49 protein-coding genes and 3 pseudogenes (2 of these 52 only partly in view) are annotated in these 57,277 nt (G+C 70.2%); 14 read left to right on the top strand and 38 right to left on the bottom strand.

Annotated features, from left to right (window positions below):
* Nucleotides 1-297, bottom strand: partial view of an aspartate 1-decarboxylase gene (gene panD / locus OG247_RS37080; RefSeq protein ID WP_327256352.1) — the 5' portion only. The gene continues 123 nt to the left of window position 1, outside the view; only the first 297 of its 420 coding nucleotides appear in the window; it begins with the start codon at nt 295-297; the stop codon falls past the left edge of the window.
* A gap of 508 nt (nt 298-805) precedes the next feature.
* Between panD and OG247_RS37075 the strand changes: the two genes are divergently transcribed.
* Complete coding sequence (locus OG247_RS37075) at nt 806-997, top strand: hypothetical protein (protein ID WP_327256351.1); 192 nt, start codon at nt 806-808, stop codon at nt 995-997.
* A complete protein-coding gene (locus OG247_RS37070) occupies nt 994-1,161 on the top strand; it encodes a hypothetical protein (RefSeq protein ID WP_327256350.1) in 168 nt (55 codons plus the stop codon). Before OG247_RS37075 ends, OG247_RS37070 begins: the two co-directional genes overlap by 4 nt.
* A gap of 429 nt (nt 1,162-1,590) precedes the next feature.
* Here OG247_RS37070 and OG247_RS37065 read toward each other — a convergent pair whose 3' ends face one another.
* From OG247_RS37065 to OG247_RS37010, 12 genes and pseudogenes are all read right to left on the bottom strand, one after another.
* Nucleotides 1,591-1,809: a hypothetical protein gene (locus tag OG247_RS37065; RefSeq protein WP_327256349.1), complete on the bottom strand. Its 219-nt coding sequence runs from the start codon at nt 1,807-1,809 to the stop codon at nt 1,591-1,593.
* A gap of 51 nt (nt 1,810-1,860) precedes the next feature.
* Nucleotides 1,861-2,733: a hypothetical protein gene (locus OG247_RS37060; RefSeq protein ID WP_327256348.1), complete on the bottom strand. Its 873-nt coding sequence runs from the start codon at nt 2,731-2,733 to the stop codon at nt 1,861-1,863.
* Between the two features lie 272 nt (nt 2,734-3,005).
* Nucleotides 3,006-3,506 (bottom strand): hypothetical protein, encoded by a 501-nt coding sequence (locus tag OG247_RS37055; protein WP_327256347.1) that lies wholly within the window; start codon nt 3,504-3,506, stop codon nt 3,006-3,008.
* Nucleotides 3,507-4,971: 1,465 nt separating this feature from the next.
* Entirely contained in the window at nt 4,972-5,355 is a 384-nt protein-coding gene (locus tag OG247_RS37050; RefSeq protein WP_327256346.1) for an MmcQ/YjbR family DNA-binding protein, read from the bottom strand.
* A complete protein-coding gene (locus OG247_RS37045; protein ID WP_327256345.1) occupies nt 5,352-5,609 on the bottom strand; it encodes an MmcQ/YjbR family DNA-binding protein in 258 nt (85 codons plus the stop codon). Before OG247_RS37045 ends, OG247_RS37050 begins: the two co-directional genes overlap by 4 nt.
* Nucleotides 5,610-5,858: 249 nt before the next feature.
* A complete protein-coding gene (locus OG247_RS37040; RefSeq protein WP_112447181.1) occupies nt 5,859-6,281 on the bottom strand; it encodes a nuclear transport factor 2 family protein in 423 nt (140 codons plus the stop codon).
* A 289-nt stretch (nt 6,282-6,570) separates the two neighbouring features.
* Complete coding sequence (locus OG247_RS37035) at nt 6,571-7,380, bottom strand: MBL fold metallo-hydrolase (RefSeq protein ID WP_327256344.1); 810 nt, start codon at nt 7,378-7,380, stop codon at nt 6,571-6,573.
* A gap of 128 nt (nt 7,381-7,508) precedes the next feature.
* Nucleotides 7,509-8,153: a DsbA family protein gene (locus OG247_RS37030; RefSeq protein ID WP_327256343.1), complete on the bottom strand. Its 645-nt coding sequence runs from the start codon at nt 8,151-8,153 to the stop codon at nt 7,509-7,511.
* 120 nt (nt 8,154-8,273) lie between these two features.
* The gene (locus tag OG247_RS37025) at nt 8,274-8,768 is read right to left on the bottom strand and encodes a MarR family winged helix-turn-helix transcriptional regulator (RefSeq protein WP_327256342.1); all 495 of its coding nucleotides are present in this window, start codon (nt 8,766-8,768) and stop codon (nt 8,274-8,276) included.
* 512 nt (nt 8,769-9,280) lie between these two features.
* A pseudogene (locus OG247_RS37020) lies at nt 9,281-9,436 on the bottom strand (Rv2578c family radical SAM protein); the annotation flags it as partial.
* A gap of 12 nt (nt 9,437-9,448) precedes the next feature.
* Nucleotides 9,449-10,540 carry an MFS transporter gene (locus OG247_RS37015; RefSeq protein ID WP_327256341.1) on the bottom strand — a complete coding sequence of 364 codons (1,092 nt, stop codon included), beginning with the start codon at nt 10,538-10,540 and terminating at the stop codon, nt 9,449-9,451.
* A 156-nt stretch (nt 10,541-10,696) separates the two neighbouring features.
* Nucleotides 10,697-11,089: an ester cyclase gene (locus tag OG247_RS37010; RefSeq protein WP_327256340.1), complete on the bottom strand. Its 393-nt coding sequence runs from the start codon at nt 11,087-11,089 to the stop codon at nt 10,697-10,699.
* Between the two features lie 126 nt (nt 11,090-11,215).
* Here OG247_RS37010 and OG247_RS37005 point away from each other — a divergent pair, with 126 nt between their 5' ends.
* The 3 genes from OG247_RS37005 (at nt 11,216) to OG247_RS36995 (ending at nt 14,736) form a co-directional block, all read left to right on the top strand.
* Nucleotides 11,216-11,794, top strand: a complete 579-nt coding sequence (locus OG247_RS37005) for a PadR family transcriptional regulator (RefSeq protein ID WP_327256339.1) — start codon at nt 11,216-11,218, stop codon at nt 11,792-11,794.
* Between the two features lie 20 nt (nt 11,795-11,814).
* Nucleotides 11,815-12,798 carry an NADPH:quinone reductase gene (locus OG247_RS37000; protein ID WP_327256338.1) on the top strand — a complete coding sequence of 328 codons (984 nt, stop codon included), beginning with the start codon at nt 11,815-11,817 and terminating at the stop codon, nt 12,796-12,798.
* A gap of 537 nt (nt 12,799-13,335) precedes the next feature.
* The gene (locus OG247_RS36995; RefSeq protein ID WP_327256337.1) at nt 13,336-14,736 is read left to right on the top strand and encodes a glycoside hydrolase family 43 protein; all 1,401 of its coding nucleotides are present in this window, start codon (nt 13,336-13,338) and stop codon (nt 14,734-14,736) included.
* A 407-nt stretch (nt 14,737-15,143) separates the two neighbouring features.
* Here the strand turns inward: OG247_RS36995 and OG247_RS36990 are convergent.
* The 5 genes and pseudogenes from OG247_RS36990 to OG247_RS36970 form a co-directional block, all read right to left on the bottom strand.
* Nucleotides 15,144-15,254, bottom strand: a pseudogene (locus OG247_RS36990) (YceI family protein); the annotation flags it as partial.
* A 109-nt stretch (nt 15,255-15,363) separates the two neighbouring features.
* Nucleotides 15,364-17,076 (bottom strand): LPXTG cell wall anchor domain-containing protein, encoded by a 1,713-nt coding sequence (locus OG247_RS36985; protein WP_327256336.1) that lies wholly within the window; start codon nt 17,074-17,076, stop codon nt 15,364-15,366.
* Between the two features lie 176 nt (nt 17,077-17,252).
* Entirely contained in the window at nt 17,253-17,699 is a 447-nt protein-coding gene (locus tag OG247_RS36980; protein ID WP_327257765.1) for an RICIN domain-containing protein, read from the bottom strand.
* 24 nt (nt 17,700-17,723) lie between these two features.
* Nucleotides 17,724-19,331, bottom strand: a pseudogene (locus tag OG247_RS36975) (glycoside hydrolase family 43 protein); the annotation flags it as partial.
* Nucleotides 19,332-19,417: 86 nt separating this feature from the next.
* On the bottom strand, nt 19,418-21,220 hold the full coding sequence (locus tag OG247_RS36970) for a family 43 glycosylhydrolase (RefSeq protein WP_327256335.1): 1,803 nt from the start codon (nt 21,218-21,220) through the stop codon (nt 19,418-19,420).
* A 1,863-nt stretch (nt 21,221-23,083) separates the two neighbouring features.
* On the opposite strand from OG247_RS36970, the gene OG247_RS36965 reads away from it, so the two are divergent.
* Nucleotides 23,084-23,404: a hypothetical protein gene (locus tag OG247_RS36965; RefSeq protein ID WP_327256334.1), complete on the top strand. Its 321-nt coding sequence runs from the start codon at nt 23,084-23,086 to the stop codon at nt 23,402-23,404.
* A 46-nt stretch (nt 23,405-23,450) separates the two neighbouring features.
* The gene (locus tag OG247_RS36960) at nt 23,451-24,446 is read left to right on the top strand and encodes an MFS transporter (protein ID WP_327256333.1); all 996 of its coding nucleotides are present in this window, start codon (nt 23,451-23,453) and stop codon (nt 24,444-24,446) included.
* Here the strand turns inward: OG247_RS36960 and OG247_RS36955 are convergent.
* The gene (locus tag OG247_RS36955) at nt 24,415-26,658 is read right to left on the bottom strand and encodes an MMPL family transporter (RefSeq protein ID WP_327256332.1); all 2,244 of its coding nucleotides are present in this window, start codon (nt 26,656-26,658) and stop codon (nt 24,415-24,417) included. The genes OG247_RS36960 and OG247_RS36955 overlap by 32 nt on opposite strands.
* A gap of 27 nt (nt 26,659-26,685) precedes the next feature.
* On the opposite strand from OG247_RS36955, the gene OG247_RS36950 reads away from it, so the two are divergent.
* On the top strand, nt 26,686-27,531 hold the full coding sequence (locus tag OG247_RS36950; RefSeq protein ID WP_327256331.1) for a GNAT family N-acetyltransferase: 846 nt from the start codon (nt 26,686-26,688) through the stop codon (nt 27,529-27,531).
* Here the strand turns inward: OG247_RS36950 and OG247_RS36945 are convergent.
* The 9 genes from OG247_RS36945 to OG247_RS36905 all read right to left on the bottom strand — a co-directional run bounded on the left by OG247_RS36945 (nt 27,505) and on the right by OG247_RS36905 (nt 35,945).
* Nucleotides 27,505-28,446: a cyclopropane-fatty-acyl-phospholipid synthase family protein gene (locus OG247_RS36945; RefSeq protein WP_327256330.1), complete on the bottom strand. Its 942-nt coding sequence runs from the start codon at nt 28,444-28,446 to the stop codon at nt 27,505-27,507. The two genes, OG247_RS36950 and OG247_RS36945, sit on opposite strands and share 27 nt — an antisense overlap.
* Complete coding sequence (locus OG247_RS36940) at nt 28,443-29,417, bottom strand: acyl-ACP desaturase (protein WP_327256329.1); 975 nt, start codon at nt 29,415-29,417, stop codon at nt 28,443-28,445. Before OG247_RS36940 ends, OG247_RS36945 begins: the two co-directional genes overlap by 4 nt.
* An 85-nt stretch (nt 29,418-29,502) precedes the next feature.
* On the bottom strand, nt 29,503-30,726 hold the full coding sequence (locus OG247_RS36935) for a beta-ketoacyl-[acyl-carrier-protein] synthase family protein (RefSeq protein WP_327256328.1): 1,224 nt from the start codon (nt 30,724-30,726) through the stop codon (nt 29,503-29,505).
* Nucleotides 30,723-31,013: an acyl carrier protein gene (locus OG247_RS36930; RefSeq protein WP_327256327.1), complete on the bottom strand. Its 291-nt coding sequence runs from the start codon at nt 31,011-31,013 to the stop codon at nt 30,723-30,725. The genes OG247_RS36935 and OG247_RS36930 overlap by 4 nt, the downstream gene beginning before the upstream one ends.
* A 410-nt stretch (nt 31,014-31,423) precedes the next feature.
* The gene (locus tag OG247_RS36925) at nt 31,424-32,131 is read right to left on the bottom strand and encodes an ABC transporter ATP-binding protein (RefSeq protein WP_327256325.1); all 708 of its coding nucleotides are present in this window, start codon (nt 32,129-32,131) and stop codon (nt 31,424-31,426) included.
* Nucleotides 32,128-32,901 carry an ABC transporter ATP-binding protein gene (locus OG247_RS36920; protein WP_327256324.1) on the bottom strand — a complete coding sequence of 258 codons (774 nt, stop codon included), beginning with the start codon at nt 32,899-32,901 and terminating at the stop codon, nt 32,128-32,130. The genes OG247_RS36925 and OG247_RS36920 overlap by 4 nt, the downstream gene beginning before the upstream one ends.
* The gene (locus OG247_RS36915) at nt 32,898-33,887 is read right to left on the bottom strand and encodes a branched-chain amino acid ABC transporter permease (RefSeq protein WP_327256323.1); all 990 of its coding nucleotides are present in this window, start codon (nt 33,885-33,887) and stop codon (nt 32,898-32,900) included. Before OG247_RS36915 ends, OG247_RS36920 begins: the two co-directional genes overlap by 4 nt.
* Nucleotides 33,884-34,762, bottom strand: a complete 879-nt coding sequence (locus OG247_RS36910) for a branched-chain amino acid ABC transporter permease (protein WP_327256322.1) — start codon at nt 34,760-34,762, stop codon at nt 33,884-33,886. The genes OG247_RS36915 and OG247_RS36910 overlap by 4 nt, the downstream gene beginning before the upstream one ends.
* A 1-nt stretch (nt 34,763) precedes the next feature.
* On the bottom strand, nt 34,764-35,945 hold the full coding sequence (locus tag OG247_RS36905; RefSeq protein ID WP_327256321.1) for an ABC transporter substrate-binding protein: 1,182 nt from the start codon (nt 35,943-35,945) through the stop codon (nt 34,764-34,766).
* A gap of 296 nt (nt 35,946-36,241) precedes the next feature.
* Between OG247_RS36905 and OG247_RS36900 the strand changes: the two genes are divergently transcribed.
* From OG247_RS36900 to OG247_RS36890, 3 genes are all read left to right on the top strand, one after another.
* Entirely contained in the window at nt 36,242-37,879 is a 1,638-nt protein-coding gene (locus tag OG247_RS36900) for a carboxylesterase/lipase family protein (protein ID WP_327256320.1), read from the top strand.
* A 258-nt stretch (nt 37,880-38,137) separates the two neighbouring features.
* Nucleotides 38,138-38,845: a tRNA-dependent cyclodipeptide synthase gene (locus OG247_RS36895; RefSeq protein ID WP_327256319.1), complete on the top strand. Its 708-nt coding sequence runs from the start codon at nt 38,138-38,140 to the stop codon at nt 38,843-38,845.
* Nucleotides 38,835-40,019 (top strand): cytochrome P450, encoded by a 1,185-nt coding sequence (locus OG247_RS36890; protein WP_327256318.1) that lies wholly within the window; start codon nt 38,835-38,837, stop codon nt 40,017-40,019. The genes OG247_RS36895 and OG247_RS36890 overlap by 11 nt, the downstream gene beginning before the upstream one ends.
* A gap of 78 nt (nt 40,020-40,097) precedes the next feature.
* On the opposite strand, the gene OG247_RS36885 is transcribed toward OG247_RS36890, so the two are convergent.
* The 6 genes from OG247_RS36885 to OG247_RS36860 form a co-directional block, all read right to left on the bottom strand.
* Nucleotides 40,098-41,861, bottom strand: coding sequence for a glycoside hydrolase family 35 protein (locus tag OG247_RS36885; RefSeq protein WP_327256317.1), 1,764 nt, complete (start codon nt 41,859-41,861; stop codon nt 40,098-40,100).
* Nucleotides 41,862-41,966: 105 nt separating this feature from the next.
* Entirely contained in the window at nt 41,967-43,919 is a 1,953-nt protein-coding gene (locus OG247_RS36880) for a glycoside hydrolase family 5 protein (protein ID WP_327256316.1), read from the bottom strand.
* Between the two features lie 103 nt (nt 43,920-44,022).
* Entirely contained in the window at nt 44,023-44,868 is an 846-nt protein-coding gene (locus OG247_RS36875) for a carbohydrate ABC transporter permease (RefSeq protein ID WP_327256315.1), read from the bottom strand.
* A 7-nt stretch (nt 44,869-44,875) separates the two neighbouring features.
* Nucleotides 44,876-45,865: a carbohydrate ABC transporter permease gene (locus OG247_RS36870; protein ID WP_327256314.1), complete on the bottom strand. Its 990-nt coding sequence runs from the start codon at nt 45,863-45,865 to the stop codon at nt 44,876-44,878.
* Complete coding sequence (locus tag OG247_RS36865) at nt 45,865-47,142, bottom strand: ABC transporter substrate-binding protein (RefSeq protein ID WP_327256313.1); 1,278 nt, start codon at nt 47,140-47,142, stop codon at nt 45,865-45,867. Before OG247_RS36865 ends, OG247_RS36870 begins: the two co-directional genes overlap by 1 nt.
* A 128-nt stretch (nt 47,143-47,270) precedes the next feature.
* Nucleotides 47,271-48,455 (bottom strand): ROK family transcriptional regulator, encoded by a 1,185-nt coding sequence (locus OG247_RS36860; protein ID WP_327256312.1) that lies wholly within the window; start codon nt 48,453-48,455, stop codon nt 47,271-47,273.
* A 118-nt stretch (nt 48,456-48,573) separates the two neighbouring features.
* Between OG247_RS36860 and OG247_RS36855 the strand changes: the two genes are divergently transcribed.
* Together OG247_RS36855 and OG247_RS36850 are read left to right on the top strand one after the other, a co-directional pair.
* Nucleotides 48,574-50,772: an alpha-galactosidase gene (locus OG247_RS36855; RefSeq protein WP_327256311.1), complete on the top strand. Its 2,199-nt coding sequence runs from the start codon at nt 48,574-48,576 to the stop codon at nt 50,770-50,772.
* A gap of 66 nt (nt 50,773-50,838) precedes the next feature.
* Nucleotides 50,839-51,681: an alkaline phosphatase family protein gene (locus OG247_RS36850; protein WP_327256310.1), complete on the top strand. Its 843-nt coding sequence runs from the start codon at nt 50,839-50,841 to the stop codon at nt 51,679-51,681.
* 124 nt (nt 51,682-51,805) lie between these two features.
* Here the strand turns inward: OG247_RS36850 and galK are convergent, their stop codons facing one another.
* Both galK and galT read right to left on the bottom strand, forming a co-directional pair.
* Nucleotides 51,806-52,963 (bottom strand): galactokinase, encoded by a 1,158-nt coding sequence (gene galK / locus OG247_RS36845; RefSeq protein WP_327256309.1) that lies wholly within the window; start codon nt 52,961-52,963, stop codon nt 51,806-51,808.
* A complete protein-coding gene (galT, locus tag OG247_RS36840) occupies nt 52,960-54,042 on the bottom strand; it encodes a galactose-1-phosphate uridylyltransferase (RefSeq protein WP_327256308.1) in 1,083 nt (360 codons plus the stop codon). Before galT ends, galK begins: the two co-directional genes overlap by 4 nt.
* Nucleotides 54,043-54,169: 127 nt before the next feature.
* On the opposite strand from galT, the gene OG247_RS36835 reads away from it, so the two are divergent.
* Nucleotides 54,170-54,982, top strand: coding sequence for a DeoR/GlpR family DNA-binding transcription regulator (locus OG247_RS36835; protein ID WP_327256307.1), 813 nt, complete (start codon nt 54,170-54,172; stop codon nt 54,980-54,982).
* Between the two features lie 36 nt (nt 54,983-55,018).
* Here OG247_RS36835 and OG247_RS36830 read toward each other — a convergent pair whose 3' ends face one another.
* Together OG247_RS36830 and OG247_RS36825 are read right to left on the bottom strand one after the other, a co-directional pair.
* On the bottom strand, nt 55,019-56,035 hold the full coding sequence (locus OG247_RS36830) for a LacI family DNA-binding transcriptional regulator (RefSeq protein WP_327256306.1): 1,017 nt from the start codon (nt 56,033-56,035) through the stop codon (nt 55,019-55,021).
* Nucleotides 56,032-57,277, bottom strand: the 3' portion of a protein-coding gene (locus tag OG247_RS36825) for a glycoside hydrolase family 36 protein (protein WP_327256305.1). It continues 578 nt past the right edge of the window; only the last 1,246 of its 1,824 coding nucleotides appear in the window; the start codon falls outside the window, past its right edge; the stop codon is at nt 56,032-56,034. Before OG247_RS36825 ends, OG247_RS36830 begins: the two co-directional genes overlap by 4 nt.

Below are 57,277 nucleotides of genomic sequence, written 5' to 3'. Positions count from 1 at the left end.
GCGGGCCTCGGCGTCATCCACCTGCGCGTAGCTGATGAGGATGACCAGGTCACCGGGGTGCACCAGGTGCGCGGCGGCCCCGTTGATCCCGATGACCCCGGATCCGCGCTCGCCCTGGATGACGTAGGTCTCCAGGCGTGCCCCGTTGGTGATGTCGACGATGTGCACGAGCTCGCCGGGCAGCAGGTCCGCCGCGTCGAGGAGATCGGCGTCGATGGTCACGGACCCGACGTAGTGCAGGTCGGCCTGGGTGACGGTGGCCCGGTGGATCTTGGACTTGAACAGAGTACGCAGCACTTTGGACTCCTGGAAGACGGCTCCCTGCCTGCTTTCTGCAGGTCAAGGGCGTTCTGCACTCTACACCGGGAGGTATCGGATCGGAGATCCTTAGGGAAATCGACTGACCTCTGACGAGAGGGGTCCCGGCCTGCATTTCCGTGGGCACTAGGCGGTTTTGACGCTGCCGACGAGCGTCGCATCGGACAGCCACTTCGGAATATGGAGGGGCCGATGCTGACCAGAGGCCGACTTGCCTGACGATATGTCAAGCAGGTTGGAAGGTCTCAGGCCGACTCGCTTCCCGGGGCACCTCAGACTGCCACCCGTGATCAAGCAGCCGGTCACCGCAAGGAAGGTTGCGCCCTCTACGTCCGGGCCAGTTGCCGTACTCCCATGACGCAGTTTCGCCGGTCCTTCGCTCGCCGCAGACGGTACTGGCTCAGTACTCCTGGCCCCGAACTGGGCCCGCGGTTCGCAGCCGGCCTACATCGCGGACCGGATCGTGGTGGCAGGGAGAGGCGGGACCGTGAACGAGTTCCACACACGCGCAGGCGAGGACTGCCACGGCGTTATCGGCAGCGGAAATATCGTGACGAGCAGTTTCAATCGGATAGACGGCGCGATCCTGCCCGACGAAGCCAAGGCCTTGCTTAAGCAGCTCACGGAAGCCGTCGCACTGACGGCGAGAGGCTGCCCGCCGAAGAGGCCGAGCAAGTGAGCAGGGGCCTCACCGCTTTCCAGGATGAAGCGCTGTCCGGCACACCGCGCAGGAACGTGCTCCAGGTCTTCGGCGATTCGCTCCAGAAGGCGGCCGACTTCGTCGGCGACGTCGGCGCCCCGATCGCGAACCTCCTCACCGCCGCGATCGGTTTGATCAAGTAAGTCCCGTCCTTGGGGCGGTGTCCGCCGCGACGCTGTGGTGAGGTCCATTCGTCCAGGTGAGTACCCAGGTGTGGCCGCCGTCCGCGAGAACTCCTGCTCCCAGCGGACCCGCCCTGGCGGCCGAGGCCGGGGAAGGTGATCTCGTCGATGTTGCCGCCCCTGCGAGCAGTGGCTGGGCCTACCGCAACGTCGAGGCCCTGGCTGGCGCAGGGATCCCGCTGTACGGCCCCGCCGGGCACGCGGACGGGGCACCCGACCCAGCTCACCGGGCTGCCCCTGGACGCCCACCAGCTGCGCCGGCTGGAGCAGGGAAAGCTACTCTCGCAGCGGGAAGTCGTCGGAGACGGTGACGCTGACCAGCGCCGCGGCGAAGCTGCTCGCCCGTCCGCCAGGGCCGCCGGAACCGCCTGCTGGAGAAGCACCGTTCGGTCAGGGAGCGTCGTCGTCATCCGGGGACGGAGGGTGGTCCTTGCGCTCGGCTTCGTCGAGTTCGCGCATGCGGCGTTCGATGCGGTCCTTCAGGCTCTCCTCGTCCGGCGGCTCAGCGTCCGCCGGGGTCGGTCCCGACGAACCGGGCGCGGGTCGGTGGATCCTCCGGCGCATCTTCTCCGCGCGATCCTTGCGCTGCTGAGCGTCATCGCCCTTCATGACGGCCTCCCTGGCAGGCGGGCTGAAGGCCGTACCCGGTGATGGTCACTGTCAACTCTTCTTCTTCCCCGTCCAGGCCTTCGCCGCAGGGTTGGCGACCTTCAGGCGCCCGATCTCGGCACGCCACGCTTCGGCCCGCGCGTTGGTGGACTCCTTGGCCAGGGCTGTAAGGGTCCGCGCGGCGCTGTACGGCTTGGAGGTGGGGCCGCTGGCGGCGAGGCGGCTGACCGTCTTGGTCTTGGCGTCGATGGCCGCGCGGAGGCTGCCGCTGCCCGTCAGGGGCCCCAGGTTGCGGAACTTCGGCTCCGTTCCCTTGAACCAGGTCTGCTGCCACCACTCGTTGGAGACCGGCTCGCGCCAGCTGATGTAGCCGCCGCGCAGCACCTGCCGGGGCTTCGCGATGTGACCGCCGAAGCTGTAGCGGGCACCTTCGATGACGACCGGGTCGTAGAACCTGGGGGTGAAGAAGTCCGAGACGAGCAGGCCGTTGACGGTGTATCCGAACTCGGCCGCCTCCGAGGGATCCGAGACCTCGACGAGGAACTCGACCATGCCCTGGTCCGGGTGAGGAGACTTGCCGGACACCACACGGTTCCCGAACGGGTCGGCGCACATCTCCAGCATTTCGTGGCTCGCCGTCAGCGACCAGCTGTCGCCGAACTCGATCAGGGAGAAAGGCTGTCCGTTGTCGTCCGTGTGGAAGCCCGCCGCGTCGGGGACGTCGTCGACCACGATGAGCGGCCAGTACCCGACTGGGACGTCTTCGAGCCGGTCGAAGGCGTCCACCGTCGCATCGACCTGCCAGATCGGGCCGAAGTCGCGGGTGGCTTGTTTTTGGAGAGCGGCTGCCACTCGGTTGAGCTGCGAGGGGCTGATCTGATTGGCTTGGGTCTCTGATACGAGGGCGAGCTGGACGATCAACATGGAGTTGCCGGCCTTTCGTCTCGGGGCGGCGGCTGCTGCCAGACGCCCACGAGCTTCACCGAGGGACGGCCCGATCATGTGGATGTGCGTCCGGACGTGGGCAGATGTCAGTCGAACGGGTGGACATACGTCCGCCACCTGTCGCTGTGTACCGCCTTTCGGCCCGACGTATGCATAATCGATTCTTCGATTCGGGCGGGCGGTGCCCCGGCGGGTCCGGGCCGGCGTGCGGGGTGCGCCGCAGCCCGGTGCGGGGCTGCGGCGCGCGCGGATCAGTGGAACAGCATCGAGGCCTCGCCTGCGCCGGTGGTCACGGAGCCGGGGCACAGGAAGCTCCCCGACACCTTGGTCGCCGTAAAGGCCTGGTTGAGGTACTTGCGGCTCGATCCGTCGCGCTTCCACGCAATGTTCGTGGCCTTGAAGCGACAGGACACAAAGCTCTGCTTGCCGGAGATGTCGATGGCGTCCGTCTTCGCGGTGCCGTTGGCGTCGTCGAAGGTGAAGGCGGGGTTGTTGTTGAGGGTGGCGGTGATGCCCCCGCTGCAGGTCAAGTTGCCCCCGGGCGGGTTGATGCTGGTGCGGTCGACGGTCAGGGCGCTCGGCGGGTTGGCGCTCGTACGGGCGTTGGTCCAGCTGCAGGTGTTGCCCGAGACCACGATGACGCCGTCCACTCGCTGGTCCGCCGTGGGGCCCAGGGCAAACGCCGCCGTCGATCCGCCGACGACCAGCGCGGCGGCCAGGGCGGTGACACCCGAGCATGTCGAAAACTTCATCATGTTGCTCCTCGTTGCCACGTCCTTGTGGGGTAAAGCGAGGCCTGGGTGGGCCGCGCCGGCGTGCGCCCGGTCGGCGAGGGCGGAATCCGCGGGGGGTGACCGGGGAGGGCTGCGCGCCCGGATCGGGGCACGCACGGAACGTGTCACAAGGACCTTGAAATGTCAGGAGCATGCCAATCGATTGTCCGGATGTCCCTCTCGGACCGGTCGGATTCGGCCTGCCCCAGGTCGCTTTCACCCAGGGTCGCAGGTCTCGGTCTGCCCCCCTCCCGCGCCGTGGACGGAGGAACAAGGGGGCGGGTGCCGACAAGGGAGCCGCTGGCGACCCCATCTGCGAAGACTCTGATGGACCGACTGTCGGACCCCGGCTTCCAGGGTTGGGCACATGCCCCGTCAGCTGTAGGGCGTGATGACCAGTTCCCCTGCTGGTCGTCACGCCTCGAGCTGTCCTCCTCAGCAGGTAGCCAGAGCAGCGGCTTCCTTCGGTGTCGGCAGAGAATTCACCGTTGGTTGGCGTGCCCCGCCAGACGGTGTCTTCCTCGCACGCCCCGGTCGGAGAATCGCGTGCCAGCAGCCCCAAAGCCATGGTCCGGAACAGATGGGCGAATGCCACCTCGATCCATCGTGCTCCGCCGGCGACGCATACGTTGCCTTCTCCTGCCCGTCCGTGGATTCGAGCTGGGGTAATGGCGCCACCGCTGAGTGTTGGATCGTGGGGTGACACAGCACGACGCATGGACACGCACGGGCCTGCGGGCTCGTCAGTTCATCGGGCGGCCACTAGCAACCGGCGGACCAAGGTCTCGGGCCAGGTACGGGCCTACCACCAGAACGCGAAGACCCTGCTGTGACCAGCAGGGCAAGAGCCAAGCCTCCGCCGCGGAAGGGAGGCCGCCGACATTCGCGCACGCGGTCGCCGAGGTCAGCAACGGCGGGACATGACCGGGACCGATGCTGACTACTTGCTGACCTGGACCCCGACAGCACCGCGCTGACCTGCGAAAACGTCTGGATGTCAGATGTGGGACTTGAACATGGCGCGCAGCAATTTGAGCTCCTAGAAGACGGCTCCCTGCCAGCTTTCCGCAGGTCAAGGGCGTTCTTCACTGTACATCGGCACGCGTCAGATCGAAGATTATTAGGAACATCGACCCCCTCTGGCGAGAAGGCTCCTTACCTGCACTTCCATGCGAACCAGCCTGTCGTGACGCCGCCGACCAGGCGTCCAATCGGTCAGCCACTCTGGAACGCTTGAGGACTCATGCTGATCAGATGCCGACTCACCTGATGGCCCATCAGGGGCATGGGGGCACAGGACGAACCGCTCCCCCGGGGGCCGCCTCAGACTTCCCACCCTGATGGTCTTGGCCGACCACGTCGTCGAGGGTACGCGGGCGCAGCCGATCGGCCGGCCGGCGCGGCGGCTCGCCGCCGAACAAGGGCAGCGCGGGTTCGGTGTGGGTCATCGGATGCCCTGGCTCAGCGAGGCGTCCTTGGGCGGTGGGCCGTGGACGAGGTCGTAGGAGTGGCTGACCAGGTACTCGATCAGGTCGGCGGTGATGTCGGGGCCCGCGCCGACCGAGATCCAGTGCGCCTTGCTGAGATAGCGGCCCGGCACGATGCTCTCGTAGCGCATGCGAAGCGAACTGCCCTGCTCGGGCTCGCACTTGACGGTGATGATCTGGTCGGCAGGCTCGTCGGGGGCATCGGTGACGATCAGGAACACTTTGCCCGCCGTCTTGTAGACGTCGAGCTTCGGGGTGAAGGGGCGGTCGTGGCTGACGTCCGGGAGGCCGGTGGCCGTGCGGCGCGCGGTCCGCTGGATCCGGGCACCGGTGAGGGTCACCGCGCCCCCGCACGGATGCCGAAGGTATTCGGGTTCACGGGCTGCTTGGCCTTGGGGAGTCGGGCGACGACCAGCCGGTAGGAGTCGGCGACCAGGCCCTCGACCAGGTGCGGGTCGATCGAGGCACCGGGGGCGAGGGTGATCCAGTGCTTCTTGTTCATGTGGTAGCCGGGGGTGATGTCCGCGTGCGTCGCCCGCAGCGCCTCGGCCTCCTCAGGGCTGGACTTGACGCCTTGACCTTGATGCGGACCCATCCGGGGCGTACCGGGGGCACGGGCAGGTCCGTGGCGACGAGTTCGTCAATGCCACCCGGTCCAAAGACGACGATGGCGCGCATCGTGCGGGGCCCGGTCTCCCCGACACGGTCGGCCGGTTCGTTCATGGTGATTCCTCGGTTCGGCAATGCGGCGGTCGTTGGTCGATCGGTGACGCCGCCGGCGCTGGATCTCGACGGGCTCAAGACCCCGGTCGAGGACGTCCGGCGGGGAACTGGGCGGGTGCGGTTATGCGCCTGGGTGCATGGCATCGCGGACCAGGGCGGTGTCGACGAACTGCTCGAAGCGGACGATCTTTCCGCCGCGTACGACGAAGTGGTGGGCGACGCGCACGTTGAGCGGTTTGTTGGTGGCCTTGTTGGTGGCGGTGTAGCGGGCGAGGACGACGACGTTCTGGCCGTCGACGACGTAGGTGTCGTCGTGGGCGGCCCAGTCGTCCCAGGACTCGCCGAGCTGTTCCATGACGGCGGAGGTGACGCCGGTGGGGGTGCGGTAGGTGCCGGCCAGGGGGAAGCCGGCCATCTCGGTCCACTCCACGTCGTCGGCCAGGGTGGCCCGCAGGGCTTCGAGGTCGCCGTTGGCGGAGGCCACGTACTGGCGGCGCACCACGTCGGCGGGGGCGGCGGAGGCGTGGAAGTCGGTGGTCTCCATGGGCTGCGGCCTTTCTCAGATGGGGTCGGGGGTGCTGGTGGGGCACAGGCGGTAGGTGGGTACGCGCCTGGCTCCTGCGTAGCGTTGAAGCAACTGGTGGATGCCCGCGCCGACGGCCGGCGCGATCAGGTACGCGGCGAGGTAGCCGTAGGTCCCCAGGAGCGCGGGGCCGAACTGGCGGGCGCGGGGCCGGCGGCCTGGGTGTCGCGGGCGGTGGTGCTCATGGGTTCTCGCTGGGCTCGGCGAGCACGGTCCGGCCTGCGTCCCGGCCGGACCGTGGTCGGGTGGGTCAGCCCCAGGTCATTTCGCCCTTGGCCACCTTCGCGCCGAGCTGGGCCGCGATGAGCATGCCGGATCCGGGGTAGCGGGCGACCAGCGCGTTGGTCAGGGCTTCGCCGCTGTCGGCCTTGTCCAGCTCGTCCTCGAAGGCGGTGAGGTAGTTGCGGGTGTAGGCGATCGGGCTCGCGTCGAGGGCGGCGGCGGTGGGCAGCCGGTGGCCGGGGACTGCGAAGGCGGGGGCAAGGGCGGTCATCTCGTCCAGCAGCTCGATCCACACGGCGCGGTCCTGGGGCTTGCCGGTGTCGGCGACCCAGACGTGCTCGTTCTGGAAGAGCAGGACGCCGGCGACGATCGCCCGGTGTTCGGCCTGCCACAGGTAGTGGCGGTCGGGCAGTCCCGGGTGGCCGCCCTTGAGCTGGAAGACGTGGCCTTCGAAGGTGAGGTCGCCGGTCAGTTCGGCCATCTCGACCAGGCGGGTGGGGCGGTTGGCGCCCACCGGCTCCCAGGCCTTGAGCTTCCCCTCGTACGCGGCCTTGATGTGCTCGATCACCAGCGGTGTCGCCAGGATCTCGGCATCGGGGAAGGCGTCGGCGATGACCTCGGCGCCCCAGTAGTAGTCGGGGTCGGCGTGGCTGATGAAGACCTTGGTGAGGTTCTTGCCGGAGTCGAGGATCTCGGCGGCCAGCCGGTGTCCGTCGGCGCGGGTGAACCCGGTGTCGATGAGGAACGCGCCCTGCTCACCGGTGATGAGGGTGGCCGTCTTGTTCTTCGAGCCGACGGGGAAGTCCAGGTCGATGACCTTGAAGTCGAGAGTGCTCATCATCATGTCCTTTGCCGGAAGCAGAGTGAGGGGTGGGAAAGGGTGGTGGGGCTGCTGGTCGTGTGGGGGTTCAGATTCGCCCCACCGTGCCTGGACGGCACCGATCGTGCCGGTGTGTCGGCCGGGATTCAGCGGCCGGATGCGGCCGACCGGGTGCGGGCGGCGCCGAACTGCTCCAGGAGGGTGTCGATCTTGTCGGGGCCGGCGTGGCCGACGGCGAGGACCGCGGTGCGGTCGCCGTCCTGGACCAGGAGGGTCGGGTAGGCGTTCGCGCCCAGAGCTGCTGCCCGCCGGAAGTCGGCCTCGGCCGCGAGGGAGGCGGCCGGTGCGGCGAGCGCGGAGCCGACCTCCAGCGCGTCAAGGCCGGCTGCCGCGGCGATCCGGGTGAAGGTCTCGGGGTCGGACAGGCTCAGGCCGTCCTGGTAGAACGCGGCCTGCACGGCCATGGCCAGCTCCACCGCCCGCTCCGGGGCCGCCTGCCGCAGCGCCGCCATGCCCCGGGCGGCGTCCTGGGAGTCCATGACGAACGAGCCGTCGGCGATCAGCCGCTCGTACCCGACCCCGAACCCGACACCGGTCAGCTCGCTGATCTTGGCGTTCGCGCCCTGGACGTAGCCGAACTCGCGGATCGGCACGGCCCGCCGCCCGGTGAACAAGCCGCCCGACACGACCTCGACGGGCAGTTCGGGGTGGCGCAGGGTGACCTCGGCCAGGGTGGGGGCAAAACCGTAGGACCAGCCGCAGTAGGCGTCGAAGACGTAGACGAGTTTCATGGGGAGGCCTTTACCGAGGGAGTCGCTCCGCACCGAAGCGATGTACCTGCTTGAACAGTATCTGCTGCATCAGGTATTCCCGCAGGGTGAAAGGCCCCCACCGTCGGGACTTCCGCCCCCCTACCGCAGGCGGGGCAGGGCATCCCGCGCCGAGTGGGACAGGATCCGCAGGCACTCCATGAACTGCTCCCTCACCTCCTCGGGCAGCGGCGCCAGGAAGTGGCGGCGGATGTTCTCCACGTGCACCCGGCTGGCCCGCACGACGATGTCCTCACCCCGCCCGGTGAGCCGTACCAGCTTGCCCCTGCGGTCCGCGGGGTCGTCGGCGCGCACCACCAGGCCGGCCGCCTCCATCCGGTCCACCAGGCGGGTCATCCCGCCCGTGGTCAGGACCCGCTCCTGCGCGACGGCCCGCATCGACATGCCCGCGCCACCCGCCCGGCCCACGATCAGCAGCACCTCGTACATCAGGTGACTGATCCCGAACTCCTCCTCGATCGCACCGCCGAGCAGGTACTCCAGCCGCCCCGCGGCCCCCTGCAGCCGCCCGAACGCGAGCACCAGCTCGTCGTTCGCCGCCTCCTGCGCCGAACTGATCCCCGCACCTTCGCCCACCCGCCACACCCTTCGCTCGCCAGCTCCGCTCTCGGTACGATCATCGCCCCTCCCGGCCGCCCGGCACGCGGCAACGCCCTCCCAGGTGGGCGCCGGGGAGGGCTACTGCCGGGCGGGTCCGGCGGGTGATACGGACGGTAGCCAGGACCCACGCGCGACATCCATGTCATGAACGGCTCAGGAGCGGTCTCTCACCGAAACCTGGCACTACGCAGAACTCCGCCAAAGCGTCCGGCCGGAACTCGGATGACTGCTCGGGCGAGCAGGGGTAACGGTGCCCCCCGGGTGGCATCCATGAGCCTGCTCAGAGGGTGACCGCCACCTCCAGCGGGTCCCATATACAGGACTTCGCCTTGTGGTTCCGGGTGACCGGGGCCCGCCGACGTCGAGCGCGTCACCGCGACGACTGCTCGGCGCGCGCGGAACCCGCTCCGGGCCGGCAACCGACGCACGGCGAGGCGGCTGGTTGGCATCGAGCAATGCGTCATTTATGCGAGCGGCACCTTGGAAGGCTTGGAGCCGTCCGGGACCCGGCTGACGATCGACTTCGCGTGGACCTCGTGGAAGGTGATGCCGAGGAACTCCGGGGTGTCGAAGGTCCGCGTACGGACTGTGCCGGGGGCGAAGAGTGCGGCGGGCCGGGCGGCGTCGGTGAGGTTGTTCCAGCGCGCGAAGTCTGCTCAGCGGGCTTGGGGTTCGGGTTCCGGGGCGAGAGGGCCGGGCTGGGGTGCACGGATGGGTGTCGCGGTTTCCGGGAGGCGGCGCAGGACGGGCAGGACGGCCAGGGCAGTGGCGGCGACCAGGGCGCCGGGGATCAGTGCCCAGCCGGTGGAGTCGACCAGGGCCTGGGAGGCGTACGGGGTGAGTCCGCCGAAGAGGGCGGTAGCAGCGGTGGCGCCGAGCGCGAGGCCGCTGAGGCGCTGGGCGACGGGGAACTGTTCGGCGATCGCGGAGGCCGCGACCGCGCTGATGCCGCCTGCCACGCAGGCCAGGACGACCGCGCCGGTCAGTGCGGCGGCGAAGCCGCCCTGGGTCATCAGGCCGAACATGGCCGGCGGCAGGATCACCGCCAGGGCACCGAAGAGCGTGAGTGCGGGGCGGCGGCCGACCCGGTCGGACAGGGCACCCGCGAACGGCGTGACGACGATGACGACGAGGGCCGCGATGGTCGACAGCCACAGGGCGTCGGACTCGCTGAAGCCGCTGACCGCGCCGAGGTAGGTGGGGACGTAGCTGATGCCGACGTAGTGCGTCACCGAGCCGAGCGCCGAGATCGCGAACGTCCGGTAGAGCGCGGGGCGCTGGGTGCGCAGAGTGGTCATCAGCGGGCCCGCGCCCTTGGTGTCGGGCGGGGGCTGCTGCTCGAAGGCGGGGGATTCGCGCATGGTGGAGCGGGCGATCAGCACCGTGGTGGCGAGCAGCGTGCCGACCAGGAAGGGGATGCGCCACCCCCACGCGTCCAGGGCGGGACCGGGGACGAGGGTGACGGTGAGGGCAGTGACCCCGGCGGCGGAGCCGATCTGGTCGCGGGTCGGGAGCAGGGCGGTGGCCGGCATCGCGGAGGTCATCACCGCCATCGAGCCGAGCAGCACCTTGCGGCGCCCGAGCCGGTCCCCGATGTGGCCGAAGGCCATCGCGCCGATCGGGCGCATCCGGTAGGCGACGGCGAAGACCGCCAGGGTGATCAGGAGCGAGGTGGAGCCGGTGCCGAAGAACACCCGGGACAGCACGGTGGTCATGTACAGGTACAGCGTGAAGTCGTACCACTCCACGACGGTGGACAGGGCGCCACCAGAATGGAGGACCGGGGCAGGACGGCTATCGCCTGAGCGGGCGGTGCGGGTGCGAGGGATTCCATGGTGTGCCTTGCGGGAGGGCGGCAGCGCGGACCTGGACGGTTGCGCGGGAGGAGGAGGCGACTGCCTGCCTCACGGCGCCGGTACGGCGCCGATCTGCTGCATCACCCCGAGGAGGTCGGGCTGGCCCCGTTCGCCGATGATCCGGCCGTCGGCCAGGTAGTAGAAGTTCATGGCCTGCACCGAGATCTTGTTGCCGCTCGCCGGGATCCCGAAGAATTCACCGCCGTGGGTTCCCCGCATGGTGAACCGCGCGGCGACCGTGTCGCCATCGGTGACCGTCTCCTCCAGCGTCCACTGAACGTCGGGGAAGGCGCTGCGCATCATCCCGAGGACTTCCATGTATCCATCGGGCCCCCGCAGTGGTTCCGGGTGACTTGGCGCGTGGAACACCGCGTCCGGAGAAATGACCTCGCGGGCGAGATCCTCATTGCCCGTGTTGATGAACTCGACGAAACGGTTCATCACTGACTCGGTGGGCTGCGATTGCATCTTGCTGTGCCTCTCCAGAAACGTTTGGGCGGGTACCTACGAGCGTAACATCGAATCGATGTTCACATCGATTCGATGCACCTGTGCGAAGATGGACTCATGCTGGAACTCGCGATACTCGGCTTCCTCGCCGAGGGACCCCTGCCCGGACACGAGCTGCGCCGCCGCGTCTCACAGCTGACCGGCTATACGCGGCCGGTCAGTGACGGCAGCCTGTATCCGGCGATCAATCGCCTGACCAAGGCGGGCTTGATCGAGCGGCGCGCCGACCCGGCCGCGGGGGCGGCCCGGTACGCGCTCAGCCTGACCGCGGCCGGGCGGGCCGACATGCTTCAGCGGCTGCGCAAGCCCGCTGACCACGAGATCACCGACTTCACCCGGTTCTACATCGTCCTGGCATTCCTCTCCCACCTGCCGGACGTGGCCGAACGGCACGCGGTGCTGCGCAGACGGCTGGAGTTCCTGGAAGAACCGGCGAGCTTCTTCTACGAGAATGACCGGCCCCTGCGTGCCGAGGAGGTCGCCGACCCCTACCGGCGGGGCATGCTGCTCACCGCCCGCGCCACCAGTCGCGCGGAGCGGACCTGGCTGCGCGAGACCCTCGGGGACGAAGCCCCCGTACTCGACACCGGACGCGCCGACAGCGATCCGCACGCACCCGCCGCTCCCGCGAGCTGACTGTCCACGGAGGTACCCCCATGCTTGCTTCCTGGTACGACGACCAGGGACCCGCCGCCGATGTCCTGCACGTCGGTGAACTACCTGATCCCGTCCCCGGCCCCGGCGAGGTCCGCGTCCGTGTCACCGTCTCGGGCGTCAACCCCGGCGACACCAAGAAGCGGCGCGGCTGGCTCGGCTCGTCCATGCCCTATCCACGGGTGATCCCGCACAGCGACGCCGCCGGAGTCATCGACGCCGTGGGCGCCCAAGTCGACGCCCGCCGCGTCGGACAGCGGGTCTGGGTATACGGCGCCCAGTCCTACCGCCCCTTCGGTACAGCTGCTCAGTACACCGTCGTACCCGACCACCAAGCCGTACTTCTGCCCGACCATCTGACTGATGAGCTGGGGGCGAGCCTCGGCATCCCCGGCATCACCGCCCACCGCACCGTCTTCGCCGACGGCCCCGTCGACGGCCGACTGGTCCTGGTCCACGGAGTCCTCGGCGGCGTCGGCTCCCTGGCCGCCCAGCTCGCCCACTGGGCCGGCGCGACTGTGATCGCGACCGTCCGCCGCACCGCGGACCTCGACCACGTCGACCCGGCCGTCGTCTCCCACGCCGTCGCCCTGGATACCGGCGACCCCGCCGCGGCCATCCGCTCGTACGCGCCACGGGGCGTCGACCGGATCATCGAGGTCGCGCTGTCCGACAACGCCGATCTCGACAACGCCGTCGCCGCCAACAACGCCGTCATCGCCGCCTACGCCACCCGCACGGACCGCACCGAGATCCCCTTCTGGCCGCTGCTGTTCAACAACGTCACCCTGCGGCTGCTCGGCAGCGACGACTTCCCCGCCGAGGCCAAGGGCCAGGCCGCCCGCGACCTCACCTCCGCAGCCGCCGTCGGCGCCCTCACCATCGCCGTCGGCGACCGCTACTCGCTGGACGACATCGCCAAGGCCCACGACCACGTCGACGCCGGCGGTGGCCACGGCCGCATCCTGCTCGCCATCCCCCAATAGCGCAGACGGAGTGCCGGCCGGCCACCTGGGGAGGGGCGTCGCGCTGGCGATGAAGCTTCTGGCGAGCAGCTTCGCGCGGCGTGCACTGGATGCGGGCCTTCCACCACCCGGGCAACGCTGCGGCCATCGGCATGAACCGGCGGCTGGCCTTCGTCGAGGCCGACGCGCCCGTCCGGGACGACGGATCGGGTCGGGCCGCGCTTCCCGGCCGGGCAGCGGGACGACCTTGCGCGTGACCTTGACGCGCTACTCGGGCAGACCCATAGTGATGGCCACCGAGCCGCTCTCATCTACCGCGCGTCCTGGCTGAATTGATTGTTAGCGCTAACAATCAATCCTGCTTCCACCGTCCCCGCACTCCCGACGGGCTGGGCTCCACGCAACGGGCAGCAACCTCCCGCCCCGGGACGCAACGTCCGCGACCACCCGCGGGACCCGTTGCATGCCGTGGTCCGGGCGCCCCCGCCCAGCACTGCGACGGTGCATGCCGTGCCTGCCGAGAACGGCCGCCCGCCCCCCACGCACCCTGGAGCGCAAATGACCGCAACAACCGGCCCCGGCCCCCACCCGTCGCGACGCCTGTTCCTCGGTATGGCCGCCACCGTCCCGCTGGCCCTCTCCGGAACGCTGGCCCTGGGCGCGCGACCCGCCTACGCCGCGGACGCGGCCTACGTCATGGGCTACTTCACCGAGTCCGCGACCATGCTGGAGGCCGACTACGGCCTGCACCTGGCGGTCAGCACCGACGGCCTGCGCTGGATGCCGCTCAACCAGAACAACCCCGTGGTGACCCCGACCGCGGGTGCGGGCGGTCTGCGTGATCCGTTCATCATGCGCAAGCAGGACGGCACCTTCGTCGTCCTCGCCACCGACCTCAAGGGCACCGACTGGGGCTACAACAGCCAGTACATCCACATCTGGGACTCCGCGGACCTGCGCACCCTCACCGGCTACCGCCGGCTGAAGCTGCACGACATGGTGACCCACAGCTGGGCACCCGAGGCGTTCTGGGACGCCGGCCGCGGCGAGTACGGGATCATCTACTCGTCGGTCAATGCCAGCGGCCACGGCGTGATCATGGTGAACTACACAACCGACTTCCAGACGGTGTCGTCCCCGCAAGTCTTCTTCGATCCCGGCTACGACATCATTGACGGCAACCTCGCCGTGGGTGTGAACGGCGTCAACTACCTCTACTACAGGGGGAGGGACCAGGCCCTCGTGGGCGCGCGGTCGACCACCCTGCAGCCGGGCAGCTTCACGCCCTTCAGCACGGCGGCCGCCCACGGCGGCACCGAGGCGCCGACCCTGGTGAAGTCCTTGACCTCCGGATCCTGGTACCTGTGGGGCGACACCTACACGCCGAACGGCGTCTTCTACGCCTGGCAGAGCAACGACCTCGCCGCCGGCAACTGGACCGCGCTGGACCAGCGCGACTACACCCAGCCCCTCAACTCCAAGCACTGCACCATCGCGACGATCACCACGACCGAGTACGACAACCTCGTGGCGAAGTGGGGCAGCCCCGCCTGGAACCGGCTGAAGTCCTACAACTACCCCGCCCGTTACGTCCGTCATGCCAACTCCGTCGGCCGGATCGATGTCTACCCGTTCGACCCGTACACCGACTCGCAGTGGAAGCTCGTACGCGGCCTGGCCGACAGCGCGGGCGTGTCCTTCCAGTCGGTCAACTTCCCGACCCGCTACCTGCGGCACTCCAACTACGACCTGCGGCTGGAAGAGAACGACGGCACCGCGACCTTCGCCGCGGACGCCACGTTCCACAGGACCGCCGGCCTGGCCGACTCCTCCTGGTCGTCCTTCCGTTCGCACAACTTCCCGACGCATTACATCCGGCACACCGGCTACGTCCTGCGCATCGACCCGATCGCCACCACCACGGAGAAGGCCGACGCCACCTTCCACGTCGGCTACTGACGGGGGTCGGCTCGGGCCTTTGGCTTCACGGCCGTTGGGAAACGCCGGCTTGGGTCCCTTCGGGGTGACCCCGAAGGGACCCAGGCGGTGTCCGTGGCGAGATCGACCCGGACGGGCCCGTCGACCGTACGCGGTGGGGCAGGTGGCGCCCACGGACGTGTCCGGGGCGGCGCTACCGGTCTGCACAAGGCCGGAGATCAGCAGCGGGGCGGGGCGCAGCGATCGGCGCTGCCTCCTGCGGTGCGCCAGACGTAGCGCCAGTTCCGGTAGATGCCCCGCATGGTGGCATCGGTGGAGTCTGCGAACAGCACCGACCCGTTCTCGTCCCGGAAGGTCAGAACGGCGTCGTGGAGTCGCCGTTCGATGCCCTGCCCCCGCCAGGCGGGCAACACCGCCAGGTCCCCGAAGATCGCGAAGTCCTCACGCGGCAGTTCCACAGTGGCCCGGAACGCAGCCGCCTGCGGGCCACCCCACGGGCCGGCACCGGTGCCGAGGTAGGCCAGGTCCAGGTCAACGACCCCGGCCTTGTTTGTTACCTGACCGCCGACGCCGGCACGGAGGCCGACGGCCCGGCGCGCGCCTCGGGTGGGTGGCGTTGCTGCCGGGCCGTCGGTCACTCACGCGGTCTCACTTCCCGCGCAAAGCCCCGCGGCGACGTCCGCGAAGCACCAGCACGCTGCCGGCGGCGATGACCAGCAGGCCACCGAGGGCGCTGTAGGTGATGGTGTTGCTCACCCCGGTGGAAGCCAGGTCGCCGGACGTGCTGCTCGGGGTCGGCCGGCCGACGGGTACGCCGCGCTCCCCCTGCGCACGGGTGCCGGTCGTGCCGGAGGCGGAGACGACCGGCGTGACGGCGGTCGGCCTGGGGGCCGGCAACGGCTTGTCAGCGCCAGCGGTCCCCGACGCGGGCTTCAGCTGAAGAGTCGTGATCGAGTAGGGCGCCAGCGTCTGTGCGACCGCCGTGCCCCGCTCCGCCGTCGTCAGGGCGGTGCCTCCCTTGGCATACGAAACGGTCTTGACCGCCCCTGTGGCCGGGGTGAACCCGGCGTACGAGAGCGACACCTGCGCCGCGTTCTGCGGGCTCTTGTTGGTCAGCATGACGTTCAGCCCGCCGTTGCTGCTCCGCACCGCGTGCACAGTGACCGACGAGTTGCCCGAGGACGACCTGACCATGGTGTCGCCAGGCTGCGCCAGTGCGGTCAGCGAGCGGATGCCCCAGTAGGTGGGGAAGGGCGTGTCGCGCGGCGGTTCGCACTTCCCCCCGGCGCAGGTTCCAGCGGAAAGAATGCCCCCGTCCTGGTAGTCGGTCTCACCGTTGACGGTGGTGGGTGCGTCGCCCGAGCCGTTGTGCAGGTTCCACCAGTCCACGTGGGTGGCGCCTTGCTCGAACCAAGTCATGTAGGTGTCCGGCGCAAACAGGGCTGCGGCCTGGCTGGTCAAGACGGGCGAGAAGACGGTGTCGGTCTCGGTGACCGCGACCTCCACCGAAGCGGCGCGCGAGCCTGCGTACTTGGCGATCAGCGAGCGCAGCGAGGAGGTGACACCGGCGATCCGGGAGGGGGTGTTCAGCAGGTCGGCCGTGGTGGTGCCGCCCGGATACCAGTGGACGATGACGAAGTCGATCGAGCCTCCCGCGATGGAGAGCACCGTGTTGTTCCAGTCGGCGCTGTCACCGGGAGCCTTCTCCGCGTCCGGCCAGAAGCCGGGGGTGGTGAGCACCGCTCCGATCTTCACCTTCGGGTCCACGGCCTTCATCGCCTTCGAGTAGGCGACCAGATTCTTTCCGTACTCCTTCGGGCTCTTGTCGGCGTGCGTGTCGGTTTCCCAGCCCTTGCCGTTGCCGTAGTGCCCGTTGCCGTAGACCTCGTTGCCGATCTCCCAGTACTTCACGCCGTAACCTTTGTCGACGTTGGCGTACTTGACCCAGTCGGCGGCCTCCTGGGGGGTGCCGGAACCGTAGTTCGCGGTCAGGATCGGCTGGGCGCCGACCTTCTTCGCGGTGGCCATGAAGCGGTCGAAATTGGTGTTGGGTACGATCCAGCCGCCGTTGCCCATGGTGTGGGTCTTCCAGTGGTAGTCGTCCGCGCCGGAGCCGCCGGGAAAGCGCAGCTGCCGAACTCCCGCGGCCTTCATCAGCGATGTCACCTTGGGGTCCCCCATGTGCTCGTCGCCGACGCCCGTGTTGAGGCCGACACCGCTGCTGGGCACCGTGCCCAAGGAGGTACCGGCATCCACACGGATGCGGACGGTCGGCGCGGCGCCCGCGCTGGGCGCCAGGGCGCCGACACCGGCCGAGGCGGCGAGCACCGCCACCGCCCCCACGACCACATGCCGGAGCATCCGGCTACGGCGGGGCGTGCGATCCCGAGGCATCGGCTGCTCGGGGGATCTCGGGTTGCCTGGTGACATGTGGGGCTCCGATCGGGTGTTGACACAGAGGGTGTAGGGCCGCTGATCACGGCTCGCCCTCGTCGGTACACCCCTAAGTGGCCGGCCGGAGCGGAAAGGTTGCCGTTTCAAACATCTTTTGCCGAGACGCGGACGAGCTTCCACTGCTGGTTCACGCCGCCCCAGTCCGAATACTGGACGATGCCGGTCCCGTCGGCGGAGGAGAAGCCCGGTACCTCGACGGCCTTCCCGCTGTTGCGGTTGATCAACCGGACGTATCCGTCCGGTGAGTCCACCAACCGGAACTGCTGGTTCACGCCACCGTGGTCGCTCCACTTGTGGATGGCGGCGTTGTCGGCCGTCGACCAGCCGGAGACGTCCAGCAGCTTGCCGGAGTGCCTCGCCTTCAACTGGTAGTAGCCGCCACCGGAGTCCACGAACTGGAACTGCTGGTTGGGCCCGTCGTACCGGGCCCACTGCGTGAGGGCGGCGCCGTCCGCGGAGCTCACGCCCGCCACGTCCAGTGCCTTGCCGCTGTTGCGGTTGACCATGACGTACCAGGCGTTGGTGTCCACAGGGGCCGCCGGCGCGTGCGCGCGCAACTCGAAGCGTTCCACCAGCACTTCGCCGCCGAGGGCCCGGGTGGCATGGTTGAAGACGGCGAAGCGGTAGCCCATGAAGAAATGAGGCCTCTCGCTCATGGTGAAGGCCGGGCCGAGCCGGGTGAAGGTGGTGCCGTCGGTGCTGTAGGAGAACGTCGCCTGACGGCCCGGCCCCGGGCTGATGTCGGCGGCGGCGCGCAGCCAGACGCGGCTGCCGGACGCGGGGAGGTCGGCGCGGGCCTGCTCGGTGCCGGTGCTGCTGGTGTTCCAGCCGGCGTCCATGGTCAGGCCGTCGAACACCACCAGCCTGCTGACGCCGCCCTGCCGCGTGACGCCGATCCAGGCGGAGGAGTCCCGCAGCATCGCCAGCCCGGCCCGGTCGCCGTCCGCCATCCCGGAGCAGTCGAGCACGACGGTCGCGGTGGAGGCGGGGCCCTGGATGCGGCGGGTGAGGGTGTTACGGGCGCTGTAGAGGTCGTCGGTGACGGTGGCGGTCCTGAGGGTGAGCCCGTTGTTGACGGTGAACGCGGCGGTGTCGGGGTTGTGGTTCCACTCCCAGTAGGGCGCCAGCGCCGTTCCCTGGAAGGTGTCGGCGCCGGTCATCGGCGGGAGCGGGTGCGGGGTGACCGGGTAGGGGTATGTCTCGCCCCACGTGCCGTTGACGGTCTGGAGCTCGGGCCAGCCCTCGGCGTTCCAGGTGACCGGGGCCAGGGCGGGGACGCGGCCGCCGGGATAGGCGTCGATGAAGCCCATGTAGTACCAGTCGCCGTTCGAGGTGTCGACCAGCGAGCCCTGGTGCGGTATGCCGCCGCCGGGGATCGGGCCCGGCAGGTCCAACAGCACCTCCCTCATCCTGTACGGGCCGAAGGGGCCTGATGTGGATTTCCAGATGTACTGGCCGTTGGGCGGACGGGTGACGAAGATGTAGTAGTTCCCGTTGATCTTGTAGAAGCGGGAGCCCTCCATATAGTGGATCTCGTCGGGCTTGGTGAGCACGTGCTCGGACCTGACCTCGGTGCGCATGTCCGGGGAGAGCTGCGCGACGCGGATCTCGTTGGCGCCGTACGCCACGTATGGGGTGCCGTCGTCGTCGAAGAGCAGTCCCGCGTCGTAGTAATTGCTGCCGATCTCGGCGTGCCGGGTCCAGGGGCCCGCCGCGTTGGTGGCTCTGTATACGTACGACCGCTGCCCGCCGATCTGGCCCAGCCAGTAGAACGTCCCGTCGCTGGGGCGGTGGCGCATCGAGGACGCATAGATGCCCTGGACGTACGCCCGTCCGCCGTTGAGGTCGTACGCGTCGCCGAAGTCGAGGACCGGCACCGAGTGGCCGATGAACTCCCAGTTGACCAGGTCGTAGGAGCGTAGGACGGGCGCGCCCGGCGAGAAGTGCATGGTCGAGCCGGTGTAGTAGTAGGCGTCGCCGACGCGGATGACCTCGAGGTCGGCGAAGTCCTGCCAGATCACCGGGTTGGTGAACCGCTCCTGCTGGGCCGTCGTGGCCGCCGCCGCGCTCGCGCCCATCGCCGGCAGCGTGGTGCCCGCGACCAGGCCGACGGAGGCCGCCATGACTTTCCGGCGGCTGTGGGGGTGTTGGAGCCAGGACATACGAGATCAGCTTCCTCACGCGTGGGGGGACGAGAGCTGAAGTATTAGCGCTAACATTTCCAAGGGCGAGCACCAAGGCACTTGGTTCAGCTCTTGCCGGTCAGGCGCCAGACCTGGTTCTTCTTGGTGGCCAGGGCGCCGGCGGAGTCACAGGTCCATTGGTGGACCAATGCTCCGACGGCGGTGGAGATCCCGCCGACGTCCACGCACTTGCCGCTGTGCACCGCGACGAGCTGGTAGTCGTTGGCGGCGACATGCCGCAGCGTGAACTGCTGGTTCGTGCCGCCGCGGCAGGTCCACTGATGGACCGCCTCACCGTCGGCGGTGGAGACACCGCGGATGTCGAGGCACTTGCCGCTGTGGCGGTTCACCAGGGAGTAGGTGTCCGCCACCCCTTGCACCGGACGGAAGTCGAACCGCTGCTCCTCACCGGCGCCGCAGGTGTACTGCCGGTACTGAGTGCCGTCGGTGGTGCTCTGGTTGGGGTCGTCCAGGCAGTGCCCGCTGTGCTGGGCGACGGCGGTTGACGAGAAGGCGGACTGGCCGGTGGTGAACTGCCACCAGTTCATATTGAACAAGTACCCGCTGCCACCGGCGAAGCTCAGGTACAGATCGTGGGTCCCGGTCGCACCGGTAACAGGGCACGAGACCGTGCTCCAGGTCTGCCAGCCTCCGGTGCCCGACACCGTGCATGTCCCGACCGTCGGCCCAGTAGCACTGTCCAGGTGCAGCTCAACTCGGCCGCCGCTGGTGTTTGAGGCCACCCTGGCGGTGAACGAGCCGGCACCGGCGCCGAATGCTACGCCCTTGACCTTGATGTAATCGCCGTTTTCAATCCAGCTGATGTTCATCCCGCCCTCGCTGGAGGGTTCGGTTTCGATGCCGCCGCCCCACGCGATGGACTCGGCTTCCTGGCGGACATAAGGATCGAGCGTGCCGGCCTGCGGCGCCCCGGCCGTCGTCATATTGATCGTCGGGATCGTTCCGTCAGCGTTGTAGGAAAACTTCTCCACTGCGACCGAGCGGGTGAAGCCGCCGCCGCCCGGGAGGGCGCCGTTGTGATAGAAGAAATACGAGTTGCCCTGAAAGTCCACGATGCCCGCGTGGTTGGTGAAGCTGTTGCCCTGGGCGGGCATGACTGTTCCACGGTAGGTCCACGGTCCGGTCGGGCTGGGTGCCGTGGAGTAGGCGATGAACTCCGAGCAGCACTTGGCGGCATACACCATGTAGTACAGGCCGTTCCGCTTGTAGACCCATGGTGCTTCTTCGTACAGCGTGGGACGGTCGGGGTTGTCGGTGCGGGACCCGAAGCCCTCGGTGGTGAGCGGAATTCTGACGGGGCTGCCTGCGTAGGACGTCATGTCCGCGTTCAGCTTGACGTACCAAAGGTTCGGGTTGCCCCAGTACAGGTAGGCCTGGCCGCCGTCGTCGATGAAGACGGTCGGGTCGATCTCACTGTTCTCCACCAGCGGGTGGCCGAGGGCGTCCCGGAACGGGCCGGTGGGGCTGTCCGACACCGCCACGCCGATGGCGAATTGGCCGGTCGCCCGGACCGACACCGGCACGTACCAGTAGAACTTGCCGTCCCGTTCGACGGCCTGGCCCGCCCACGCGTTGGCGCCCGCCCAGCTGAAGGTGTTCAGGCTGAGCGGTGAGCCGTGGTCGGTCCAGTTGACCATGTCGGCGGAGGACCACACGCGCCAGTCATTCATCACGAAGGAGGAGGTGGAGCCGTCCTCGTCGTGCCCGGTGTAGAGGTAGACCCGCCCGTCGTGCACCAGCGGGGCAGGGTCGGCGGTGTAGACGTGCTGCACGATCGGGTTGTCGGCCCTGGCAGCTGTGGGCTGCACCGCGGCGGGAAGGACGGCGAACGCCAATATGAGGATCATCAGCACCCAGGCTGCCCGGGCGAGGCTCGTACCGGCGGCGGGTGACCTCACTGCGGTCGGGTGAGCCGTTGGCCTGTGGACGGCGGTACTGGCCATGGTGTGGTCCTTCCTGGTGCTGCGCGTCGGGGACTGAGCAGCTGGTCAGATGCGGAGGAGGGACGTTGCTGCGCTCGGGGTGTGGTCAGTGCGAACCGTGCGATGCGGACGGAGCCGCCGAGCGCCGGCGCTCCGTCAGACCGTCCTCGCCTTCTCGGATGCCGGGCGGGCGGCCGCCGCCTGCACGGGAGTTGGTGGTGTCGGCCATTGCGCTGCCTTTCGGTCATCCGGGCCGGTGACCGTGTCCCGCATCGGGGCGGCTGGCCATCTGGATCGGTGCGCTGAGCTGCGCGAACGGACTGTTCGTCCGGGGCGGCGGCAAGACGTGACCCCTGAGGGGTGGGGATGCCGGGCCTCCGGTGCATTGTTAGCGCTAACAACTTGAAAGTCGAACATCCGGTGTGTTGCAGGGAGAAAACCACGGCACATGAGAGGCCGTCAAGTACCCGCGTCGCAACCTGCCTGTTACTGAGGCGTCATCAGAATCTCGTCCTGTCGAAGTTGCTGACGGGACGGACGTGAGCTGCCGTAGCGGCCGGGCCTGCTCACCCCGCAGCGCTGACCCGCCTGATCCACGGTGATCGCGATGTGGTGCGGTCCGCCGACGTGTAGACGAGCGGTTTACGGCGTGGGCAACTCCACCTGCTGCGGGCTCTTCGGTTCATCGGGCAGCCACGAGCAACCGGCGGACCAAGGTCTCGGGCCAGGTACGGGCCTACCACCAGAACGCGAAGACCCTGCTGTGACCAGCAGGGTAAGAGCCAAGCCTCCGCTGCAGAGGGGAGGCCGCCGACATTCGCGCACTGCGGTCGCCGAAGTCAGCACCGGCGGGACATGACCGGGACCGATGCTGACTACTTGCTGACCGCAACCCCGACAGCACCGCGCTGACCTGCGGAAACGTCCGGATGTCAGATGTAGGACTTGATCATGGTGCGCAGCATTTTGAACTCCTGGAAGACGGCTCCCTGCCAGCTTTCCGCAGGTCAAGGGCGTTCTTCACTGTACATCGGCACGCGTCAGATCGAAGATTATTAGGAACATGGACCCCCTCTGACGAGAAGGCTCCTTACCTGCACTTCCATGCGAACCAGGCTGCCGTGACGCCGCCGGCCAGGCGTCCAATCGGTCAGTCACTTTGGAACGTTTGGGGACTGCTGCTGATCAGATGCCGACTTACCTGATGATCCATCAACGGCAAAGGGCCGCCACGCTCACCATGGGCGTCGGCGCCCCGGCACGCTTTCAGGGGCACGACACCTCTTGACCGCCCGCGCCAGAAGTAGGAGTGCTCCTCCGGCCCGCGCAGACTCCAGCCCTGGTGAAGGCAGACCTGGGCTACCGGTCCTCACCGCAGTACGCCGCCGATGGGGCCTACTGGGCACGGACGTTCAGCGATCCGCCGGCCCCGGCCCCGCTGCCCGCCCCTGCGACCCTGGCCCATGCTCAGGAGGAGGACGGACCACACGACGTGGAGAGCGGATACCTGGCCGCGCGGGCTGTGTGCGCGAGCGGGAACCGTCCACTCGCGCGCCCGGAGGCACTTCAGCTGGCAGCCCGGCGCGCCGGGGTCGACCGGTCGCGGTTCCTTTGTGCCGCCGCGGCCGTTCATGCGCAGCAGCTGACCGGGGCACCGGAGGTGGTGATCGGGTTGGCCGTAACCGGTCGCCCGCAGCGTGGACTCCTGACTACCCCGGTGAGGATCTGGCCCGGAGCCTCGGCCTGCCCGGCAGCATCGCCTCCCGATTCTCACTGATCGTCAACATCATGCCGTTCGGTCGTCCCCTCGACATGGCCGGCAGCCCATGCACCGTGTCCGGCGTCCACGTGGCCGCCGGCCGACCCGCCGGCCTGAAGCTCATCGCCTTGGACCTGCGGGACGGTGCCGGACTACGGCTGGACGTACAGGGTGCCCGGGAGCAGTACGCCCGGGCCGAGCTGGCCGGCCACCAGCAGCGGCTGCTGCTCCTGCTCGAGGCCATGACCACCACTGACCCGAACGGGCACGTCGACGCCTTCGCACCGCCATCGGCGGACGAGCAGACCCGGTCCCCGAAGACCGGCGCCGGCGTTCGTGCTCGGTCGTGACCATCTGCCAGGCCGTCCCCCGGTTGGCTGACGCAGGTGGAGCGGCATGAGTACGGGGATGCCGGGGACCCGTCTGGTGAGCAGCGCCCGCGCTGCCGCTCGTGGGCACCGGGGGCATCCCGGTTCGGTCCTGGCTGCGGTCTCCGCCGCCGCGTTCATGGCCATGCTGGACAACCTGGCCGTCACCAACGCGCTGCCCGCCATGGGCGAAGACCTCGGCCTGGGCACCAACGGACTTCAGTGGGCTGTGGCGTCGTACCCCCTGGTCCTCGCCGCGACCCTGCTGTCAGGGGGGCGGCCGGTGACCGGCTGGGGCAGCGGCGGGCCTTCCTCACCGGGTTGCTCGGCTTCATGGCGGGTTCCGCCGTCAGCTCCCTGGCGACCACCCTCGCCAGCGCGGGCCCGCGCCCTCGGTTTGCGGGGCGCGATCGGTGGGCTCGGGGTGGCGCTGGGCCCGGCGTTCGGCGGCCTGCTGACCCAGGCCCCGGGCTGGCGCAGCGTGATGTGGATCAACTTGCCCATCGGTGTGGTGGCGCTGGCCGCCGCCTGGCGGTTGCTGCCTTGCCCGCCCGCCGCACCCGCACGGTGGGATCCCGTCGGGCAGACATTGGCCGTCACCGGACTCGGCAGGAACGGGGCTGCTGTTCGTACCAGCCACCATCACGCTGGTCAGCCGGGCCCCGCCTCCCAGGCGGGCACGGCCGCAGCGGTCACCGACACCCTGCGCGAGGTCGGCGGGGTCGTCGGCGTGGCCGCGCTCGGCGCCGTGCCGGCCGCGCGTATGGACAGTGGGCTCCACGACCGGGCCGCACGAGCCGGCCTCGAGCATGACGCTACGGACGAGCTGGCACGGGCCGTCGTCCATGGCGGTCCGGTGCCCGGGCCGGCCACCGGACCCGGTCGGGATGCGGGCGCCGACTACCTCACCGCCTGGGCCAACGTGTCGTGGTGTTCCCGCACGCTCGCGTCTGCACGCCCGGTTCGGCCACCTACAGCGCGGGGCCGGAACGTCAGCGGACGTACTCCTCCGTCACCCCCTTGAGACCGGCCACGCGCTTGCGACCGAGCCGGTGGGAGATGTGGTGGACCCAGCCAGGCAGCCACCAGTTCGCCCGGCCGGCAAGTTGCATGGCCGCCGGCACCAGCAGGGCTCGGACCAATGTGGCGTCCAGCAGAACGGTGAGGGCCAGCCCGGTGCCCAGGAGTTTCAGCGATGTGATGCGGGACATGGCCAGTGCGCTCATCGTCGTGGCCACCACCAGGGTGGAGGCGCTGATGAGCCTCCCCGTACAGGCCATGCCGTGGACGATCGAAGTCTGGCTGTCTCCGGTTTCCCTGTAGTGCTCCTTGATGCGCGCCAGCAGAAAGACCTCGTAGTCCACGGACAGCCCGAGGGCGAGGCAGGCCATCAGCAAAAGCATGCTGATCTCGAGCTGCCCGGTGACGGTGAAGTCACCCGTATTCAGGCGTCCCTCCTGGAAGAGGGGGACCAGGCAGCCGATGCCGGCGCTCAGGCTGAGAACGGCAAGGGCAAGCGTTTTGACGGAAACGAAGAGACCGCCGGTGAAACACAGCACCACGAGCAGGGCGCTGCCACCGGCCAGGGCCGCGGCCAGAGGTGCCCCTCGGGACAGGGCGGTCTTCGTATCCGCCGTCCGCGCGGCAGTCCCGCCGACCAGCCGCGGCGCGAAGGCGGGCAGGGCTCGGATCCGCTCCACGAGCCGCTCGGACGCCGGTGCGTGCGCACCCGCCGGCAGGCGTACGTTCACCAGCACCACACCGTCGGCCGCGAAGCGGGATGGCGCCCGGGTAGGCGGGACGATACGGGCACCGCTCCGGTAGGAGCCGGTGGTCGTGTCCACCCCGGCGACACCGGTGATCGAGGACAAGCGGCGGGCGTAATGGTCCACGCCCGCGGCCACACCCGCGGCCCGGATCTCGGCGACGTCCAGCAACACGGGCACTTTCGGCTCGGCAGCCTGCGGAAAGTCCGTGCGCACCCGTTCACCGTTCTGCCGCACCAGCGTGGAGGCCGGCAGGACACGTTCGTCGGCTACACCGAACTCGGCCCTCCCCAAGGGACCCGCGCAACTCAGAAGAAGTACGGCCGCAAAGGCTCCGAGCAGCACAGGACGCTTCGTGGCGACGGTTCCCAGCCATGCCCACGTCCTGCTGTGCCCGGGCGTACCGACGCGCTTCCGTCGCGCGAGCGGCAGCCTTCTTCGCACCCCGGCGAACAGCCAGCGGTCGACCCGAAGCGCGGGGGGCAGGCAGAAGCGCAGCAGGACCGGATAGAGAAGGACCGCGGTCAGTGCGGCGAAGGCCACCACTGCGATACCGCCCACTGCCAAGGAGCGCAGGAACGGCACGGGGAAGACCAGCAGCGCCGCCAGGCAGGCGATCACCGTTGCGGCGGAGAACAGCACGGCGCGCCCGTCCGAGCGGACCGCGCGGGCGAGGGCTTCTCCCAGCTCTGCCCCGCGTGCCATCTCCTCCCGGCAGCGCATCGTGATCAGAAGTCCGTAGTCCACCGACAGGCCGAACCCGAGGGCCACCGTGACGTTCACGGCGAACACCGAGACGGGCATGATCAGTGCAAGCCCGCCCAGAAAGGCCAGCGTTGCCAGGATGGAGACGGCACCGATCACCATCGGCAGCAGCGCCGAAGCAGCCGAACGCAGGGCCACCATCAGGATGACCAGTACCAAGGGTGCCGCAGCCAGCTCGGCGGTGCGCAGGTCTTCTCGGCTCAGCCGGACTGCCTCCGCACTGCTCCACGCGGGTCCGGCCGCAGCCACGGAGACAATCCCGTGATCTCCCGCCAGGCCCGGCACGATCCGCTGGGCCGTCTTGACGGCCTCCGCCCCCGTTCCGGTCAGCTCGACTCCGATCAATGCGCTCCGCCCGTCACCGGACAGCAGAGTGGGGCTCGCCGTGTCCCAATAGCTCCATACCCGGGCCACCCCCGGCTCATCGGCCGTGGAACGGGCAAGAGCCCGGCCTTGAACAGCCGCCTCCCCGTATTGCATCGAGGTCCGGCCTGATACCAGGAAAATCAGGTCGGCGGACGGCTCGTCGAACTGCTCGTCGATCACTCGCTCGGCCCGCTCGGACTCGGTCCCCGTGGCGGTGAACCCCGATGGAGTCAACCGGCTGAAACAACCGATCGCCGCCGGAATCAAGGCCAATACCAGAACAGTGACGACTGCGAGAAACCGCCACGGGCGCCTCGGAATCCACTTTGCCGCGACCATGGGCGCAACTTTATACCCCGCCCTCGGATGCCTGTGGTAAACAGGGCGCCTCTGAATATCGACAAAGGCCCGCACGCCGAAAACCTGCGCGAGGAAAATATGAGTATTCCCGCCGTACTTGGCGGCTCGAACCGCGAAGAAGGACGCTACACGGTCTCCGTCGCGCGTGACGAGGACACGATTCACGAAGCCCAGCAACTGCGCTACCTGATTTTCAATCAGGAACTCAAGTCCAGATACGATGCCGAGGAGGGTCGTGAGGCGGACGGATTCGACCGGCACTGCGACCATGTTGTCGTCCGTCGCACGGACACCGGCGAATTGGTCGGTACGCACCGCCTCTTGCCTCCGGAAGGTGCGAGGCAGATCGGCGGACTGACCGCCGAGGCCGTGTTCGACCTGGGTCCGCATCAGGCGCTGCGGCCGGCGCTCGTCGAACTCACCCGGGCGTGCGTGCACCCCGACCACCGCGCCGGTCCCGTGATCACCATGCTGTGGGCAGGGGTGATGCGATACATGACCCGCCGTCGCCATGCCTGGGTGTCAGGACGGTTGACCCTTCCCCTTTTCGACGGAGGGGCCCAGGCCGCGGCGTGTTGGGACCACGTGCTGGCCGGCGGGCATTTCGCTCCTGACCGCTACCACGTACGTCCCCACACCCCCTGGAATCCCGCGGCGATCGAGCGCAGCCCGGGCCTTGGAATTCCTCCCAAGTTCCGCGGGTACCTGCTCGCCGGAGCATGGGTGTGCAGCGAGTTCGCATACGACTCGCAGCACGACGAAGCCAGCCTCTACCTTCTGCTCTCCCTCGAGAACGTCAATCGGCACCGGCGCGAGTTCCTCCTGTCACTCGGGGAGAACCTGGCGCGCTGATGTCCCGCCCGGACCTCGACGTGCGGGCCAGCGACGTAGCGTGATCCGGTACAGCGTGGAAGCCTGGCGCATGAAGACGATCTCGCTGGCCCGCAGGTAGGTGCGGTACCGCATGTAGGTGTCGGGGCCGACAAGCAGTTGAGCCTGTTCCCGGGCCTGAAAGAGCCGGGTGGACCAGCCTCGCAGCGTGCGCGCGTAGTCGGCGCCGTCCTCGCGCAGTCGGGTGATCGCGAAGTACGGCTCACATGCGGCGGCGATCTCGGAGAGCCGTGGCAGCGCGGACCCGGGGAAGATCTCGCGTGCGAAGAAGTCGGGTACCGACTCGTCGTGGTTCGTGTCGTCGGTGAGCGCGATGGTCTGGAGGCTGAGCCGGCCGAGGGGCGGCAGCCATCCGGCGCACCGCCCGAAGAAGGCGCGGTAGGTCCCGATGCGTTCGTCGCGGGACATGCTCTGGTCGGTGAAGTGCTCGAACGCGCCGATCGAGACGATGCCGTCGTACGGGCCGTCCGCCTCGTGGTCTCGCCAGTCCTCGACTCTGACGTCCGCTCCGTTCAGCCCGAGTGAGCGCACATGTGCGTGCTGGTCGGCGCTGAGGGTGAGGCCGACCGCCTGTCGGACCCCGGTTTCTTCGGTGGCCGTGCGCAGCAGGCTGCCCCAGCCGCAGCCGATGTCCAGCAGCCGGCTTCCCGCCGTGAGGCCGGCTTGGCCGAGGTGGTAGCGGAGCTTGGCGTGCTGTGCCCGCATCAGCAGGTCCGTGTTTCCGGGCGGACCGGTGATTCCCTCCCACAGGGCGCAGGAGTACGTCAGGTCCGGATCGAGCCAGAGGGCGTAGAAGTCCTTGCCGACGTCGTAGTGGGCCTGGATGTCGGCGGCGGTGGCGCCTGCGCGATGACGCTGGTCGGTCCGGGTGGTCACGGGCCGGGCCTCTCTTCATACGAAAGGGGAGGGTGGGGGCTGGGGACGGATGCGGCGGGAGCGGTTTCCCTCATGCGGTCGAACAGCCGCTGGGAGCGTTCGGCTCTCGTCCGCAGCTCGTCGAGCTGACGGCCGATGCGGTCACGGGCCTGCTCGCCCGCGGGGCCGAGGCCCGAGCGGGTCATGACGCCCAGGGAGCGCAGCAGCGGCTGCAGCACATGGCGGCGGTGGACGTCGAGGTTGTAGATGCCGGATGCGGCGATCCGCAGGGCGCGCTGTTGGAAGCCCGGGATGGTGCTGCCCGGCATGTCGAAGGAGCAGATGACGTCGGCGAGGGCCGAGAGGGCGCTGTCGGGGTCCAGTTCCACCGCGGCGGTGTACAGGTCGCGGTAGAAGATCATGTGGAGGTTCTCGTCGGCGGCGATCCGTGCGGTCAGCTGGCGGGCCACCGGATCGGCACAGGCCAGCCCGGTGTTCCGGTGCGCTTCTCGGGTGGCCAGTTCCTGGACGGTCACGTACGCCAGGCCGTGCAGCAGGGAAGCGTGGTCGCTGGTGTAGCCGATGGAGACGTGTTGCATGCGCTGGCGCTCCAAGGCGACCGGGTCGACGGCCCGGCGGGCGTGGAGGTAGCCGCGCAGCGCGTGAGCGTGGCGGTCCTCCTCGGCCGTCCAGCGGTGCACCCAGGCGCCCCAGGCGCCGTGGCGGCCGAACTGGGTGGCGATCTCGAAGTGATAGCTCGGCAGGTTGTCCTCGGTCAGCAGGTTGACCATCAGCGCGTCGGCCACGGCCTGCGGGAGTTCGGACTGGTCGGCCCGCCAGGGTGTGCCGTTCAGCGGACCGTCGAAGTCGGCGGCCCGACTCCAGGGAATGTAGGCGTGGGGGAACCACACCGGTGCAGCCGCTACGTGGCGGTCCAGGAGCCTGGCCACGGTCGGTTCCAGCTCTGTCAGGAGATCGAGGGGAAGGGTCATCACAGACTTTCGACCCGGAGGCGGGCGGTCGGTGCCGGATTCCGGTGCTCGATCCGCTCGGCGTGCCCCGGGTGATCAGGCGATGTCAGGGGCGCTGGAAGACGAGTGCCGCGTTCTGGCCACCGAAACCGAAGGAGTTGGACAGGACCGCATCCAGCCGGGCGGGGCGTGGCACTTTGGTGACGACGTCGAGGTCGATCTCCGGATCCATCCGGTCGAGGTTGGCGGTGGGCGGAATGAGCTGGTGGTGCAGGGAAAGCACCGAGCAGACGGCTTCCACAGCCCCGGCGGCTCCGAGCAAATGCCCCAGGACGCTCTTGGCCGCGGTGACAGGTGGCGGGGTGACGAAGACCCGGCGCAGCGCCGTGGCTTCCGCACGGTCGTTCAGCTGTGTGGCACTGGCGTGGGCGTTGACGTGTCCCACGTCGTCCGCTGCGAGGTCGGCGCCGGCCAGGGCGTCAGTGATGGCCCGCACCGCGCCGTCGCCCTGCGGATGGGGGTTCGTCGGGTTGTGGGCGTCGCCCGACAGGCCGTAGCCGGTGAGTCGGGCATACTCCCGTGCCCGTCGGGCTCGGGCGTGCTCGGCCCGTTCGAGTACGAGGATTCCGGCGCCCTCGGACAGGAGGAAGCCGTCCCGTTCGGCGTCGAAAGGACGGGACGCGCCGGCCGGGTCGTGGACGCGGGTGGACAGCGCGCCCATTCTCCAGAAGAGTGCCGACGCCAACCGGTTGCGGCCGGAGTCGGCCCCACCGGCCACGGCGATGTCGCACGCACCCGACCGGATCAGCATGCTCGCGATGCCGATGGCGCTGGCACCGGAGGCACAGGCGGTGGTGATGCCCAGGGTGGGGCCCAGCGCCCCGAGCATGGTCCCGACCTCGCCGGCGGCCATGTTCGGCAAGCTGCGTGGCAGGGTGGTGGGCATCAGCGACAGGAGCCGGCCCTTCTCCATGGTCTGGCAGACCTTCAAGGTCGTGTCGTGGCTCGTGCCTCCCGTACCGATCACCACTGCTACGCGGCTGCCGTCCCACAGTGCGGGGTCGAGCCCGGCGTCGACGACGGCTTCCCTGGCCGCTGCGTGAGCGAACCGGATGAACCGGTCGGTACGCCATGCCACGCCGGGATCCAGAGCAGCCGCCAGGTCGGCATCAGCGACCTGACAGGAGATGCTCACCGGCAGCCCGTCCAGCAAAGGATCGTGGGTGCCCGTGGGGGCACCGCCGCACAGGCGGTCCCAGGTGGCGCCGACGCCGACGCCTGCGGGTGTGACCATTCCCAGACCGGTCACGGCCACCGCGTGACGGCTCATCCGCCGCTCTTCTGGGAGGCTCCGGTGCTGCGCAAGGCCTGGGCCACGGCTTCGACCGCCTGGGCGACTGTGGTGTCCAAGGTCATGTGTTCCAGGAGGTGTTCCTGCACATCGACCCCGGTCTGCTCTTCGATCACCACAACCAATTCCATGACCGCAATCGAATCCAGCTCCAATTCAGAAAACCTGACGGAACCGTCCAATCTCATCGGATCGATCTGAAAATGTGACTGGAGCAGCTCCTTCAGGTGCGCCTCGGTGAATTCCTCGATGATTTGAGAACCCATGAAATTGCCTCGCCTCCGATACCCCCGCTGGAGATCCCGGCGGGGTGTGCGTCCGACTCCTATCACGCTCACACCCACCGGAAGGCGAGGCGCTTAAACTGCGCGCAGCCATATTCAGCCGCATGCAGCAATCCCCCGGTGCCCGTCCCGCAACTCGCTCACGAGATTGCCGTCGACATGCGGCGCCTGACGCCCTGACCGTTTCCTCCTGCAAGGTCACCGCCCGCTTCTCCTCGAGCGGCCCGCGAGAACGCCGTAGAGGGTGTCCACGCGAATCGCGGCCTTCCCGGGCCGCAAACCAGGGATGACGCCGCCCTCACCCCGCTGCGCGTCGCTCACGACGGCCTCAACAACGTCGGGCTACACGTGTCGGGGGCGGGCCGGCCTTCACCGCGGTCGCGGTGGCGGGCTCAGTCGACGCCCAGCAGGCGCCGTAGGTCTTCGGGACGGGACGCGAAATCGGCGCCGGCCGCCTGGTGGACGATGACTCCCTTCTGCATGACCGCCACGCTCCCGGCGACGGAGAGGGCGAGTCCCAGGTTCTGCTCGACGAGGACGACCGACATGCCCTGCGCGCTCACCTCGCGGATCACCTCGCCCACTTGGGCGACGATCGCCGGAGCGAGGCCGTCGGACGGCTCGTCGAGGAGCAGCAGGCGCGGATTGCCCAGCAGGGCCCTGGCGATCGCGAGCATCTGCTGTTCTCCGCCGGAGAGCTGGTCACCGCGGTGGCCGAGCCGCTCCCCCAGCCGAGGCAGCAGGTCGAGGACGCGGGTCCTGGTCCAGGGGCCGCGCGCCGGGCGCCGGGAGGCGATCGTCAGGTGTTCGTCCACGGTCAGCGGGGCGAAGACCCTGCGCCCCTGGGGAACGACGCCGACCCCTGCCCGGGCGATCACGTCGACCCGGGCGCCGGCGAGCTCGCGGCCGTCGAGGACGACGCTGCCTTCGTAGGGGCGGACGAGTCCCATGACCGTCGATATGAGGGTGGTCTTCCCGACGCCGTTCCGCCCGAGGAGGGCGACGGTCCCGCCCGCGTCGAGGTCCAGGTCCACACCGCCGAGGACGACGCCCCCGGCGTAGCCGGAGCGGAGCCCGCGCATGCTCAGGAGCGGTTTCACGAGGTGACCTCCATGGTGCCCAGGTAGGCGGTCTGGACTTCGGTGGAGGCGCGCACCTCGTCCGGGGAGCCGGTCTTCAGGTGTCTGCCGAGGTGCATGACCGTCACCGTGTCGGCGAGTTCGAAGACCATGTCGAGGTCGTGCTCGATGAGGAGTACGGTCACCTCCCTCGGTAGGGCGGCGATCAGTTCGGTGAGCCGCGCCGTCTCCGCCGGCGACATGCCGGCGGCCGGTTCGTCCAGGAGGAGCAGCCGGGGTTCGGTCCCCAGCGCCACCGCGACCTCCAGCTGGCGCCGCTCGCCGTGCGAGAGCTCGGCTGCCGGGAGGTCGTGCCGGGTGGGCAGGCCCACCCGGGCGAGGAGTTCGTGTGCCTGCGCGATCGCCGCGGCCCGGTTCCCGGCCCGGGAACCGGGCCGGCTACCGATGCGGCGCACCACGGCGAGCAGCACGTTCTCCAGCACGGTTTCGCGCATGAAGAGGCTGGAGTGCTGGAAGGTCGCCGCGACGCCGAGCCCGACCCGGCGGTGTACGGGCAGCCGGGTCACGTCCCGTCCGTCGACGAGGATGGTTCCGGCGGTGGCCGGCAAGGTGCCCGAGATCAGGCCGAACAGGGTGGACTTGCCCGCGCCGTTCGGTCCGATGACGGCGTGCCGGGCGCCGGGCCGGACCGTCAGGTCCACCTCGTCCAGGGCTCGGAAGGATCCGAAGTGCCGGGATACCCCGCGCAGTTCCAGTAGACCGTGGCCTTGGTCTTGGTCTTGGTCTGTCACGCCGTCCTCCTTCGGATGAGCCTGCGCGGGATCCGTACGCCGGCCAGTCCCCGGGGCAGCGCGTAGACGGCGGTGACGAAGAGCAGTCCGAGCAGCAGCGGCCCGCGTCCGGCGACGGCTTCGAGGTTTCCGAGGTAGTCGCGGGTGAGCCAGACGAGCGCGGCTCCGGCGCAGGCTCCCGGCATCGAGCCGGAGCCTCCGATGACGACGGCCAGCAGGGCCAGTGCGGCGATCTCGAAACCGGCGTCGCCGGGCGAGACGAACCGCTGTACCGATACCCACAGGGCCCCGGCGGCGCCGGCCAGTGCGGCGGCGCCGCAGTAGACGGTCAGGGCGTAGCGCTGGGTGGGGTAGCCGATCGCCCGCATGCGGGGCTCGTTGTCGCGGATGCCGCGCAGGGCGAGGGCGAAGGAGGTCGAGCCGAAGCGGGAGACCGCCGCGAAGAGCAGCAGGAACACGGCCAGGACGTAGAAGTAGACCAGCCCGTCGAGCTCCAGGGCGGGCATGCCGGGCAGGGGTACGACGGGCGGGATGCCCGACATCCCGTCGGTGCCGTTCGTCAGCGACTTCCAGTTGACGGCGGCGCTGTAGACGATTTCGCCGATGGCCAGGGTGAGCATCAGGAAGACCACGCCCCGGGCCCTCACGGCCAGCCATCCCGTGGGTACCGCCACCAGCGCGGAGACGCCTGCGGCGACGAGGAGTTGGAGCACCCCGATGTCGGTGATCCGTGTCGCGGTGATGGCCGCGGCATAGGCGCCGACGCCGAAGTAGGCGGACTGGCCGAGGGTGGGCAGCCCGGTCAGGCCGGTGAGCAGGTTCACGCTGAGCACGAGGAGGGCGAACACCAGGATCCGCGACAGCGTGCCGATCGCGTACGGGCCGAGCACGAAGGGGGCCACGGCGAGAGCACCGGCCACGGCGGTCGCGGACAGCCTCCGCCGGGTGGTGGTGCCCGCGGTGCCCGCGGTTGCGGACGGGCTCATGCGCGCACCGCCGACGCGACCAAGCCGTGCGGGCGGACCACGAGTACGAGCAGCATGGTGCCGAAGAGGAGGAACGGTGCGTACTCCGGGAGCAGCGCCACCCCGAGGGTCTGCACCTGGCCGATCAGGAGCGCCCCGGCGAGTGCGCCGCGCACCGATCCGAGTCCCCCCACGACCACGACGACGAGGGAGAGGACGAGGACCGTCTCGTCGACGCCCGGCCCGGGGCCGAGGATCGGCGCCCCGAGGACTCCGCCGACGGCCGCCAGGGCGGCGCCGGACGCGAAGACCCCGTAGAGCACCTTGCGGATGTCGACACCGAGCGCGCGGACCATGTCCCGGTCGGCGACGGTGGCCCGCACGAGGGCTCCGAGCGAGCTGCGCTCGAAGACGAGGTACACGAGGAGCGCGAGGCCGGCCGCGACGGCGATGAACACGAGCCGGTAGACCGGATAGGCGTGGCCGAGGAGGCCGACCGTCCCGCGCAGGACCTCGGGCGGGTCCGTGGGCAGTACGTCCGCGCCGAAGGCCGCGGAGAGGAGGTCGGCCACGATGAAGGTGATGCCGAGCGTCAGGACGGCTTGGTCCAGGTGCCCGCGGCGGGCCAGGGGCTGGGTGAGGAAGGTCAGCGCGGCCCCGCCCATGGTGCCCACCAGGGCGCCCGCCAGGAGTGCGAGGAGGAGACCCGTCAGGGTCCCGTCGGACAGGGCGTAGGCGACGTAGGCCCCGGCCAGGTAGAGCGTGCCGTGCGCGAGGTTGAGCACGTCCATCATGCCGAAGACCAGGGAGAGTCCGACCGCGATCGTGAACAGCAGCAGACCGAAGGCGACCCCGTCGATGACGCTGACGAAGTTGCCGTCCAACCATCCGGACATGTCAGCCGCCCAGTCTTCCGAGCTCGGAACTGACGGTGTTGGCACCCTGCTTGACCTCACGCAGGTACCAGGGCTGGACGGGCGTCCCGCCGCTGTTGAACCGCCAGGTTCCGCGCGGGCTGTCGATGTCCCCCACCTGGGCGATGGCCGCGTTGACCGATGCTGAGCTCACCGTGGAACCTGTGGAACCGGCCGCCTTGATCGCCTTGTCGAGGACCTGCGCCGCGTCCCAGGATGCCATCGCGTACGTGGTCGGGGCCGTGCCGTGGGCGGCCGTGTACGCCGGCGCGAACTGCTTGTTGGCGGAATTGTCCAGGTCCGCGCTGTAGTTGAGTGCCGTGAGGATGCCGTTGGCCGCGTCTCCCTGTCCCTTGAGCACGCCGCCTTCGGTGAGGAAGCCGGGCGCGTAGAGCGGGATCTTGCCGGCCAGTCCGAAGTCCCGGTACTGCTTGACGAAGTCGACGGCCGCACCGCCGGCGTAGAAACAGAAGACGGCCTTCGCTCCGGACTTCTCGATCTGCGCGAGGTACGGCTGGAAGTTCTTGGTCCCCGGGAACGGCGTGTAGACCTCCTCCGCCGCCTGCTTGCCGCCCGCCGGGAGGAAGGTGGACTTGAAGCCCTCCACCTCGTCCTTGCCCGCCTGGTATCCCGCGGCGATCAGGAAGACGGGGCCGCCGGCCCGCTCGGCCACGTGCTTGCCGAGCGCCTTGCCCGGTTCGTCGTTGACGTATGAGGTGCGCCAGATGTACTTGGTCCCGGTCAGTGTCGTGGGCGAGGCGTTCGAGCCGACGAGCGGGACCTTGCCGGTCTCGAACAGGTCCTTGACCCCGTTGATGGTGGCCGAGCTCACCACCCCGCTCACGGCGAGCACCCGGTCCTGCTTGACCAGCTTCTCCGCCGCCGCCTTGCCCGAGTCCGCCGTCTCCCCCTCGTCCGCGACGACGATCTCCACCTCGCGGCCGCCGAGCTTGCCGCCGTGCTGCGCGACGTAGAGCTCGAAGCCCTGCTTCATGTCGTCGCCCAGCGACTTGTAGGTCCCCGACTGCGGGACGAGGAGCCCGATCTTCAGGGGGCCGCTCTGGTCGTCCTCACCGGTCCCGAGGCTCGCACCACCACATGCCGTGGTCAGCAAGAGCGCCGTCGATGCGGCGACCAGACCAACGGGACGAAACCGACCTGCCATGGGAACTCCGTACGTTGTCAACCGGCCCTGGAGGGCCTGATGTTGCTGATGGGGACCGCCTTGGGGAGTCCCAGGCGCGATGGGTCCGGCTCTCAGGGGTGACCTGACCGCCGACCGAAGTGACACGTGTCTATCGCGCTTTTACGACGGCCGTCAATACTTCGCAAGATATGCGCCCTCGCCCACCCCGCCCCCTTGACCCGCACCCCGGACATGGAGCAATACTGACCCCCGTCAAATTCTCGCTATACCTCTTTCCGGCGACGGGCCCATGATCAGTCAGGGAGTGAAGCACCATGACCGACGATCCATCACGGCGCAAAGTCCTCAAGAACAGCGGGGTGTTGGCAGGCACCGCACTGTTCGCCGGGGTGGCGGGCGGGGGCGCGGCGCAGGCCGCCCCGCGCACGGCCGAGTCCTCACCCGTCGTGGAACTGCCCTCGGGCCGACTGCGCGGAAGCACGGAAGGGGGTCTCGCCGTGTTCAAGGGCGTTCCCTACGCGGCGCCGCCGGTCGGCGCCCTCCGATGGCGGCCGGCCCGACCCCACCCCGGCTGGCAGGGCACGCGCGACGCGACCGCCTTCGGCCCGAGCGCCCCGCAGCCCTACCGGGAGGGAGGCGACCAGGTGCTCGGCACCCACGGCTCGCCCCCCTTCGACGAGGACTGCCTCACCCTCAACGTCTGGACGCCCGGAACCGACGACGCCAAGCGGCCGGTCATGGTGTGGATCCACGGCGGCGGCTTCATCTCCGGCTCCGGCTCGATGCCGAACTACTCCGGCGAGACCTTCTCGCGCGACGGTGACCTCGTCGTCGTGACCATCAACTACCGCCTCGGACCCCTGGGTTACCTCTACTTCGGCGAGGACGGCGCCGGGGGGAACTTCTGGCTCACCGACCAACTCGCCGCGCTGCGCTGGGTGCGGGACAACATCGCCGCGTTCGGCGGCGACCCCGACGACATCACCCTCGCCGGCCAGTCCGGCGGCGCGCTGTCGGTCGCGGCACTGGCCGGCTCCCGCGCCGGCCAGCGACCGGGCCGCCCGCTGTTCCGGCGCGCCATCCTGCAGAGCCCGCCGCTCGGGCTGAAGATCCCCACACGTGCCGAATCCCTCGAGCGCACCGCCGCTTTCCTGGACATCCTGGGGGCAAGGAACGTGACGGAGCTGCGGGCCGTGCCCTGGCCGCGGCTGATCGCCGCCACCTTCGAGATGTTCGGGCGCACCGGACGGTGGGGTTACTGGTCGACCCCGTTCCTGCCGGTGCTCGACGGGGTCACGCTGGACCGCGACCCCTCCGACCTGCTGCTCGGCGGCGCCGGGGCGGACATCGACGTCATGATCGGCTGGACCAGGGAGGAGGCCAACTTCGCCTTCGCGCTGAGCGAGCCGTACGCCGCCGCGACCAGGGAGCAGGTGGTCGCCAGGGCGCGGGACACCTTCGGGAACCGGGCGGAGCAGGCGTACACCGCGTACGCACAGGCCCGGCCGGGCGCCCGCCCCGTGGACGTGCTGATGGACCTGATCACCGACGAGCTGTTCCGCATGCCCGCCGTGGCTTTGGCCGAACGGCGGGCGGCCCGTGGGCGCCCGGTCTGGGCGTACCAGTTCAACCTGCCGACGCCCGCGCACGGCGGTCAACTCGCAGCCGCGCACTGCCTGGAGCTGCCGTTCGTGTTCGACAACTTCGACAAGTGGGCGCAGGCGCCGTTCCTGGCGGGGCTGAACCCCCGGGTCCGTGACGGTCTCGCCTCGACGATGCACACGGCCTGGATCTCCTTCATCCGCACCGGCGACCCCCAGCACGACCCCATGCCGCAGTGGGGTCGTTACCACCAGGACACCCGCACGACGATGGCCTTCGACTCGGTCACCACCGCAGTCGGTGACCTCGCGGGCTACTGGCGTCGCCTGCACCATCCCGCAGGGCGCTGACCGCCGGTCCCCGGGGGGCACCGGCGTGCGGCCGGTGACCCCCCGCACGTGGCGCGGGCCCGGGGCGGCGAGCACCCCGTCGAGCCTCCGGCCGGGGACCAGGCTCGTAGCCCCGGGCAACGGTGGTGTCCACCAGGTGAGTTACCCGTCGGAATCCTTAGGTCCGCACACATGATTCCGGTAGCTTTCCGTCACGTCGCCGCCACACCCGGGGCACAGGGCCCCACGGGACTTGCGGCGCGAAGGACCCGACACCTGTTGACGACATTGACCGAAGTCTTCACAGTCCGGCCGTTCACCCCGCACTGCCAGGTGATTCACACCGAAGGCGATCACGCCGTGATCGGCATCTCGCCCGGAAACAGCTACTTCTCCGCCCAGCGCGTCATCGACCTCGCCCAGTGGGGCATGCGCAACTTCGCGCAGGTCGACCTGATCTACACCGACCTGCACGTGGCCGAGATGTACGAGGCCCTCGGCTACGACGCCGACGAAGCCCGGCGCAAGGCGGTGAAGAACCTGCGGGGCGTCCGCGCCAAGGTCAACAACGCCGCGGCCGAGGCCGACCCCACCGGCATCCGCCTACGCGCACGCCCCATGTCGGCCCTCACCGACATCCCCGCCTACCGCAGGCTCCACAGCCACCTGTACAACCTGCTCGACACCGACCCGGAATTCCGCAGCACCTGCAATTCCCTGGTCGACGCGTTCCTCTCCTCCAAGGTGCTGGGCGGGAAGACCGCCACCACCCAACAGCGCGAGGTCTGCCTGGAGTACGTCTGCGCCGAGGCGCCGCTCTTCCTGGACACCCCCGCCATCCTCGGGGTGCCGTCCTCCCTCAATTGCTACCACCAGCTCCTGCCCATGGCGGAACTGCTCTACTCACGCGGCTCCGGCCTGCGCGCCTCGCGCAACCAGGGACACGCGGTCATCACCCCCGCCGAAGGAGCACCCGATGTCCACTGAGACCCTTCTCGACTTCCCGTTCTCCGCACGCGGCGACCAGCTCCCCCACGAGGTGGAGGAGCTGCGCGACGAGCCGGTCAAGCGGGTCCGCACGATCGCCGGTGACGAAGCCTGGCTCGTCTCCTCCTACGAGCTGTGCAAGCAGGTCCTCGAAGATCCAAGGTTCAGCCTCAAGGACACCTCCGCGCCCGGAGTGCCCCGCCAGTACGCGCTGACGATCCCGCCCGAGGTCGTCAACAACATGGGCAACATCACCGGGGCCGGCCTGCGCAAGGCCGTCCTCAAGGCGATCAACCCCAAGACCGACGGCCTCACCGACTGGATGCGCGCCGAGGCCTCCACCCTCGTCGACGGCCTCCTCGCCCACGGGGCGCCGGTCGACCTGCGCGGCCAGTTCACCAACCCGTACGCCGAGAACCTGCACTGCCGCATCCTCGGCATCCCGCAGGCCGACGCCCCGCGCCTGGCGTCCAGTCTCGACATCGCGTTCATGAACTCGGCCTGTCCCGTCACCGGTGCCAAGCTCAACTGGGACCGCGACATCGCCTATATGGTCGAGCGCCTCGACGACCCCGCCACCACCGGGCTCGTCGCCGAGCTGGCGGCCCTGCGCCCGGACCCCGAATACGCCCACCTCACCGACGAGATGCTCGCCACGGTCGGCGTCACCCTGTTCGGCGCCGGCGTCATCTCCACCATGGGCTTCCTGACGATGGCGGTCTTCTCCCTCCTCCAGAACCCGGATGTGTGGGAGCAGTTGCGGAAGTCGCCGGAGAAGATCCCCGGGGCGGTGGACGAACTCCTGCGGGTCAACCTCTCGATCGGCGACGGCCTGCCCCGGCTCGCCCTCGAAGACCTCACCCTCGGGGACGTCAAGGTGAGGAAGGGGGAGCTCCTCCTCGTCCTGGTCGAGGCCGCCAACACCGACCCGGCCGTGTTCAGCGACCCCCACGTCGTCGACATCGACCGGGAGAACGCGGCCACCCACCTCTCCTTCGGCGGCGGACAGCACTACTGCCCCGCCACCGCGCTCGGCAAGCGGCACACCGAGATCGCCATCGAGGTGCTCCTGGAGAAGATGCCCCGTCTCCAGCTCGCCGTGCCGGTCGACCAGCTCGTCTGGCGCACCCGGTTCATGAAGCGGCTGCCGGAGCGTCTCCCCGTCCTCTGGTAGCCGGCCCAGTGGGCCGAGGGCCCGCCCGGACCTTGCGGGCGGGCCCCGGTCCGGCTCCGCGGCGGGACGGCCGCCGGGTCAGTCCTCGATTCCGCCCAGGTCGGGACGGTCGCGCAGCTCCACCGTGCGGGTGGCCGAGGCGTGCAGTTCGAGGACGGTGAACTCGTTGCGGCCCGCCCGCAGCACCGGAGCGGGGACGTACAAGGTGGCCTGGGCGCCCCGGGACCAGTACCGGCCCAGGGCGAAGCCGTTGATCCAGACGCTGCCCTTGGTCCAGCCGGGCAGGGCGAGGAACCCGTCGGCCGGCTCTTCCACGTGGGCGTACCCGCGGTGGAATGCGGGGCCCACCGGCGGCGCCGCCGGGTCGAAGGCACCGAAGGGCGCATCGGCGAGGCCGGCGGGATCGTCCAGGGGCAGGGCCCGGCTGGTCCACCGCTCCGGGGCCCGGCCGTTGACGAGGACGCGGCCGAGGAGTCCCTTGCGGTCGTGGATGCCCGGCCCGTAGTTGACCCGCCCCTGGTTCTCCACGAGTACGGACAGCCGGGCTCCGGGGCGGGGGACGGTGAAGGCGAGGGCGCGCTCGTGGCTCTCGCGTGCGAGTACCCCGACGGGCTGCCCGTCCACGAAGACCTGCGCGCGGTCGCGCACGTCCTCGACGTACAGGACGGCCGGACCGCCGGCCGCCAGCAGGGTCTCGTACAGGACGAAGCCGAAAGCCTCGCCGAGTTGCTCCATCGTGAGCGGCCGGTCGCCCTCCACGGGCCGGCCGAGCAGGCCTGCGTGCTCCAACAGGGGTGCCGAGTGGGTGAGTTCGATGAGTCCGCGGGTGATCTTCGGGCCGGGGGCGGGCACCGGACCGTCGGGGACCGGGCCGTACTTCGCGAGGACCTCGCGGAAGGCGGTGTACTTGGCCGTGGGATCGCCGGCCTCGTCCAGGAGGGCGTCGTAGTCGTACGAGGTGATCGTGGGGCGGTACGTTCCCTTGTCGTTCGCGCCGTTGGTGAAGCCGAAGTTCGTTCCCCCGTGGAACATGTAGATGTTCACGGAAGCACCGGCGGCGAGCAGCCGGTCGAGGTCGCTCGCGGCGTCCTCGGCGTCGCGCACCGCATGGGGACCACCCCAGCGATCGAACCAGCCGACCCAGAACTCCGAGCACATCAGGGGCCCTTCGGGCTGGTGGCGCCGAAGCTCCGCGAGCCCGGCCTCGACCTTGCTGCCGAAGTTGACGGTGCTCAGCACTCCTTCCGTGCTGCCGCGCGCCAGGTCCGCGGGCTGGTCGCAGGTGAACAGGGGGACGTCCACGCCGTGCCGGTGCAGCAGCCCGGCCAGATCGGCGAGGTAGCCGGGGTCCTGCCCGTAGGCCCCGTACTCGTTCTCGAGCTGGACCGCGAGCACCGGGCCGCCCCCACTGCCCAGACGGGACAGCAGGGGCGGCAGCAGCGCGCCGAGGTACTCGTCCACGGCCCGCAGGAAGCGCGGGTCGCTGCTGCGCAGTGCGATGCCCTCCTCGGCGAGGAGCCACGCGGGCAGGCCGCCCCCCTCCCATTCCGCGCAGATGTACGGGCCCGGGCGCAGCAGGACGTACAGGCCTTCGGCAGCCGCGAGGTCCAGGAACCGGGGCAGGTCGAGGCCCCCGTCGAGCCGGAACTCCCCGCGCCGCGGGGCGTGGAGGTTCCACGGGACGTAGGTCTCGACCGTATTGAGGCCCAGTCGGCGTGCCTTGTGGAGCCGGTCGGCCCATTGCTCCGGATGGACGCGGAAGTAGTGCAGTGCACCGGAGACGATGCGAAACGGCCGGTCGTCGAGACGGAAGCCGTCTGCGGCGATCTCCAGTCGGGGCATGCCGTGAGCTCCTCGGGGCGGGGAGGGGGAAGGGGCGCGGGTCGGGTCGGTGGGCCCCGGTCGGTGGGCCCGTCAGTTCGGTGGCCCGTCAGTTCGGTGGGCCGGTCACTTCAGCGGGCGGCACAGCAGCGCATCGGGGACACCGCCGTGGTTCCACTTCCAGGTGTAGGCGACGCCCGCGAGGTACTCGGTGTCGGAGCACTGCCCCTTGTAGTGGCCGGGCGCCCAGTCGCTGGCGTTCGATCCCCCGGTGGCGGGGCGGTTGTCCCCGCGGTCGAACCAGAGCGTGCGGCCGGTGGTGGGCAGGGAGGCGGCGGCGGGGGCACACAGCAGCGCGGACATGGCGTTGCTGCGGACGCTGTAGCCGACGGCGAAGGTCTGCGCGGGGCACTGGAGCTTGTTGTATCCGCCGGCCCAGTCGGCACCGGTGACGTACCGCTCGTCCGTGACCGCGGTCCAGGATCCGGCGCCCTTCGGCGGGCCTCCCGCGTCGGTGCACAGTCCCCGGCTGCTGCTGCGGGCGAGGCCGGTCAGCCGCTGGGAGTCGGGGCAGTTGCCCTTGCGGTTGCCCGGGGACCAGTCGGCCTTGGCGAGCATGGTGGCGGAGACGACGTAGTCGGTGTGGTCGAGGTCGAGCATGTTCCACCGGCCGACCCGGGCCACCGGACCGGTGCGGCCGGGGGTGGAGACCAGCCGGTTCCAGTCGGCGGCGCGCCAGTCCCCGCCGTCTTGGACGCTCAGGCGGACACCGGTGGTCCCGTACGACAGCAGCGCCCAGGAGTCCATCGGGGCGCCCGCGGCATTGGTCCAGCCGACGAGCGGCCAGATCGCGAAGTCGGTGTCGTTGGCCACCAGGATGTCGGTGAAGCGGTGCAGCCAGGCCCTCTCCTTGGCGTTCTCGGGCCCGCGGCCCCCGGCGCCGAATTCGCTGATCCACACCGGGGCGGTGAAATGCTGCCCCTCCTGGGTGACGAACAGCGCCTGATCGTTCACCACTTGGGCGAGCTGCTCCGGGGTGAAGTCCTCGTAGCGCGGATCGTTCGTGGAGCCGGGGCCGCTGCCGGCACCGGTGTTGGCCGGGCCGGTGTAGGCGTAGAAGTGGGCGGCGTAGACGAGCTTGCCGGACTCGATCAGCGTGTGGGAGAGGTTGGCCACCGGCGTCAGCAGGGGCCGCCCGTGCGGAAGTCCGGCGAGCGGGATCCCGTACCAGTTGATGCCCTCCATGACGACCAGCATGTCGGGGGCGGCCCGCAGAATCCGGTTCCCCGCCTCCTCGAAGGCGGCGTAGGCGTCGTGGCTGTCGTACCAGCCCCAGTTGGGGTCGTCCCAGGTGTCGCGGCGCACCTCGTTGCGCAGGTCGGCGCCCACCACCCGCTTGTCCGCCTTGTAGCGGTTCACCATGAACACCCAGTCGTCCACCCACTGCTGGGTGCTCTGGCTGCTGTTCCAGCGCTCGTTTCCGTCCAGGCCGCAGCAGAAGCGGGCGGTGGTGGTGTGGTTGTTGAGGATGACCGCGAACCCGTCGGCCGTGAGGGCCGCGATGACGGTGTCGAGTACCTGCAGCGGGGTCTTGCCCTTCAACTGCGGGTTGGCGGCGACCGCGGCGTCCGGGACCGGTGTGGTGTCGTGGACGAGGGCGTTGGAGAACGGCAGCCGGATGCTGTTGAGGCCCAGTTGGTGGAAGTCGGCCAGGATGGCCGTCATGGGCGTCCGGTCCAGGCCGAGCGGCATGTTGTTCGCCGCTATGCCGTGCATGTGGCTGGCCGGATCATTGATGTCCCCGCTGCCGGTCCATGTCCCCTGGGCGCCCGCCCAGTTGCCCGCCTTGAGCTTGAAGCGGTTCCCGGCGGCGTCGACGATCCAGCGGCCCCGGGTGCTGAGCGGTGCGGTCCAGGAGGAGGCCAGTTGAGGCCCGGTCAGGACGGTGGGCGCGACCGGGGCGCCGGCCGCGTCGGGTGCGGCGGCCGTCGCGCCGGCCGCCGTGGTGGTGCCGAGGAGCAGCGCGGACAGCACGGCGAGTGCCGAGACCGCGCGTCGGAGCAGTGGTGTGCCTGTCACGTTGGATCCTTCGGAGAGGGAGGATGTGCCGTGCCGTGCCGTGCTGTGCTGTGCTGTGCCCTGCCGTGCTGGTCGGTGACGTGCTGGTGTGTGCTCTGCGCGTTCAGCCCTTGAGACCGCTGGTGGCGATGCCCGCGACGATGTAGCGCTGAGCGACCAGGAACATGACGACCAGGGGGACGATCGTCACGACGGCTCCGGCGAACAGGCCGGGCAGGTTGATGGTCTGCGAGGTGAGGAAGGTCGACAGGGCGATCTGGGCCGTCCAGGCCGACGGGTCCTGCCCGATGACCAGGGGCCACAGGAATGAGTTCCAGCTGTCGATGAACGCCAGCGCGCCGAGCGAGGCCAGCATCGCGCCCGAGTTGGGCAGGGCGATCCGGCGGTAGAGGCCGAACCAGCCGAGCCCGTCCAGCCGTCCGGCTTCTTCGATCTCGGCCGGGAACTGGAGGTAGAAGTTGCGGAACAGCAGGACGGCGAAGGGGCTGAACAGGCCGGGCGCGATGATGCCCCACAGCGTGTTCACTCCGCCCAGGGAGCCGACCACGACGAAGGTCGGTACGAAGGTCACGGAGCCGGGAATCATCAGCGTGGCGACCACCAGGGCCAGAAGGACGCCGCGCCCCGGCACCGGGATCCGGGCGAAGGCGTAGCCCGCGGCGGAGGCCAGGAGCGTGGAGACGGGGGCCGTGATGAGGGCGATCACGGTGGAGTTCCCCAGTGCCCGGCCCATGGACAGGGTCGGGTCGTCGAAGAGTGCGGTGAAGTTCTCGAAGTGCATCGTCGACGGCCACCAGGTCCAGTGCGGCGACGTGATGCCCCGGGCGTCCATCAGGGAGCCCCGCAGCATCAGGTAGAAGGGCGTCAGGAAGGCCGTCGTCAGGAGGCCCACCAGCAGTCCGCGCGCGCAGAGGCGCAGCGCTCCGGACAGTTTCGCCGCGGTCGTCACGGGTGGCTCACCCCTCGCTCCTGCCGAATCCGGTGAAGCGCCCCTGGATCAGGGTCACCCCGACGATGAGCGCGGTGAGCACGAAGGCCCCGGCCGATCCGAGTCCGTAGTCCTGGCTGCCCATCGCGGTGTTGTACAGGTAGCCCAGCGGCGTCTGGACGGGGGCGGAACCGGTCCCGGAGAGACCGCTGTTGAAGAGGTTGTAGAACTCGTCGAAGGCCTGGAAGGCGGCGATGAAGAGCAGCATCAGCACGGCGACGGACGTGTTGCGCAGCATCGGCAGGGTGATCGTGCGCAGGAGCCGCGGGCCGGTCGCGCCGTCGAGGGCGGCGGCCTCGTAGAGCTCCTTGGGGATGCCCTGGAGTCCGGCCAGGAAGAGCACCATGTAGAAGCCGACCTGGAGCCAGAGCCGGAGGGTGACCAGCACGATCCAGTACAGCGGTGGTGAGGTGGTCTGCAGCCAGGGGACGGGCTCCATGCCGAACCAGCCGCCCAGGGTGTTGGCGATGCCGGCCGGAAGCCCGTTGAACAGGCACATCTTCCACAGGAGCGAGGCGGCGACGTAGGACACGGCCGCGGGGATGAGGAAGACGGTGCGCAGCACCGCCCGCCCGCGCCGGATCCGGTGCACGAGCAGGGCGAGCCCGAGGGAGGCGGCGAAGGTGACCGGCACGATGAAGGCGGTGAACAGCAGGATCTGCGTCAGGGAGCCGCGGAACGCCGCGTCGGAGAGCAGGGCCCGGTAGTTGCCCAGCCCCACCCACCGGCTGGGAGCGATGGTGCCGCGCGCGTCGCTCAGGCTGAGCAGGAAGCTCCAGCCGATGGCGACGTACTTGAACACGCCGAGGCCGATCAGCATCGGAGCGGTGAGCAGCGCGAAGGCGAGCAGGCCGGAGCGGCCCGCGCGGGGGCGGCCGGCGCGGGCCGCCCCCGCCGTAGGCCGGGCGGACGGTCCCGGCCGCCCGGACCGCCGTGTGGTTCCCGGTGCGGAGAGCATCAGCCGCGCTGCTTGTCGATGGCGCCCTGGGCCTGCCTCACCGCGTCCGCCAGGACCTCCGCCGGGTTGCCCTGCCCGGCGGCTATCTTGGCGGCGGCCGCGCTGAAGGCGCTGCTCACCGCGGTGTCCCAGGTGCCCGGGTTGGACTTGCCGTACTTGGCGGCCAGGTCCACGGCCTCCTTGGCGGCTCCGTCGGTGAGCTTCGCGGCGCCCGCCGCCACGGACTTGCGGGGCGGAACGTGGAACCCGTAGCTCTCGGCCCAGTCCTTCTGCAGGTCCGCCTGCCGGATCCAGAGCCACTGGACGAACTTCTTCGCGGCGTCCACGTTCCGGCTCTTGGCGTTGACGCAGCTGGTCCAGCCCCCGACGCGCACGACGGGAGTGCCCCCGGCCTTGAATGCGGGCCACGGCAGGACGCCGAAGTCCTCGCCGAGCGCGGTCTTGACGGCGGGCATCGCCCACAGACCGCACCACTGCATCGGGACGAGATTCTGGGCGAGGGCGGACGGGTCCCACCAGTCGGTGGTGAATCCGAGGAGCAGTGACTTGTCCTCGTGCAGGCGCTTCAGGCCGGTCAGGGCCTCCAGTGCCTGCGGGGAGCCGAAGGCGACCTTGCCGTCGGTCACCAGGTCGCCACCGTTCGAACGGACGGCGAGGATCGGGCTGTCGCCCAGGCCGTCGTTGCCTAGGAACAGGCCCTTGCCCGACTTGGTGGTGAGGGCCTTGGCCGCCGCGGCCAGCTCGTCGAAGGTCGTCGGCGGGGTGATTCCGGCCTGGGACAGCACGCTCTTGCGGAAGTACAGCATCATCACGTCGTCGATCATCTTGACGCCGTAGAGCTTGCCGTCGACGCCCACACCGCCGATGGCGTTGTCGTTGAAGTCCGCCTTGTCGCTGCCGTAGATCTCGTCGAGGGCGGCGATCTGGCCCCGGCGGGCCAGGCTCTCACTGAAGTCGCCGATCTCGAAGACGTCCGGGGCCGCGTCGGTGAGCAGGGTCGCGTTGAGCTTGCCGGAGTAGTCGCCCGGGACCCAGGTGACCTTGACCGCGATGTCCGGGTGGGCCTTGGTGAAGGCGGTCGCGTAGCGCAGTGCGGCCTGCTGCGTGCCGGCCTCGCCGTAGGCGTGGAACCAGACGTTCAGGGTGGTCTTGGCCTCGGAGGAGGCACCCGCGTTCGGGTCGGTGGAGCACGCGGTGGTCACCACCGCTCCGGCGACGATCATCAGTGATCCGCCGAGAAAACGTCGTCGGCTAAGCTCGGTTCTGTGCGCGCTCATGTCGCATCCTTCTGTGAGGGTAGGCGGGATGTGGGTGTGTCCGGCCCGGGTCGGTGCCCTCCATCAGTGCTTGCCGGCAGTGAGGGGCACCGGCCGGGTGAGCCGGGTACGGTACGAGCGGAGCGCCGCTACGGGAGTGCCGCGGCGGCCGTGCTGGACGGAAACAGTGCCTGGACCGCCACCGCGGCGGCTCCGCGGGCCCACTCCTCCCAGGGGAGCGGGCGCAGGGACAGGGGGCATTTGACCGCGGCCCCGAAGGCGTGTGCCGCGTAGGCGTTCTTGATGTGCTGTCCGAACAGGTCGTACGTGCCCGCTCCCTCACCGCTGACCACGACGCGTTCCGGGCCCACGAGGTTGACCAGGGTGGCGATGCCGACGCCGATGGCGCGGCCCGCCCGGGCGAAGGCCTCGCGTGCCACGGGGTCACCGTCGCGGGCCAGCTCCACTGCGCGGTCGAAGGCGAGGTCGGCCACGCCGGTCCCGCGGCGGACCGCTTCGAGGATCGCACCGCTCGAGGCGATGGCCTCGACGCAGCCGATCGCGCCGCAGCGGCAGCGCGGGCCGGCCGGGTCCACGCACACGTGCCCCAGTTCCCCGGCCACACCGTAGGCGCCGGTCACCAGCTGTCCGTTGACGACGAGCGCGGAGCCGATCCCCGCGCCGATCGTGACCAGCGCGAAATAGCCGGTGCCGACCCCCTCCCCGAACCAGTGCTCGGCGATGGTCAGCGCTTTGACGTCGTTCTCGACGGTGACCGTCAGACCGGTGGTACCGGCCACGGTCGCGGCGAGCGGTACGTCGCGCCAGCCGAGGCGGCCGGAGAAGCGGACCCGGCCGCTGCCACGGTCCACGTCTCCCGAGACCGCGATGCCGAGATGCCGGGTGCGATCGCGGAACGCGGGCTCGGTGTCGAGCAGTTCGTCGACCAGGTCAGTCAACAACCCTGCGACATCGGTGGGTTCATGGCTGCCTAGAGTTCGTTCGGCCGTGGCCCGGACCCGGGCCCGCAGATCGCAGACCACGCCGAACAGCCGGTCGTCGCTGATTTTCACTCCGACGAAGAACTCCCGGTCCGGGGCGACCGCCAGCGGGTTGACCGGCCGGCCGGCCCCGGGAGCGGTGCGCTCCGGCGGGAGTTCGTACAGGTACCCGTCGTCGATGAGCGGCCTCGCCGCCTTGGTGATGGCCGTTGAGGAGAGCCCGGTCCGGCGCGCGAGCTCCACCCGGCTGAGCGGACCCTCGGCCAGGAGCAGGGCGAGGACCGCCGTTTCGGCCGGGGCGGTGACCAGTGGCAGCTCTTGGTTTCGAAACACGGGTGCAACGTAGAGCAAATAAATAACTTCGTCCAGTATTGATTTCGACCCCGGTCCGCCCTAGCCTCTGGCCAACTCCTTGCCCGTACACGGGCCTTCGACCTCAGGGGACCCTTTCGTGCCTGCCGCGCTCCCGCTCGCCACCTTCGACCCCGGCTCCGGCCTCGCCGTGCTCCGCACGCCGAACAGCGTGTACGCCCTGCGCACCGGCCCCGACGGCAGCCCGCGGCACCTGTACTGGGGCGCGCCGCTCGACACCGCCGCGCTGTCCCTGCTGCCGGAGGCCGCCTCCCCCGCCGCGAGCAGCTTCGAGGGCGGGGCCGCGGCGGACGAGCTGGCTCCGCAGACCGGAGCGCGGTTCGGTCCGGCCGGCCTCCAGGTTCGGTTCGCCGACGGAACCAGCGGCGCCCAGTGGGAGTTCGCCGGACACCGCGTCGACGGCGGCGAGCTGCGGCTCATCCTCACCGACCGCCGGTACCCCCTGCGCGCGGAGCTCTGCTACCGCGTCCGGCCGGGCAGTGACGTCGTCGAACGCTGGGTGGAGCTCACGCACACCGGAGTCGGGACCGGAGCGGATGCGGATGCGGATGCGGATGCCGTCGATGCCGAGGCCGAGGCCGAGGCCGAGGCCGGGAACCGGGCCGAAGCCGGTCCGGTCACCGTCGACCGGCTGGACTCCGCCTCCTGGACGGCCCCGGCACTCGCCGACTACCGGCTCAGCCACCTCACGGGCGGCTGGAACAGCGAGTTCCAGCTGCAGCGCGACCGGCTCCCCGTCGCCGAGACCGTCCTCACCAGCCGCCGCGGGCTCACCGGCCACCACGCCAGCCCCTGGCTCGCCCTCGACGACGGCACCGCGGCCGAGGAGAGGGGGGAGGTGTGGAGCACCGCCCTCGCCTGGAGCGGCAGTTGGCGCATCACCCTGCACCGCGACGCGGTGGGCCGCACCACCTGGACGGGAGGGTTCGGCCACGAGGGGCTGCGCTGGACCCTGGAGCCGGGCGGGAGCCTGCGCACCCCCGTGTTCGCCGGGCTCTACACCCCGCACGGGTTCGGTGCGGCCAGCCGGGCCTGGCACGGCTACGTCGCGGACCACGTACTGCCGGAGCCCGCGCGGGAGCGGCCCGTCCTCTACAACTCCTGGGAGGCCACCGGCTTCGACGTCGACCAGGCCGGCCAGATCGAACTGGCCCACCTGGCCGCCGGGCTCGGTGCCGAACTGTTCGTCCTGGACGACGGCTGGTTCGGCGCACGGCGCGACGACCGGGCCGGGCTGGGCGACTGGACCCCGCGCCCCGAAGCCTTTCCCGAGGGGCTGCGCCCGCTCGCCGACGAGGTCCACCGCCTCGGGATGACCTTCGGTCTGTGGGTGGAACCGGAAATGGTCAACCGGGACAGCGAGTTGTACCGCGCCCATCCGGACTGGGTCCTCCACTCCCCCACCCGGGAGGCGACCGAACTGCGCCATCAGCTGGTACTGAACTTCGCCCGGCCCGAGGTCGAGGCCTGGGCCCACCGAACCCTGGACGGCCTCGTACGCGACCACCGGGTGGGCTGGCTCAAATGGGACGCCAACCGCGCCTTCACCGAGGCCGGTTGGGAGGGGAACCCCGATCCCGACCGGCTCTGGATCGACCACACCCGGGCCGTCTACCGCATCATGGACCGGCTGCGCGCCGATCACCCGGGCCTGCGCATCGAAGCGTGCGCGGGCGGTGGCGGGCGCGCCGACCTCGGCATCCTGGCCCGCACCGACCAGGCGTGGACCTCCGACAACACCGACCCCGTCGACCGGATCGCGATCCAGCACGGCTTCAGCCAGCTCTTTCCGGCCCGGACCATGGCCGCGTGGGTCACCGACAGCCCCAACACGGCCACCGGCCGCCGCACTCCGCTGCGCTTCCGCTTCCACGTCGCCATGTCCGGCGCGCTCGGCCTCGGCGGGGACCTGACGGGCTGGTCCGCCGAGGAGCTCGACGAAGCCGCCACGCTCGTGGCCCAGTACAAGCGGATCCGCCCGCTGGTCCAGTACGGGATCCAGCACCGCATCAACGGCGGCGACGGGGTGACGGCCGTCCACTACGCCGCCGGGGACGGCGGCGAGCACGCCGTGCTCGCCTGGCGGCCCACGACCCGGTTCGGTCACCGGCCCGCCCCCGTCAAGCTGCCCGCACTCGACACCGGCGCCCACTACCTGGACCCGGACCGGGACCAGGTGCACAGCGGCGCCGTCCTGGTCCACCGCGGCATCGAGCTCTCGCTGCCCGCCGGGGACTACGCGAGCCGGCTGATCCGGCTGCGCCGCATCACCCCCTGACCCGCTGACCCGCTGACCCCCGACCCGCTGACCCACCGCCCCCTCACAGACACCTGGGACCGACCCATGCACACTCAACACGTTCTGGTCGTCGGCATCGACGGCGTACGGTTCGACCTGCTGCCGCGGCTGGACACGCCCCACCTCGACGAGTTGGCCGACGCGGGTTTCCTCGCGCCCGTCGAGATCGACGAGACCACCCCCACGATGTCCGGGCCGTGCTGGTCCACCATCGCCACCGGGGTCACCGTCGCCAAGCACGGGGTGTGGGGCAACCGGCTCGACGGCAACCGGCTCGACGTCTTCCCCGACTTCACCACCCGCCTGGCACTCGAATGCGGGCGGCGGACCTTCGCGGCCGGCGGCTGGGCCCCCTTGTTCCTCGCCCAGCAGGGCGGCCCGCTCTTCACCGCCCCCAGCCGGCTGAGCTTCATCGCACCCCGCGCGGACACGCCGGAGGCCTGGGAGGAGGCCGACGAGGCCGTGACCGCCGAAGCGGCGCACGTACTGGGCTCCGGGGAGGAACTCCACGCCTCCTTCGTCTACCTCGGCGCCGTCGACGAGACCGCCCACTTCCTCGGCTGCGGCGAGGAGTACCGGCGGTCGATCGAGAGGGCCGACCAGCGCCTGGGCCGCCTCGTCAAGGCCGTGCGCGACCGCCCGGGCCACCCCGGGGAGCAGTGGACGGTCATCGTGGTGACCGACCACGGCCACCGTGACGAGGGGGGCCACGGGGGCAGCAGCGAGCTGGAGCGCACCGCCTGGGTGGCCGCGTGCGGCCCCGGACTGGCCGCCGGAGTCACTCCGCCGACGGTCCGGCACACCGATGTCGCCGCCCACGTCTACGCCGCGCTGGGCATCGACCTCGACCCGCACTGGACCCTGGACGGCACGCCCTTCGCCCCCTGAACTGGCGGACTGCCGGAGCACCGCAGCCCGGGCAACGGACTACGTCCGGGGCCCGGGCTGCGGCTATGGCTGCGGCTATGGCTGCGGCTATGGCTATGGCTATGGCCATGGCTCCAGTCGGCGGCTACGGCTCCACCCGTCGGGCGCCCTCCGCCGGGGTGATGGTGAGGAGCCGCGGGAGCCGGTGGCCGGCCGCGCCGAAGGCCGCCGCGACGGAGCCGCCCACCGCGTCCTCGCGCCCCGCCTCCACCAGTGCGATGACGGAGCCGCCGAAGCCGCCTCCCGTCATCCGTGCACCGAGGGCCCCGGCGCCCAGCGCGGCCGTCACGGCGAGGTCGGTCTCCGGGCAGGAGACCCGGTAGTCGTCGCGGAGCGACGCGTGACCGGCCGTCAGGATCGGTCCGAGGGCGGCCGCGTCGTCCACCCGGAGCCGGGCGACGGCCTCGGCGACCCGGCCGTTCTCGGTCACCACGTGGCGGACCAGTGGGACGAGTTCCGGCGGGAGGTCCCCCAGCGCCCCCGCGAGGTCCCCGGCGGGCAGATCCCGCAGGGCGCGCAGGCCGAGCAGCCGGGCCGCCCGTTCACAGCCCGCGCGCAGGGCCGCGTACGCCCCGTCGCCCAGGTCGTGGGAGACCCCGGTGTCGATCACGAGCAGTCCGAGCCCCTGCCCCGGGAGGTCGAGGGGCACCTGCCGGTGGAGCTCCGGGGTGCGGGCGTCGAGGTGGAGGGCGGCCCCGGCGGTGCAGCACACGGAGGCCATCTGATCCATGATCCCGCAGGGGACGCCGGCGAAGGCGTTCTCCGCCCGCTGGGCGATCCGGGCCAGTTCGGGCCCGGGCAGCCGCAGTCCGTACAGCTCGTCGTACGCGACGGCCACCGCGCATTCCAGCGCGGCGGAGGAGGAGAGCCCCGCGCCGGTGGGCACCGTGCTGTCGAAGTGGAGGTCCGCGCCCCCGACGGGGTGTCCCGCCTCGGCGAGTGCCCAGACCACGCCAGCCGGGTACGCGGCCCAGCCGGGTACGCCCCCGGGTGCCAGGGCGGCCACGGCCAGTTCGGTGATCCGGCCGTCGCCCTGCGCGCTGTGCAGGAGCAGCCGGCCGTCCGTACGGGCGCGGGCGGCCAGCAGGGTGGTCTGCGGGAGGGCGACGGGGAGGGCGAAACCGTCGTTGTAGTCGGTGTGTTCACCGATCAGGTTGACCCGGCCGGGCGCCGCCCAGATCCCGTCGGGGGAGCCGCCGAAGAGCTTCGCGAAGGTGCCCGCGGCCTGCTCGGGCCGGTTCACGCCAGGGCCTCCCGCAGTCGTCGCGCGGCCGTCTCGGGGGCGATGTCGTTCATGAAGGCTTCCGCCCCGGACTCCGTCCCGGCGAGGAACTTGAGCTTGTCGGGGGTCCTGCGGATCGTGAACAGCTCCAAGTGCAGGGCCAGCTCCTCCCCGCGGGTACGGGGCGCCTGATGCCAAGCGGAGATGTACGGGGTGGGCGCCGGACCCTGCGGCCGGGGCGCCTGCCCCTGCGGCCGACCCGGCTCCGGCTCCGGTACGGGGAACAGCCGGTCGAAGCGGCGCAGCAAGTCGAGGTAGATGCCGGGAAACTCGGCCCGCTCGGCTTCGGTGAGGCAGGTCAGGTCGGGGACCCGGCGGTGCGGGTAGAGGTGGACCTCGTACGGCCAGCGGGCGGCGTAGGGCACGAAGGCGGTCCAGTGCTCCCCGGCCGTCACCACCCGCTCGGTGGCGGCGCGGGCTCCGGCCAGCAGGTCCTCGAAGAGGTTGCGGCCGGTGGCGGCACGGTGCGCCTCCGCGGCGGCCGTCATCTTGGCGGCGCGGGGCGTGACGAAGGGGAAGGCGTAGATCTGGCCGTGCGGGTGGGCGAGGGTCACCCCGATCTCGGCTCCCCGGTTCTCGAAGCAGTACACCTGCTCGACGCCGGGGAGGGCGGAGAGCTCCGCGGTGCGGTCGGTCCACGCGTCCAGCACCAGCCGGGCGGCGGCCGGGGCGAGGTCGGCGAAACCGGCTTCGTGGTCGGGGGTGAAGCAGACGACTTCGCAGCGTCCGGCCTCGCCCGCGAGGGAGGGGAAGCGGTTCTCGAAGACGGCCACCTCGTAGTCGGCGGCGGGGATCTCGCTGAGCCGGCCGTCCCGGGAGGGGCAGAGCGGGCACTCGCCGGCGGGCGGGTGGTAGATCCGGTTCTGGCGGTGGGAGGCGATGGTGATCCAGTCACCGGTGGCCTCGTCCCGCCGCAGTTCCGGCCTGCTGTCCACCGGATCGAGCGGGCGCAGGTCGGGCGCGTCGCGCACGACACCTTCGGCGGTGTCGAAGTAGATCAGTTCGCGGCCGTCCGCGAGTTTCGCGAGGGTCTTCTTCACGTAGCGAGAATAAACAGTCTCCAACATTTTCCACCACCCCCACACCGAGATTCCCCCAGACTCCAACAACAGTGCCGTGCTATCTTGCTGCCTTCTGACCCGATTCGCCGATTCCCGGGAGCGACCCGTGGCCGAGCAGGCTGCCCAACTGGCCCACCAGCGACGCGCTCTCATCCTGGACGCGGTCCGCCGCGAGGGCGCGGTGCGGGTGGCGGACCTGGTCGGGCAGTTCGGCGTCTCGGACATGACCGTCCGCCGGGACCTGGACGCCCTCGCCCGGCAAGGCCTCGTGGAGAAGGTCCACGGCGGAGCCGTCGCCCCGGCCGGGGCCAGCGGGCACGAGCCCGGCTTCGAGGCCAAGTCGGACCTGGAGGGCGACGCCAAGGCGGCCATCGCTGACAGGGCCGCGGCCCTGGTGGAACCGGGCAGCGTGGTCGCGGTCTCGGGCGGCACCACCGCGCACGCCGTCGCCGCCCGGCTCCTCGGGGTCCCGCGGCTCACGATCGTCACCAACTCCCTTCCGGTGGCGGAACTGGTGTGGGCCGACGGCCGCGGCCGCGGAGCCGACGCCCCCACGCTGCTGCTCACCGGCGGCTCCCCCACCCCCTCGGCCGCCCTGGTCGGACCGCTCGCCGACCAGGCGATCGGCTCGCTCCACGTGGACCTGCTCTTCCTCGGCGCACACGGAGTGGCGCAGGGCGCCGGGCTCACCACCCCGAACCTCATGGAGGCCCAGACCAACCGGGCCCTGGTCGCCTCGGCGCGCCGGGTCGCGGTCGTGGCGGACCACAGCAAGTGGGGGGTGGTGGGGCTCAGCGGCTTCGCCGCACTGCACCAGGCCGACTGGTTCGTCACCGACGCCGGCCTGCCCACCGCGGCCCGCGCCGCCCTTGCGGAGGAGGTGGGCGAACTCCTCGTCGCCGGGGAGGAGCGGCGCTGAGTCCGGGTACGGCCCGGGGTGCGGATCGGGCCCAGATCAGGCTCCGGGCTCCGCAGGGGCCGCGGGTGCCGGTCCGGTGGTCGCCCTGATGACCAGCTCGGGGTCGAAGAGCAGCTCCCCCGTGGGCACGTCCCGGTTGCTGACCAGCGCCAGTACGCTGCGCCCGACCTCCAGGGCCAGCCGGTCGGCGGGCTGGCGCACCGTGGTCAGGGGAGGGTCGGTGAACTCGGTGATGGACGAGCCGTCGTACCCCACGACCGATACGTCCCCGGGCACCACCCGTCCCTGCCGGCGGATGCCCCGGATCGCTCCGAGGGCCATGTAGTCGCTGGCCGCCACGATCGCGGTGGCGCCCAGGGCGAGGAGCGGGCCGACGGCGGCCTGGCCGCCCTCCACCGTGTAGGACTGGCGGATCACCCAGCGCTCCGGCTCCTCGATGCCCCGCTTGGCCATGGCCTCCAGGAAGCCCCGCACCCTGCGGTCCGCGGGCTGGTTGCCGGCGGGGCCCGAGGCCATCCCGATCCTGCGGTGCCCCAGTCGGTGGAGGTGGTCGACGGCCAGCTCCGCGGCGAGCGCGTCATCGGTGGAGAAGACCGGGGTCGCCACCCCGTCCGCGAACTCCCCGTTGATGCCGACGTACGGGACCCGGCGCTGGCGCAGCAGTTCGTACGTCTCGGTGTCGGCGCCTTCGACGGTGTTGGAGGCGGAGAGGAAGACGACGGCCGCGACGCCCTTGTCGACGAGCGCGGAGATGAAGTCCCGCTCCTGGACCCCGCCCGGGAAGGCCGGGCACAGAATGGTCTTGAGTCCGTGCGGGGCGAGCGCCGACTCGATGCGCTCGGCGACATCGGCGAAGAACGGGTTGGACACGAACTCGGTGATCACTGCCACCAGTTGGCCCTGGGTCTGCCGTTCGTAGCCGACGTCCGCCATGGCCTGTTCGACCGCGTCCCGGGTCTTCTTCGACACGCCCTGGCGTCGGTTGATCACCCGGCTGACGGTCGCCTCGCTGACCTGGGCGCGAGCGGCGACCTCGGTGATCCCGACCTTCATCGCGGTCCTTCCGTGATCGTGAGCGATACCAGACCGCCGCGCGGCACCACCAGCGAGCGTGCCCCCTCCGGCAGGTACGACGGCGGACCGTCCATGATACGGCCGTCGGGTCCGTGGACCACTCCCCGGATCCGGCCGCCACCGCCCAGCACCTCGACCATCACCCGGTCCCGGTCCGAGCCGTTGACCAGGTCGAAGCGGCTGTACGCGGAGAAGTCCAGCGGGACGACCCGGTCCCCGTGCACGCTCATCAGGCAGTGGTCCCCGGCGCCGGCCCGCACCAGCGGGTACAGCTCGTCCGGCCGGCCCGGCTCCACCTCCCCGTCCAGCAGCAGCTCGCGGTGGAGCCGCCACCGCCCCAGCCAGAACCGGACCGCCTCCCGGTGCGCCGCCGGCAGCCCGTCCAGCCGTACGGAGATCTGCGGCACCGCGTGCAGGGCCCCGATCAGCTGCCGGGCCACCACCTCCACGGGCGCCTCGGGCGACCACAGGAGCATGTCGGAGTGGACGGCCCCGCCGACGGCGAGCAGTGCGGTATCGAGGGTGCGGACCCGGTTCGCGGTGGCGTCCGCGGGGCAGTCGAAGGAGCGCAGCATGTTGCCGAAGGGGGCCATGCCGGGGCCGGTGTAGGGCTGGCGCAGTTCCAGCAGCACGCCGGGGCGTACGGATTCCAGGGCCGCGCGCAGTTCCGTCAGCAGGGTCACCATGGCCACTCCGACGTCTCCCGCGCCGTCGCCCGCGTACGCCATGGCCTGCTCGAGGAAGTCGAGCTTGAGTCCGTCGAGCCCGTAGGCGCGGACGAGCCGGACGCAGAGCCCGACGACGTGCGCGCGCACCTCCGGGCGGCGGGGGTCGAGCACGTGCGCGCCGGGCACCGTGGAGGGGACGGGCGCGCAGGGGGCCCAGCGGTCGTGGCAGGCGGCTCCGGAGCCCAGCAGCAGGGGCGCGACCCAGGCGAGGTAGCTCAGCCCGTGGGCCCGGACCCGGGCCACGTGCCCGGCGAAGTCGGGGAACTTGGCCCGGTCCGGCTCCCAGTCCCCGCAGCCGGCGTAACCGCGTCCGTGGCCCCCCTCCTGCCAGCCGTCGTCGAGGATCAGTGCTCCGCAGCCGAGTCCGGCGGCCAGTTCGGCCTGGGTTTCGACGGCGGGGGCGCTGACGTCCTGGTTGAAGGCGTACCAGGTGGAGTAGACGGGGGTGCGGGCCCCGTCGGGCACCGGCGCCGGGGCGAACTCGGCGTCGAAC

The organism is Streptomyces sp. NBC_01244 (assembly GCF_035987325.1).
Classification (GTDB): domain Bacteria; phylum Actinomycetota; class Actinomycetes; order Streptomycetales; family Streptomycetaceae; genus Streptomyces.
The sequence above is the reverse complement of the archived record's forward strand: the minus strand, read 5'-3'. Positions and strand labels throughout refer to the sequence as shown.

Coding starts and splice junctions, on each gene's coding strand:
- OG247_RS36850 (WP_327256310.1), top strand. CDS start 50,839: ATGCACACTCAACACGTTCTGGTCGTCGGCATCGACGGCGTACGGTTC.
- OG247_RS37060 (WP_327256348.1), bottom strand. CDS start 2,733: ATGTTGATCGTCCAGCTCGCCCTCGTATCAGAGACCCAAGCCAATCAG.
- OG247_RS36985 (WP_327256336.1), bottom strand. CDS start 17,076: ATGCTCCGGCATGTGGTCGTGGGGGCGGTGGCGGTGCTCGCCGCCTCG.
- OG247_RS36830 (WP_327256306.1), bottom strand. CDS start 56,035: ATGAAGGTCGGGATCACCGAGGTCGCCGCTCGCGCCCAGGTCAGCGAG.
- OG247_RS36970 (WP_327256335.1), bottom strand. CDS start 21,220: ATGATCCTCATATTGGCGTTCGCCGTCCTTCCCGCCGCGGTGCAGCCC.
- OG247_RS37045 (WP_327256345.1), bottom strand. CDS start 5,609: ATGGGTCCGCATCAAGGTCAAGGCGTCAAGTCCAGCCCTGAGGAGGCC.
- OG247_RS36870 (WP_327256314.1), bottom strand. CDS start 45,865: ATGCTCTCCGCACCGGGAACCACACGGCGGTCCGGGCGGCCGGGACCG.
- OG247_RS36950 (WP_327256331.1), top strand. CDS start 26,686: ATGCCTGTGGTAAACAGGGCGCCTCTGAATATCGACAAAGGCCCGCAC.
- OG247_RS36890 (WP_327256318.1), top strand. CDS start 38,835: ATGTCCACTGAGACCCTTCTCGACTTCCCGTTCTCCGCACGCGGCGAC.
- OG247_RS37010 (WP_327256340.1), bottom strand. CDS start 11,089: ATGAACCGTTTCGTCGAGTTCATCAACACGGGCAATGAGGATCTCGCC.
- OG247_RS36930 (WP_327256327.1), bottom strand. CDS start 31,013: ATGGGTTCTCAAATCATCGAGGAATTCACCGAGGCGCACCTGAAGGAG.
- OG247_RS36900 (WP_327256320.1), top strand. CDS start 36,242: ATGACCGACGATCCATCACGGCGCAAAGTCCTCAAGAACAGCGGGGTG.
- OG247_RS37065 (WP_327256349.1), bottom strand. CDS start 1,809: ATGAAGGGCGATGACGCTCAGCAGCGCAAGGATCGCGCGGAGAAGATG.
- OG247_RS36995 (WP_327256337.1), top strand. CDS start 13,336: ATGACCGCAACAACCGGCCCCGGCCCCCACCCGTCGCGACGCCTGTTC.
- OG247_RS37000 (WP_327256338.1), top strand. CDS start 11,815: ATGCTTGCTTCCTGGTACGACGACCAGGGACCCGCCGCCGATGTCCTG.
- OG247_RS36905 (WP_327256321.1), bottom strand. CDS start 35,945: ATGGCAGGTCGGTTTCGTCCCGTTGGTCTGGTCGCCGCATCGACGGCG.
- OG247_RS36955 (WP_327256332.1), bottom strand. CDS start 26,658: ATGGTCGCGGCAAAGTGGATTCCGAGGCGCCCGTGGCGGTTTCTCGCA.
- OG247_RS36935 (WP_327256328.1), bottom strand. CDS start 30,726: ATGAGCCGTCACGCGGTGGCCGTGACCGGTCTGGGAATGGTCACACCC.
- OG247_RS36940 (WP_327256329.1), bottom strand. CDS start 29,417: ATGACCCTTCCCCTCGATCTCCTGACAGAGCTGGAACCGACCGTGGCC.
- OG247_RS36915 (WP_327256323.1), bottom strand. CDS start 33,887: ATGAGCCCGTCCGCAACCGCGGGCACCGCGGGCACCACCACCCGGCGG.
- OG247_RS37035 (WP_327256344.1), bottom strand. CDS start 7,380: ATGAGCACTCTCGACTTCAAGGTCATCGACCTGGACTTCCCCGTCGGC.
- OG247_RS36865 (WP_327256313.1), bottom strand. CDS start 47,142: ATGAGCGCGCACAGAACCGAGCTTAGCCGACGACGTTTTCTCGGCGGA.
- OG247_RS36910 (WP_327256322.1), bottom strand. CDS start 34,762: ATGTCCGGATGGTTGGACGGCAACTTCGTCAGCGTCATCGACGGGGTC.
- OG247_RS37030 (WP_327256343.1), bottom strand. CDS start 8,153: ATGAAACTCGTCTACGTCTTCGACGCCTACTGCGGCTGGTCCTACGGT.
- OG247_RS36885 (WP_327256317.1), bottom strand. CDS start 41,861: ATGCCCCGACTGGAGATCGCCGCAGACGGCTTCCGTCTCGACGACCGG.
- OG247_RS36965 (WP_327256334.1), top strand. CDS start 23,084: ATGCCGTTCGGTCGTCCCCTCGACATGGCCGGCAGCCCATGCACCGTG.
- OG247_RS37005 (WP_327256339.1), top strand. CDS start 11,216: ATGCTGGAACTCGCGATACTCGGCTTCCTCGCCGAGGGACCCCTGCCC.
- OG247_RS36960 (WP_327256333.1), top strand. CDS start 23,451: ATGAGTACGGGGATGCCGGGGACCCGTCTGGTGAGCAGCGCCCGCGCT.
- OG247_RS37055 (WP_327256347.1), bottom strand. CDS start 3,506: ATGAAGTTTTCGACATGCTCGGGTGTCACCGCCCTGGCCGCCGCGCTG.
- OG247_RS37040 (WP_112447181.1), bottom strand. CDS start 6,281: ATGGAGACCACCGACTTCCACGCCTCCGCCGCCCCCGCCGACGTGGTG.